The 48,588-nt window shown below is 59.8% G+C and carries 35 protein-coding genes and 1 other RNA gene; 17 read left to right on the forward strand and 19 right to left on the reverse strand.

Annotated features, from left to right (window positions below; all coding sequences use genetic code 11):
* Window positions 1-4,992: autotransporter-associated beta strand repeat-containing protein (locus PSV43_RS09475; RefSeq protein ID WP_300196121.1), on the forward strand; the 4,992-nt coding region annotated here is incomplete at its 5' end.
* Between the two features lie 329 nt (window positions 4,993-5,321).
* Here the strand turns inward: PSV43_RS09475 and PSV43_RS09480 are convergent.
* The 4 genes from PSV43_RS09480 to trxB form a co-directional block, all read right to left on the reverse strand.
* Window positions 5,322-6,296: a magnesium transporter CorA family protein gene (locus PSV43_RS09480; RefSeq protein WP_300196123.1), complete on the reverse strand. Its 975-nt coding sequence runs from the start codon at window positions 6,294-6,296 to the stop codon at window positions 5,322-5,324.
* Window positions 6,297-6,376: 80 nt separating this feature from the next.
* On the reverse strand, window positions 6,377-6,721 hold the full coding sequence (locus PSV43_RS09485) for a rhodanese-like domain-containing protein (protein ID WP_300196125.1): 345 nt from the start codon (window positions 6,719-6,721) through the stop codon (window positions 6,377-6,379).
* An 18-nt stretch (window positions 6,722-6,739) separates the two neighbouring features.
* Window positions 6,740-7,354 carry a L,D-transpeptidase family protein gene (locus tag PSV43_RS09490; protein ID WP_300196127.1) on the reverse strand — a complete coding sequence of 205 codons (615 nt, stop codon included), beginning with the start codon at window positions 7,352-7,354 and terminating at the stop codon, window positions 6,740-6,742.
* 75 nt (window positions 7,355-7,429) lie between these two features.
* Window positions 7,430-8,362, reverse strand: coding sequence for a thioredoxin-disulfide reductase (gene trxB, locus PSV43_RS09495; protein ID WP_300196129.1), 933 nt, complete (start codon window positions 8,360-8,362; stop codon window positions 7,430-7,432).
* A gap of 125 nt (window positions 8,363-8,487) precedes the next feature.
* Between trxB and PSV43_RS09500 the strand changes: the two genes are divergently transcribed.
* Window positions 8,488-9,693 (forward strand): MFS transporter, encoded by a 1,206-nt coding sequence (locus tag PSV43_RS09500; RefSeq protein WP_300196131.1) that lies wholly within the window; start codon window positions 8,488-8,490, stop codon window positions 9,691-9,693.
* A gap of 214 nt (window positions 9,694-9,907) precedes the next feature.
* On the opposite strand, the gene PSV43_RS09505 is transcribed toward PSV43_RS09500, so the two are convergent.
* The gene (locus PSV43_RS09505) at window positions 9,908-12,031 is read right to left on the reverse strand and encodes a M3 family metallopeptidase (RefSeq protein ID WP_300196133.1); all 2,124 of its coding nucleotides are present in this window, start codon (window positions 12,029-12,031) and stop codon (window positions 9,908-9,910) included.
* A 147-nt stretch (window positions 12,032-12,178) separates the two neighbouring features.
* On the opposite strand from PSV43_RS09505, the gene gcvT reads away from it, so the two are divergent.
* The 6 genes from gcvT to PSV43_RS09535 all read left to right on the forward strand — a co-directional run bounded on the left by gcvT (window position 12,179) and on the right by PSV43_RS09535 (window position 19,554).
* Window positions 12,179-13,294, forward strand: coding sequence for a glycine cleavage system aminomethyltransferase GcvT (gene gcvT / locus PSV43_RS09510; protein ID WP_300196135.1), 1,116 nt, complete (start codon window positions 12,179-12,181; stop codon window positions 13,292-13,294).
* 18 nt (window positions 13,295-13,312) lie between these two features.
* A complete protein-coding gene (gene gcvH, locus PSV43_RS09515) occupies window positions 13,313-13,693 on the forward strand; it encodes a glycine cleavage system protein GcvH (protein ID WP_300196137.1) in 381 nt (126 codons plus the stop codon).
* Between the two features lie 84 nt (window positions 13,694-13,777).
* On the forward strand, window positions 13,778-14,602 hold the full coding sequence (locus PSV43_RS09520) for an aspartyl/asparaginyl beta-hydroxylase domain-containing protein (RefSeq protein ID WP_300196139.1): 825 nt from the start codon (window positions 13,778-13,780) through the stop codon (window positions 14,600-14,602).
* 53 nt (window positions 14,603-14,655) lie between these two features.
* Window positions 14,656-17,484, forward strand: a complete 2,829-nt coding sequence (gcvP, locus tag PSV43_RS09525; protein ID WP_300196141.1) for an aminomethyl-transferring glycine dehydrogenase — start codon at window positions 14,656-14,658, stop codon at window positions 17,482-17,484.
* 25 nt (window positions 17,485-17,509) lie between these two features.
* Window positions 17,510-19,039, forward strand: coding sequence for a sulfatase (locus PSV43_RS09530; protein WP_300196143.1), 1,530 nt, complete (start codon window positions 17,510-17,512; stop codon window positions 19,037-19,039).
* Between the two features lie 44 nt (window positions 19,040-19,083).
* On the forward strand, window positions 19,084-19,554 hold the full coding sequence (locus tag PSV43_RS09535) for a DUF3828 domain-containing protein (RefSeq protein ID WP_300196145.1): 471 nt from the start codon (window positions 19,084-19,086) through the stop codon (window positions 19,552-19,554).
* A gap of 14 nt (window positions 19,555-19,568) precedes the next feature.
* On the opposite strand, the gene PSV43_RS09540 is transcribed toward PSV43_RS09535, so the two are convergent.
* Window positions 19,569-20,045 carry a hypothetical protein gene (locus PSV43_RS09540; protein ID WP_300196147.1) on the reverse strand — a complete coding sequence of 159 codons (477 nt, stop codon included), beginning with the start codon at window positions 20,043-20,045 and terminating at the stop codon, window positions 19,569-19,571.
* Between the two features lie 110 nt (window positions 20,046-20,155).
* Here PSV43_RS09540 and rnpB point away from each other — a divergent pair.
* An RNA gene (rnpB, locus tag PSV43_RS09545) (RNase P RNA component class A) lies at window positions 20,156-20,593 on the forward strand.
* Window positions 20,594-20,770: 177 nt separating this feature from the next.
* Here rnpB and PSV43_RS09550 read toward each other — a convergent pair.
* A complete protein-coding gene (locus PSV43_RS09550) occupies window positions 20,771-21,745 on the reverse strand; it encodes a hypothetical protein (protein ID WP_300196149.1) in 975 nt (324 codons plus the stop codon).
* A gap of 546 nt (window positions 21,746-22,291) precedes the next feature.
* On the opposite strand from PSV43_RS09550, the gene PSV43_RS09555 reads away from it, so the two are divergent.
* Window positions 22,292-23,113 carry an AraC family transcriptional regulator gene (locus PSV43_RS09555; protein ID WP_300196151.1) on the forward strand — a complete coding sequence of 274 codons (822 nt, stop codon included), beginning with the start codon at window positions 22,292-22,294 and terminating at the stop codon, window positions 23,111-23,113.
* Between the two features lie 193 nt (window positions 23,114-23,306).
* On the opposite strand, the gene PSV43_RS09560 is transcribed toward PSV43_RS09555, so the two are convergent.
* The 9 genes from PSV43_RS09560 to PSV43_RS09600 form a co-directional block, all read right to left on the reverse strand.
* Window positions 23,307-24,530 carry an aspartate kinase gene (locus PSV43_RS09560; protein WP_300196153.1) on the reverse strand — a complete coding sequence of 408 codons (1,224 nt, stop codon included), beginning with the start codon at window positions 24,528-24,530 and terminating at the stop codon, window positions 23,307-23,309.
* 134 nt (window positions 24,531-24,664) lie between these two features.
* A complete protein-coding gene (locus PSV43_RS09565; protein WP_300196155.1) occupies window positions 24,665-25,234 on the reverse strand; it encodes a pseudouridine synthase in 570 nt (189 codons plus the stop codon).
* Between the two features lie 8 nt (window positions 25,235-25,242).
* Complete coding sequence (locus tag PSV43_RS09570; protein WP_300196157.1) at window positions 25,243-25,785, reverse strand: hypothetical protein; 543 nt, start codon at window positions 25,783-25,785, stop codon at window positions 25,243-25,245.
* A 9-nt stretch (window positions 25,786-25,794) separates the two neighbouring features.
* Window positions 25,795-26,454 carry a lysophospholipid acyltransferase family protein gene (locus PSV43_RS09575; protein ID WP_300196159.1) on the reverse strand — a complete coding sequence of 220 codons (660 nt, stop codon included), beginning with the start codon at window positions 26,452-26,454 and terminating at the stop codon, window positions 25,795-25,797.
* A gap of 34 nt (window positions 26,455-26,488) precedes the next feature.
* Window positions 26,489-28,174: a SpoIIE family protein phosphatase gene (locus tag PSV43_RS09580; RefSeq protein ID WP_300196161.1), complete on the reverse strand. Its 1,686-nt coding sequence runs from the start codon at window positions 28,172-28,174 to the stop codon at window positions 26,489-26,491.
* A 46-nt stretch (window positions 28,175-28,220) separates the two neighbouring features.
* Window positions 28,221-28,571, reverse strand: a complete 351-nt coding sequence (locus PSV43_RS09585) for an STAS domain-containing protein (protein WP_300196163.1) — start codon at window positions 28,569-28,571, stop codon at window positions 28,221-28,223.
* A gap of 15 nt (window positions 28,572-28,586) precedes the next feature.
* Window positions 28,587-30,089: a xylulokinase gene (gene xylB / locus PSV43_RS09590; protein WP_300196165.1), complete on the reverse strand. Its 1,503-nt coding sequence runs from the start codon at window positions 30,087-30,089 to the stop codon at window positions 28,587-28,589.
* A gap of 89 nt (window positions 30,090-30,178) precedes the next feature.
* Window positions 30,179-30,631 (reverse strand): hypothetical protein, encoded by a 453-nt coding sequence (locus PSV43_RS09595; protein WP_300196167.1) that lies wholly within the window; start codon window positions 30,629-30,631, stop codon window positions 30,179-30,181.
* Between the two features lie 27 nt (window positions 30,632-30,658).
* On the reverse strand, window positions 30,659-32,326 hold the full coding sequence (locus PSV43_RS09600; protein WP_300196169.1) for an AarF/UbiB family protein: 1,668 nt from the start codon (window positions 32,324-32,326) through the stop codon (window positions 30,659-30,661).
* Window positions 32,327-32,416: 90 nt separating this feature from the next.
* Here PSV43_RS09600 and PSV43_RS09605 point away from each other — a divergent pair, with 90 nt between their 5' ends.
* Entirely contained in the window at window positions 32,417-32,998 is a 582-nt protein-coding gene (locus PSV43_RS09605; protein ID WP_300196172.1) for an NAD(P)H-dependent oxidoreductase, read from the forward strand.
* A gap of 28 nt (window positions 32,999-33,026) precedes the next feature.
* Here PSV43_RS09605 and PSV43_RS09610 read toward each other — a convergent pair whose 3' ends face one another.
* Together PSV43_RS09610 and PSV43_RS09615 are read right to left on the reverse strand one after the other, a co-directional pair.
* Entirely contained in the window at window positions 33,027-34,925 is a 1,899-nt protein-coding gene (locus PSV43_RS09610; RefSeq protein ID WP_300196173.1) for an FHA domain-containing protein, read from the reverse strand.
* Between the two features lie 99 nt (window positions 34,926-35,024).
* Window positions 35,025-37,424, reverse strand: coding sequence for an FHA domain-containing protein (locus PSV43_RS09615; RefSeq protein WP_300196175.1), 2,400 nt, complete (start codon window positions 37,422-37,424; stop codon window positions 35,025-35,027).
* 102 nt (window positions 37,425-37,526) lie between these two features.
* On the opposite strand from PSV43_RS09615, the gene PSV43_RS09620 reads away from it, so the two are divergent.
* Window positions 37,527-38,141 (forward strand): hypothetical protein, encoded by a 615-nt coding sequence (locus PSV43_RS09620; RefSeq protein WP_300196177.1) that lies wholly within the window; start codon window positions 37,527-37,529, stop codon window positions 38,139-38,141.
* A 64-nt stretch (window positions 38,142-38,205) separates the two neighbouring features.
* On the forward strand, window positions 38,206-39,666 hold the full coding sequence (locus PSV43_RS09625) for a DEAD/DEAH box helicase (protein WP_300196179.1): 1,461 nt from the start codon (window positions 38,206-38,208) through the stop codon (window positions 39,664-39,666).
* A 156-nt stretch (window positions 39,667-39,822) separates the two neighbouring features.
* On the opposite strand, the gene PSV43_RS09630 is transcribed toward PSV43_RS09625, so the two are convergent.
* Window positions 39,823-40,929 (reverse strand): hypothetical protein, encoded by a 1,107-nt coding sequence (locus PSV43_RS09630; RefSeq protein WP_300196181.1) that lies wholly within the window; start codon window positions 40,927-40,929, stop codon window positions 39,823-39,825.
* Between the two features lie 106 nt (window positions 40,930-41,035).
* Between PSV43_RS09630 and PSV43_RS09635 the strand changes: the two genes are divergently transcribed.
* The 4 genes from PSV43_RS09635 to treZ all read left to right on the forward strand — a co-directional run.
* Window positions 41,036-42,310, forward strand: coding sequence for an MFS transporter (locus PSV43_RS09635; protein WP_300196183.1), 1,275 nt, complete (start codon window positions 41,036-41,038; stop codon window positions 42,308-42,310).
* Window positions 42,311-42,408: 98 nt separating this feature from the next.
* Complete coding sequence (xylA, locus tag PSV43_RS09640) at window positions 42,409-43,719, forward strand: xylose isomerase (RefSeq protein ID WP_300196185.1); 1,311 nt, start codon at window positions 42,409-42,411, stop codon at window positions 43,717-43,719.
* Between the two features lie 221 nt (window positions 43,720-43,940).
* Window positions 43,941-47,228, forward strand: coding sequence for a maltose alpha-D-glucosyltransferase (gene treS / locus PSV43_RS09645; RefSeq protein WP_300196187.1), 3,288 nt, complete (start codon window positions 43,941-43,943; stop codon window positions 47,226-47,228).
* Window positions 47,225-48,588 (forward strand): malto-oligosyltrehalose trehalohydrolase (gene treZ / locus PSV43_RS09650; protein ID WP_300196189.1); only part of this gene is annotated, 1,364 nt, incomplete at its 3' end. The genes treS and treZ, both read left to right, overlap by 4 nt.

Genomic DNA, 48,588 nt, shown 5'->3' on the forward strand with positions numbered 1-48,588 from the left:
CGGTTGTTCAGCCTGGGAGCCAATGGAGGCACCCTGGAAGCCTCCGGGACGGGGGATTTGAAGTTCACCAACACGGGCAGCATGGGTTTCAACGGTCAGACAGGGGCGCGCACGCTCACCTTGCTGGGCTCCTATCTTGGGTTCAACACCATTGCGGCCGTCATTGGTGACAATGGGGGCGCGACTTCAGTGTTAAAAAATAGCGGGGGAAAATGGGTTTTTACCGGTAACAACACCTACTCAGGCACGACCACCATCAGCGGAGGGGTGCTGCAGATAGGCCACAACACCGCCAGCGGAAGCGTGGGGACGGGCAATATTGTGGACAACGGGGTGCTTGTGTTGTTCCGGTCAGACGCCTTCACCTTGTCCAATGTCATCAGTGGTACAGGAACAGTCAGCCAAGCCCAGGGAATGGCCACACTCTCGGGACTGAACACCTACACCGGGTTCACCTCGATCAGTGGCGGCACCCTGATCGCGGACACTCTGGCCAATGGCGGGAGCGCCAGCAGCATCGGGGCATCCTCGTCCGCGGCCAACAACCTTCAGGTCAACGGAGGTACGCTCAAGTACACCGGTGCAGGTGCGAGCACTGACAGACTTTTTAGTGCGGGAGTGACGACAACCATCGACGCATCGGGAACCGGAGCTTTGAATTTCACCAATACAGGATCGATGGGGCTGTCTTTTTCAGCAGCGCGTATGCTCATGCTCACCGGGACCAACACCGACAACAACACGCTGGCTGCATTGATCAGTGAGAACTCGGGGGCCACCACGCTGCTCAAGAGCGGCGCTGGAACCTGGGTGCTGTCCGGAGCGAATACCTACACAGGTAAAACCACTATTGCCGGTGGGGTGCTCTCGATTTCAAGTCTTGCCAACGGAGGCTCCGCCAGCAACATCGGAGCAAGCACGAGTGCCGCGACCAACCTGGTGCTCAATGGAGGTGCGTTGCAGTACACCGGTGCGGGAGCCAGCACCGACCGGCTGTTTAGCGTGGGCACGAGCGGCGGCACGCTGGATGCCTCCGGGACTGGGGCGGTGGACTTCACCAACACGGGCAGCATGGGTTTCAACAGCCAGAGCGGCGTACGCGTCCTGACCCTCACAGGCACAAACACGGGGAGCAACACTCTCGCTGCGGTGATCGGCGACAACGGCGGGGCCACTTCGCTGGTGAAATCTGGCAGCGGCACCTGGGTGTTGACCGGAACGAATACCTACTCTGGCACCACGACCATCAATGACGGCGTGCTGCAGGTCGGCAATGGCAGCACCACCGGCAAGCTGGGCAGCGGTGGGGTGATCAACAAAGCCAGTCTGGTGGTCAACCGCTCGGACGCAGTGACGATCTCCAACACCATCAGCGGCAACGGTTCATTCATTCAGGCGGGCGCTGGAACGACCACGCTCAGCGGCAGCAATTCGTACACCGGGGCGACGATCATCACCGCAGGGGTCCTCAAAGTCTCTGTCATGGCCAACGGCGGGAGCAGCAGCAACATGGGCGCAGCGTCAAACGTGGCTGAGAATCTGGTGCTCAACGGAGGCATCCTGCAATACACCGGAACAGGTGCGAGCACGGACCGGCTGTTCAGCCTGGGCCTTGCCAGCGGAGGCATTGATGTGTCCGGCAGCGGCAACTTGAACTTTACCAACACGGGCAGCATGGGGTTCAACGGCGAGAGTGGTGAGCGCACGCTGGTGCTTTCCGGGACGAACACGACCGGGGTGAACGTCATCGCCGCAGCCATCGGAGACTTTGGCGGGGCCACCTCAGTGAGCATCGAAGGCGACGCCACCTGGCTGCTCACCGGAGCCAACACCTACACGGGAGCCACGACCGTGAGTTCCGGGGTGTTGAAAATCGGTGGCAGCAATCTGGAATCAGCCATCATTGTGGGAGCGCATGCCACCTTGGAATTGAATGGACTGAACACGCGCATTGGCTCGCTGGCCGGCTCAGGCACCGTGCAAAACAACTCCACCACTGCGGCCACGCTGACGACCAGCGGCAACAACTCCAGCACCATCTTCAGCGGAGTCATTCAAGACGGTGGATCAGGAGCGTTGTCCTTGGTCAAAGAAGGTTTGGGGACGTTCACGCTGACCGGCACCAACACCTATGCCGGAACCACCACGATCAGTGCGGGCGAGCTTCAGATCGGCTCGGGAGGCACGACGGGGACGCTCGGCACGGGAGCTGTGACCAACAACGCCAGCCTCATCATCAACCGTTCGGATGCCCTCACCGTTGCCAATGCGATCAGCGGCAGTGGTGCCTTCACGCAAGCGGGTTCAGGCACCACGACGCTGACGGGTGACAACAGCTACAGCGGGAGTACGACGATCAACGCAGGGGTGCTGAGTGTGTCTGTTCTCGCGAATGGTGGCAGCAACAGCAATCTGGGGGCGTCCACCAGTGCTGCGACGAACCTGGTGCTCAATGGTGGCACTCTGCAATATACTGGCGGAAACACCCGCACGGACCGGCTGTTTAGTGTTGGCAGCAACGGTGGCACCCTGGATGCTTCGGGCACGGGAGCGGTGAACTTTACCAACACTGGCAGCATGGGTTTTAACGGTCAGAGCGGCATCCGCACGCTGACGCTCACCGGAACGAATGCCGGTGACAACATTCTTGCGGCAGTGATTGGTGACAATGGTGGTGCGACGGTGCTGACCAAATCCGGCACCGGCACCTGGGTGCTCACGGGAGCCAACAGCTACACCGGCACCACGACCATCAGTGAAGGCACGCTGCAGATCGGTGACGGTGGCACCACGGGTTCTTTGTCCACGAGCAGTGCTCTCGTGAACGATGGCACTCTGGCATTCAAGCGCACGGATGCGGTGACGCAGGGAACCGATTTTGCCAGTGTGATCAGCGGCAGCGGTGGGGTGACTCAGGCCGGGAGCGGGACGCTGACCCTCAATGGTGACAATACCTATGCAGGGGCGACGAACGTGCGCGCCGGCACGCTGGAGGTGACCAGCAACAATGCGCTGGGCACGGGTGACGCAGGCACCACTGTGAGCAGCGGCGGGACGCTGCTGCTCAACAACGTGAACTACAGCACTTCCGAAGCGCTGAAGCTCAATGGCAGCGGTGCGGGCGGTGGAGGGGCGCTGCGCAACAACGGCACGAGCACCTACACGGGAGCGATCGCGGCTGAGACGAATGCGAGCATCAATACGGGTGGTGGTGTTTTGAATCTGACGGGCGGTCTGGTGAAGGACGGCACCGTGCTCACCATTACGGGTGGTGGGACGGTGAATGTGAGCGGCACAGGCATCAGTGGAACCAGCGCCAGCTCGGATCTGGTGGTGGATGGAACGACGCTGGTGGTCAGCGCCGACAGCGACTACAACGGCCCCACGACGGTGCAGAACAATGCCACTTTGATCGCCAACGCTGCGGTGACGACGACACGGCTTGATCTCAGCAGCGACAGTCTGCTGGCTGGAACGGGTGCCATCACCACGGCGGTGAACCAGTCCGTCTTCATCAATGGCACGCTCAGCGTCGGTGATCCGGGGGTGGTGGCAACGGCGACGAACTTTGCACTCACTACGTCGGGCTCGGCTGCTGTGGTGATGGGCGCGGGCGGCGTTATCCGGCTGGATCTTTTCAGCGGCGCGGGTCTGGGAAACAATCTCAGCAATTCCACGGCGGCGGATTCCATCAATCTTCATGGTCAGCTGGACGCCACGGCTGGCGGCACTGTGGTCATTGGCAATCCCAATGGCATGGCCGGCTTTCATGGCGGTGACCAATGGCAGCTTGTTCATCTCAATGCCGGCGATGCGAATGCTGGCGGCTTCATCTCGACGCTTGCTTTGAATGACAGCAGCTTGGGGCTGGCGAGCGGTGTTACCAGTTATCTTGATCAATCCGATGGTGTGTTCTCCATCATCGACACGAATGGCGGGCTGGCGCTTGCCGCTGTCCAGGGGCAGGCATTGATTGCAGGCAGCAACACGGTCACGAGTGATCTTAACGGGCATCTTTTTAACCTTCGGTCTGGCGGCGGTGAGGAAGATTCTGACTCTGATTCCATTACTGCCGCACTTGATGAAGGAGTCATTGTTGGTCAGGGGGACGGCGACCCCAAGAAGGAGTCGCCCATTGCCAAACGTGTGGCGCGTTCGCGTCAGTGGGAGGTGTTTGCCACGGTGAACTACGGCAATGTCAAACTTAACGCGATCCGGACTCAGTCTGGTGTGCAGGTGGACTCCTGGGCGTCTGGAGTCGGTGCCGAGCGTCATTTCTCACGGGGGGTGACGCTTGGATTCGCGGCGTCCTTTTTGCAGAGCAGCCAGGGGTACACTGGAAATGCCGGCAGTGTGGATCTCGAAGGTCCGGCGCTCTCTGCCTACATCTCCTATGTGCGTGGCAGGTTCTGGAACAGCCTGCTCTACAGCTTTGGCACCTATCAGATGGACTCCATTCGCAATGCGGGTGTGCCTTTCCCGACGGCCTTTGGCTCGACCCGTACGTACACGCACTCGGTGCAGTACAACACGGGCTGGAGCTTCCGCTTCCAGAACGACACGCTGGTGACTGGCCCCTTTCTCGGGGTGGACTACTTGTATGGCTCGGTGGACGCCTACAGTGAAACTGGGGGTGGTCTGGCGGCCTTGCGTTACAGCGCGCAAAGCTTTCAATCGCTGGTCAGTCGAGTTGGCTGGTCTGCGTCCAAGCAGATGAAGACGCGCTTTGCGACGATCACTCCGCAGGTGCAGCTGAGCTATGAGCGGCAGAACATTAAAAATAACAACGGCAGCAGTGTGTCGCTGATCAATGTGCCCTTTTCGGCCACTGGTGGCAGTCAGACGCCCGGCCAAGACTATTTGGTGGCTGGGATGGGGGTGAGCTTTGCTTTCACGGACCAGTTCAGCCTCATGTTGTCCTACCAGGGGCAGTTTTTCCGCCATGATATGCAGGCGCACTTTGGCAGCGTCCGCTTCAGCTATCGGTACTAGGAGAGGCTGCGCTTGTCTTTCAGAAGGCGCGGTGGTTTGCGGAGGCAGCCAATCTTACGGTGGCACGCATGCAAGCCAGCGGCAGAGGAGTGCGGCGGGACACGTTGCGGACGCCCATTCTTCGCTAAAGCTACGAATGACAAGCTGCTGGAACCCGGCGTGGCTTTGAGGAGTGCTGGGTTTGCTGGCCCGGATTGTCTGCGATACCCAGGGTCGCCTCGCTGAGGCTTGGCTGACCCTGGGCTGAGTCCGCAGCCCCTTCAGGGCTGGTGCGAAGCGGGGAGGGTGTGGCAAAGAGAAAACAGACCTGTTTTCAATAGATCGTGGTATTAGAGCAGGCGCTTGCTCTTGAAGTAAACGATGGGCAGGATCGCGGAGAGGACGATCAGGATCATGACGAGGATGAAGGCCCAGTCGTTGTTGGCGGCGGGTAGGCCGACGTTCATGCCGTAGATGCTGGCGATGAGGGTCGGAGGCATGAAGAGCACGCTGGCGACGGTAAAGATCTTGATGATCTGATTCTGCTGGATGTTGATGAGGCCGAGGGTGGACTCCAGCAGGAAGGTCATCTCCTGCGTCTGCTGGTTGGTGTAGTCGTCCATGCTCTTGATGTCGCGCATGACGCTGCGGAACTGCGCGGCGAGGTCTGCGCGCATCCAACTGGCGGCGTTGTTGAGGAAATACTGGAGCATGCGGCTGATGCTGAGGAGGCTCTCGCGTACATTGGCGACGAGGGCGCTGCGGCGGCCGAGGAGCTTGACGACATCGCTGAGGTCTTTTTCCATTGCCGCGTGCGCTTTGTGCGGATCGAGGCTGAAGATGTCGCGGCAGATTTTTTTCATGTCGCCTTCGACGCTCTGCAACGCATCGGCGATGCGGGCGACGATGAGTTCGAGCAGGAGGAGAAAGACCGCATCACTGGTGAGGGGCATGGTGCACTGACGCTTCGCCTGATCCGCGAGAATGCGGAAGGACAGGGGGTCTGCATAGCGCACGGTGGTGAGGCAGTCCGGTGCGATGACGAAGGAGATGGAGGTGTTGTCGGGATCTGGATTGTCCAGACCGACGGGGAGCCACGCGGTCATGTAGAGCGTGCCCTTCTCGGTGTAGAGTCGGCTGGATTCCTCGATCTCCTGCATTTCTTCACGCGTGGGGAGCTGGTATTCGAGCCATTTTTCCGCTTCGAGTTCCTCGGCACGGCCGGGGTTCAGCAAATCGAGGAAGACGAGATTATCCGGGAAGGGATGGGTCTTTTCGTCATTCCAGTCGATGAGCTGTCCTTGCTGTGTGATGAGTCGAACCATGCGTGCGTACGTGTGCGGGGGTAGCGTGAAGGGTAGTCGCGCAGGCACTGTGTGCCATAGCAATCTCGCCCGGATGTGTGTCAGTAACGTGGCGTGGAGGGATCGACCATGTCTGACCAGGCCTGGATGCCGCCGCGCATGCTCTGGGTGTGGGCAATGCCGCGCTGACGTAAAAACTCCGTGGCGCGGAGGCTGCGCATGCCGTGGTGGCAGTAGATGATGACGTGCTCCTGCGGATCGGTGAAAAGCTGTGGCGCCAACTCACCAAACTGGGATAAGGGCACCAGCTGGGCGTTTGGCAGGTGGCAGATATGCCATTCGCTTTCCTCGCGGCAGTCAACGAGCCGGAACGTGCGCTCGCCGGGACGCACCAGCAGACTGTTGACGTCCGTGGGGTCGATTTCGAGCAGTGTTTCCGGTGTCATGACTTCAGCAGCTAATCATCAAGGGCGAACCGTGACGGGGGTGCCTTTGGTGACGTTGTTGTAGAAAATAGTCGCCATGTGCGGCGGCATGCGAACGCAGCCATGGGAGGCGGCGTAGCCGGGGAGGAAGCCCTCATGCATGCCGATGCCGCCAACGAAGCGCATGAAATGGTGCATCTTGGAGCCTTCAAACTTTGCGCCGGGAGGTGCTTTGTCCTTGGTGACGTCAACGTTGGCCACGACGACATTGCCTGAGCTGTCTACAAAGTCGCCGTAGAGGTTGGATTTGTGCCACTGGTCCTTCTCGGTGACCTTAAAGTTTCCCGTTGTCGTCGCATGGCGTTCGTCGCCAGTGGAAAGCGCGGACACACCGGCGAGTGCGCCGCCTTTGTAGAAGTAGGCCTTCTGATCGCTGATATCAATGGTGATACTGGGAGCTCCGGACATGCCATCTCCATCCCAATAGGAGTCCTGATCGGCGTTGTACATTGCGGAATGCGGGACGGTTCCGGTGGAAAAAGCTTCGAGGTACTGCGTCTGTCCACGGGAACTCGAACTCTGGCAGGAAGCCAGGAGTGCGAAGGCAGAAAGAAGAACAAGACGGAGGGCTGGAGGGATCACCAAATGACTCATGCGTGGGGGTTACGTGTGTGAGGCGTGAAAAGCCGCGACCATATGCCGTGGCGCGGCGTGTCTGTCCAGCTTCAATCAATGCACGTCGTGATCGGCGAGGTAGCGCTCGGCCTCCAGGGCGGCGGCGCAGCCTTGGCCGGCGGCGGTGATGGCCTGGCGATAGACGTGGTCGGCGACGTCACCGGCGGCGAAGAGTCCTTCGGTCTTGGTGCGTGTGCCTTGGGTCTGCAGGATGTAGCCATTTTCGTCGGTATCGACGAGATCGCCGAGGAACTTGCCGTTGGGGACGTGGCCGATGGCGACGAAGACGCACTTGAGTTCCAGCTCGTTTTTCTCGCCGGTGACTAGGTTTTCGAGGGTGACGGCGCGCATTTCGCCCTTTTCGTCGGTGAGGTATTCAGAGACGGTGGAGTTCCAGACGGGCTTGATCTTCGGATTGGCGAGGGCGCGGTCAGCCATGATTTTTGAGGCGCGCAATTCGTCGCGGCGATGGATCAAATAAACGGTGCTGGCGAATTTGGTGAGGAAGCTGGCTTCTTCGCAGGCGCTGTCGCCGCCGCCGATGACGCAGACGGGGACGTTGCGGTAGAAGGCGCCGTCACAGGTGGCGCAGCTGGTCAAACCGCGGCCGATGAGGCTCTTTTCGTTGGGCAGGCCGAGATGCTTCGGGGAAGCGCCAGTGGCGACGATGACGGTGTGGGTCTCATAGACGGTGCCGCCGTCGGTGTGGACTTCGAAGTGGCCTGCAGCGGTCTTTTTGACGCTGCTGACGAGGGAGTACTCGATGCGTGCGCCGAACTTTTCCGACTGGGTCTGCATGTTCATCATCAGCTCCGGGCCCATGATGCCATTGGGGAAGCCGGGGAAGTTTTCGACCTCTGTGGTCGTGGTGAGCTGGCCGCCGGGCATGTTGCCGGAGAGGATCAGGGGCTTGAGGTTGGCGCGGCCGGTGTAGATGGCTGCGGTATAGCCGGCGCAGCCGGTGCCGATGATGATGACGTTTTCCATGGTGTGGTGTGGAGGGGGAGAAAAGGTCGCGGAAGATGAAAAGGCAGGGCGGGGGTGCAACCAACGCTTTTTACAGACTCGTTGTTGGAGTTTCCCGACTCCCGGCTTATTTCAAAATAACAACGATGTCCAACCCCGCCCCGGATGCCAAAGCCAGCCGCAAATCGCTGGCGACGCTGTTTTTCTGCACAGCGCTGCCGATGGGGATGTGGAGTGTGCCGCTTTCGAACGTCTTCAATGCGCATGGTCGCGGGCATCTGGTGCCGTGGGTGTTCGCCACGACTGCGACTGCTGCGTTCATCTCGCCGCTGTTTGTGGGGGCGCTGGCGGATCAAAAGCATTCGCCGGTGCTGCTGCTGCGCTGGCTGACGGCGGCGACGAGCCTGGCTCTGCTGCTCACTTGCGGTGCATTGGCCTGGGGCTGGAGTGATGCTGCGGTTTTGGTTTGTGCGCAGGTGCTGGCTCTTTGTGCCCTGCCGGCCTGGAGCGTGACCAGCAGCATTGTGTTCTCTCAGTTGCATGACGCCAAGGTGCAGTTTGGCCCGTTGCGTGCCTGGGCCACGGGGGGGTGGATGGTGGGCTGCTGGATCGTGAGCTTTGTGCTGCGTGCCGATGCCTCGCTGGTGGCGGGAGTGACCGCTGCGGGGCTATGGCTGGTGGTGATGAGCCTTACCTGGCGGCTGCCGATGATCCCGCCCGGCGAGGTGGTGCAGCACCGCACCTGGAAGCAGATCCTCGGGCTGGATGCTCTTGGGCTGCTCATTCACCGCGATCACCGCGTGGTCTTCCTAACGGCGGCGTTGTACTGCATTCCGCTGGCGGCTTTCTATCCGTATACCTCACGCCAGTTGCACGATCTCGGCGTGAAGAACATCTCTGCGGTTATATCGCTCGGGCAGACGACCGAGGTGGTGGTCATGCTGCTGCTGTCGGGATTGCTGACGCGTGTGCGTCTGAAGTGGGTTTTCCTCTCGGGCATCGCCATATGCGTGGTGCGCTACTCCTTCAACACGTTCAACACGCTGCCCAGCGTGTTGTTTGGCACCTTTCTGCACGGCTTTGCCTACACTCTTTATTTCATCACGACCCAGATCTATCTGGAGGAGCGCATTGATCCGAAATGGCGGGTGCGTGCGCAGGCGCTGCTGGCCATGCTGATGAGCGGGGTGGGCAATCTGCTTGGGTACCTGGGTGGCGGCTGGTGGTTTGATGCCTGCACGGAGGGTGAAAGTACTGACTGGTCGCGATTTTGGTGGGGCGAGACGGCGCTGACGGCGGCGGTGTGTGTGTTCTTTGCTGTCGCGTATCGTGGGCGGGTGGCGAAGGCGTAGAATGGGTGGCGTCAGACCGACCGTTCGCATGGAGGTAACGAAATGCCCACAGCACGCGGGCATCCGGTTGTGCGCTGGGTGTGTTTGGCGGACTGCGGTTTTGAGCACGCAAAAGCTCCCTTCGCCAAACCTCCCGGCTCTGGGAGGCGTACGCAAGCCGCCGTGTTTGCCGTACGCTCGCAAACGGGCGGGCTGTCGCCACACCCATTCTACTTTATGCCAGCCCGGCACGGACGAGGAGGGCCATGGCGTCGGGGTCGCGGCCCATGAAGTTTTGGAAGAGCTTGGCGGGGTCTTCGGAGTTGCCTTTGCTGAGGATGGTGTCGCGGAACTCGCGGCCGACGGTGGGATTGAGCACGCCTTCCTGCTGGAAGCGGGTGAAGGCATCGGCATCGAGCACTTCGGCCCATTTGTAGCTGTAGTAGCCGGCGGCGTAGCCGACCGGGCTGCTGAACAGATGGCCGAAACGGCGTGCCATCGTTGGCTGCTCGGTTTTGAGCTGCATGACGTAGCCTTTCAGAATGGAGCGTGCGAGTTTGTCGAGGTCCGCGCCTTCATCGGTGGCGTGGTGCATGTGCAGTTCGAGGTCGAGCTTGCCAAATGCGAGCTGGCGCATGATGTCGCTGGCGCTGCGGTAGTTTTTGGCGGCCAGCAGCTTCTTGAAGAGCCGAGGGGGAATGGTTTCACCGGTTTCATGATGGCGGGCGAAGAGATCGAGGCTCTCGCGCTCCCAGCAGAAGTTTTCCATGAGCTGCGAGGGCAGTTCCACGAAGTCCCAGTAAACACTGACGCCGTTGAGCGAGGGAATTTCGACGTTGCCGCAGAGCTGGTGCAGGAGATGGCCGAATTCATGGAAGACGGTGGTGACTTCGTCATGCGTGAGCAGAGCCGGCTTGCCATCGACCGGCGGTGTCATGTTGCCGCAGATGAGGCCGAGGTGCAGGCGGCGGTCGCGCTCGCCACTGGGGGGGACGCCCATCTTGAGGTAGTTCATCCAGGCACCGCCGCGCTTGGAGTCACGCGGATGCCAGTCGGCGTAGAAGGAGCCGATGTGCACGCCCTTTTCATTGCGCACTTCATAGAACTTCACTTCCGGGTGCCAGACCTCCACGGGGCCTGCTTTGCCGGGCTGGGTGCTGACGTTGGCGGGAGCTTCCTGGCCGGGCTCGACATACACGACTTCGCGGCTGACGATGCGAAGGTCGAAGACTTTCTCTGCCAGCTGGAACATGCCGTTAAGCACCCGGTCGATGGGGAAGAAAGGGCGTAGCTCCTCTTCATCAAAATCGTACTTGGATTTGCGCTGGCGTTCGCTCCAGAAGGCGACTTCCCAGGGCTCGAAGAGATCGACGTCTTGGTGGACGTTGTCGGCGCGGAACTCCTGCAGTTCGATGGTTTCACGCTTGAAGGCTTCATGAACCCGCTCGTAGAGGTCGGTGATGAAACGGAAGGCGCTCTGGCCGTTCTTGGCCATGCGGTGGTTCAGGACATGATCGGCGAAGTTCGCCTTGCCCATGATCTGCGCCTTTTCATGGCGCAGGCGCAGGATGTTCCAGACGAGTTCGGTGTTGTCATGCTCGCCGCTGCGGCCAATGCCAGTGGAGCCTTCCCAGACCTGATGGCGAATGCCTTCATCTTCGAGGTATTCCATGACCGGAATCATCGAAGGGGCCTTCAAGGTGAAGCGATAGACTGGTTTTTCTGGGGTGCCGAGGGTTTTGGCCAGGGCGTCCGCCTTTGCGGCGTCGATGGCGGTCTGTGGCAGACCTCTGAGACGATCCACGTCTTCAATGAGCAGCTCCCACTTGTTCGTGGAGTCGAGCACGTTCTCGGAGTACTTCTGCGTGTGCTTGGAGAGTTCGGCTTCGATCTCCTCGACACGCTTCTTCTTGTCCGGCGACAGGTCGGCACCCGCCTCGATGAAGCCTTCCATGGATTCCTGCAGGGCACGCTTGTGCACGGGGGTGAGCTGCCTGGCCTCGTCGGTCTTGCTGTAAGTGACAAACAGGTCCCAGAGATGCTCATTGAGAGGGATCTTGGCGAAGAAGGAGCTGACTTCCGACAGCATCTTGTTGTGCGCCTCACGCAGGGCGGGGGAGTTGCAGAGGGAATCGAGATGGGTTACCAAGCCCCAGGCTTCGTTCAGCTCCCGAGTGCATTCGTCCAGGCCGAGCACGACGGAGTCAAAGTTCATCAGCTTGCCGCGATCCTGATCGATGACGGCATCCAGATTCGCCTGCGCTTTTTCAAGAGCGGCGCGGATGTCGGCTTCGATGTGTTCGGGGGTCAGGGTGGACCAGCGGATGTGAAAGTCCGGAGTGAGGAAAGGTGCTGCCATGGGTTGGGCTTTTTTTAGCTCGGGCGTTTGGGGGAGGCGGAGTATGGAGCGGATGCGGGGGGCTGCAAATGAGATTGGTATTCAGAAATTGGCTTAAAATACCGCGCGAATTGACAAAGCGTTCGCGCTTCACAACATGGGAGAATCGTGTCCGACACCACTCCTCTCCGCCGCACTCCCCTGCACGCCGTCCATGTGGAAATGGGTGCACGCATGGTGCCCTTTGCGGGATGGGACATGCCGGTGATGTATACGGGCATCGTCGATGAGCACAAGGCGGTGCGGCAGAGCGTTGGCGTGTTTGATATTTCGCACATGGGGCAGTTCATCGTGAGCGGGCCCGGTGCCGAGGCCTTTCTGAACCGGGTGCTGACCAACAACATCACCAAGCTGCAGCCGGGTCAGGGGCAGTACACGCTGCTGCTGACCGGACTAGGCGGAGTGATTGACGACCTGATTGCCTACCGGACCAGTGAGCGTGAATTTTATCTCGTCGTGAATGCTTCGCGCATTGATGCAGACTGGGAGCATCTTGAAACCCAGCTCAACAAGGATGACGATGTGATGATGGCCAACGCGAGTGATTTCACCGCCGGGCTGGCCATCCAAGGACCGAAGGCAAGGGAAGTGGCGGCGGCGGTGTTTGGCAATGAGACCTCTTTTCCCGAGCACAACACCATCCTCGTCACCATGACCGACACCGGGCCGATGTGGCTCTGCGGCACGGGCTACACCGGTGAGGAAGGTTTTGAATTTTTTATGCCCATGGAGACGGCGGAAATGTGGTTCCGCAAGATCGTGGAGGCCGTGAAGGCTGCCGGTGGCATGCCCTGCGGGCTCGGAGCCCGTGACACGTTGCGTCTTGAGATGGGCTACCCGCTCAATGGCAATGATCTTTCTGAACAGCGCACGCCGCTGCAGGCGGGGCTTGGCTTCTTTGTGGATCTCGACAAAGGAAACTTTACCGGGCGAGAGGCGCTGGTGGCGCAAAAAGCTGCCGGACTGCCTGATAAACTGGCCGCTTTTCGCATGACGGGTGCTGCCCCGCCGCCGCGCCCGCATTATCCCGTGGCATTTGCCGGGGATATCATCGGCGAGGTGTGCAGTGGCACGCAGTCTCCCAGCCTTGGTGTGGGCATAGGCATGGCCTACGTGCCGCTGAGCGCCGCCACGATCGGCAGCACGCTGGAAATCGAAATCCGCGGGCGGCTTTTCCCGGCGGAGGTGGTGAAGAAGCCATTTTATCGCAAGCCGTCTGTTTAATTCCCAACCGACATCCCCATGAGCAACGTCCCTGACACACTCCGCTACCGTGAATCCCATGAATGGATTGATCCCACGCAAAGCCCCTCTCCGGTCGGCATCACGGATCATGCGCAGGCGGAACTGACAGATGTGGTCTTTGTGGATCCCCCTAAAGTGGGTGCTCAGGTCACGGCAGGGCAGCAGGTGTGCGTGATCGAATCTGTCAAGGCGGCTAGCGATATCTATGCTCCGGTGGCGGGTGAGATCGTGGCTATCAATGAAGCGCTCGGCAGCGATCCGGGGCTGCTCAACCGGGAGCCTTACACCGGCGGCTGGATTTTCAAGATCAAGCCATCCAGCCCGGCGGAGTTTGACGCTCTGATGGATGCCGGGGCCTATGGCAAGCACATAGCCTGAGCAAGGTGCCATTTTGAGTGCTTTTCCGGTTTTTTTCCGGCTGCATTGAGTAACAAATTCGTTACTCGTTCCGGACTCTCGCCCATGCCTCCCGAAGCATCTCCCTCCATCGCCACTGTTCCCGCCGGCTTTCAGCTCAAGCCGATTGACGGTTATCACCGCCGCCACCGCACCTTTCCAGCCAACGGCTGGGTGGAGCGCCTGACCAACCGCCTGCAGGATCTCGCTGAGTCGGTGATTGCGCATTGTTCCATTCAGGGTGATCCGCCGATCTATGACTCACGGCACTTCCCTTGGGTGAAGGACATCGAGGCGGACTGGCAGAAGGTGCGCGCCGAAGTCGATTCGATCATGAAATACCGCGATGCGATGCCGAGCTTTCAGGACATCGTGAAAGAGGTCGGCATGATTCAAGGTGATGACCAATGGAAGACGTTCTTCCTCAAGGGCGTCGGCATGGACTGCGAGGAAAACGCCCGTCACTGCCCGGAGACGATGAAGGTGCTGGCAAAGATCCCGGGCTGCACCACCGGCTTCTTCTCCATCCTTTCACCGAACAAGCACATACCCCATCATCGCGGTCCCTTTGCGGGTGTGCTGCGCATGCACCTTGGGCTGATGGTGCCGGAACCGCGCCACCAGTGCCGCATCCGCATCGCCGACCAAGTCTATGCCTGGGAGGAGGGCAAGGCGATCATCTTTGACGACACGTACAACCATGAAGTCTGGAATGACACCGATGGCTACCGTGTGGTGCTGTTTGTGGATTTCGAACGCCCTCTGCGTGCGCCGTTTAACTTCATCAATCACTGGATCATCAATCTGGCGGCACTGGCCCCCTTTCTGCGGGAGGCCAAGGGCAAGCAGAAGGCCTCGGAGAAAAAATTCTGGGCGCTGTTTGGCAAGTGACACCGGCCCCCGGCTAGGTAGCGTGGTGGCCTCCTAAACCGCCCCGTTTTTCGATGCCCACAAATTTCTCCCGCCGCCACATTGGTCCCTCTGCCGTCGAGGTGGAGAGCATGCTGCAAACGCTTGGTTTCAAAACGCTCGATGATCTGATTGATCAAGTGGTGCCGGAAGGCATTCGCGTGCGTGAACCGCTCAACCTGGCACCGCCGCTGAGCGAGGAGCAGGCCCTGCGCCGCATGCGGCAGATCATGGGGCTGAACAAGGTGATGCGCTCGTTCATCGGGCTCGGATACCATGACACTTTCACGCCACCGGTCATCCAGCGGAACATCTTGGAAAATCCGGGCTGGTACACGGCGTACACGCCGTATCAGGCGGAGATCGCGCAGGGTCGGCTTGAGGCTTTGATCAATTTTCAGACGATGATCCGCGACCTCACGGCGCTGGACGTTGCGAACGCCTCGCTGCTCGATGAGGGCACCGCGTGTGCTGAGGCATTGGGGCTGGCGGTGGCGCAGGTGGCCGGGGCTTCGCATGTGTTTGTCTCAGACCAGTGCCACCCGCATAACATTGAAGTGGTGCGCACACGCATGGATGCTTTGGGGATTCGCGTGGAAGTGGGAGACGTGATGAAATGGAAGCATGATGGCACGAAGGGACTGGCTGCCGTGCTGGTGCAGTATCCTGACACGCGTGGCATGATTCATGATTTTGAATCGCTGGCTTCAGAGACGCATGATGCGGGTGCATTGCTCGTCGTCAGCGCTGATTTGCTGGCGCTCACGGTGCTGCGGCCGCCGGGTGAATTCGGCGCGGACATTTGCGTGGGCAACAGCCAGCGCTTTGGCGTGCCGCTGGGTTTTGGCGGACCGCATGCGGCGTTCATGGCGGTGAAGGATGCGCTGAAGCGGCGTCTGCCGGGACGTTTGATCGGTGTTTCGAAGGATGCCTCCGGCAAGCCTGCCTATCGGCTCTCTTTGCAAACACGTGAGCAGCACATTCGCCGTGAGAAAGCCACCAGCAACATTTGCACGGCGCAGGTGCTGCTTGCCGTGATGGCGTCGATGTATGCGGTGTATCACGGGCCGCAGGGGCTCAAGACTATTGCGCACCGGGTGCATGGTGCGGCGGTCTGGCTGGCTGGCGAGCTGCTGCGTGCAGGCATGGATGTGCTGAGCGATGACTTCTTTGACACGCTCAGCGTGCGCGTTCCGAACGCCGATGACCTGCTCAAGGGTGCGCTGATCTTTGGTATCAATCTGCGCAAGATCGACGCCACCACCGTGAGTATCGCTTTGGATGAGCGCGTGCGGGAGGACGAGCTGCTCAACCTGCTCACCGCCTTTGGCATTTCCAAGGCGCAGCGGCCGCCGGTGATTGATGACGAAAGCCCGCTGAACTGCTCCGCGCGGCACCACCGCACGTCCGAATTTCTGACGCATCCGGTGTTCAATTCGTACCACTCCGAGACGGAGATGATGCGCTACTTGCACCGTCTGGAGTCGAAGGACATCGCGCTGAACAGGAGCATGATCCCGCTGGGTTCCTGCACGATGAAGCTGAATGCTGCGGCGGAGATGATGCCGCTGAGCTGGCTGGAGGTGAACGGGCTGCACCCCTTCGCGCCGCAGGATCAGACGGAGGGTTATCACACGATGTTCAGTGATCTCGAAGGCTGGCTGGCGGAATGCACCGGCTTTGACGCGGTGTCGTTGCAGCCGAATGCGGGATCTCAGGGTGAGTATGCCGGACTGCTGGCGATCAAGCGCTTCCATGCCGCGCGTGGCGAGGAGCACCGCGATGTCTGCCTGATTCCCACTTCGGCGCATGGTACGAACCCGGCCAGTGCGGTGATGTGCGGCTTTAAAGTGGTGGCAGTGACGTGTGACATCCAAGGCAACATTTCGGTCGATGATTTGAAGACGAAGCTGGAGGCGAACAAAGACAAGGTGGCCGCGCTGATGGTCACCTATCCTTCGACGCATGGTGTGTTTGAAGAGTCCATCGTCGAAATTTGCGGACTGGTGCATGAGCATGGCGGGCAGGTGTACATGGACGGTGCGAATATGAATGCGCAGGTGGGGCTGACCTCGCCGGGGCGCATCGGCGCGGATGTGTGCCATCTGAATTTGCACAAGACCTTCTGCATTCCGCATGGCGGTGGCGGGCCGGGCGTCGGTCCCATTGCGGTGGCTGCGCATCTGCGTCCGCATTTGCCAGGGCATCACACCTGGGGGGCTGATATCCATGAAGGTGCGGTGTGTTCCGCGCCATGGGGCAGCGCGAGCATTTGCACGATCTCATGGATGTATGTTGCGATGATGGGGCCGCGTCTGGTGGATGCGACCAAGATGGCGATCCTCAATGCGAACTACATTGCGAAGAAGCTGGAGGCGAATTTCCCCACGCTGTACAAGGGGACGAAGGGATTCGTCGCGCACGAGTGCATTCTGGATTTCAGCCATTTCCACAAGGTGACGGTGGAGGATGTGGCGAAGCGGCTGATGGATTTTGGCTATCATGCGCCGACGATGAGCTGGCCGGTCACTGGCACGCTGATGATCGAGCCCACGGAGAGCGAGAGCCAGGCTGAGATCGACCGGTTTTGCGAGGCGATGCAGTGCATCCATGCAGAGATGACCGGCGTGGAAAGTGGTGAGAGCCACCCGACGGACAACACGCTCAAGCAGGCGCCGCACACCGCTGTTGCCGTGACTAAGAGCGACTGGCCGCACGCCTACACGCGGGAAGCCGCCGCCTTCCCGCTGCCGTGGGTGCAGGAGGCCAAGTACTGGCCGCCGGTGTCGCGAATCGACAATGTCTATGGTGACCGCCATCTGATCTGCACTTGTGTGAGCGTGGAAGAAGCGGCTGCAAGTTGAGGATTTTTGATGCGTTTCACGGCGCATGAAATTCTACCTGGCTATTTTTGCTGCTCTCGTCTTCGCTGCCGGCATGCGTGCAGCGGAGGCACCGCGTCCGAACATTCTCTTCATTATTTTTGATGACTGGGGCTGGCAGCATGCGGGTGCCTATGGCTGTGACTGGGTGAAGACGCCGAACTTCGACCGCGTGGCGAAGGAGGGGGTGCTATTTAAAAATGCCTTCACTTCCAATCCGAAGTGCAGCCCCTGCCGGGCGACGATCCTCACGGGGCGGAATTCCTGGCAGCTTGAGGAGGCTTCCTGTCATGGAGGCATTTTCCCGCCGAAGTTTGCGGTGTATCCTGACCTTCTCGAAAAGGGCGGCTACAACGTGGGCCTGACAGGCAAGGGCTGGGGGCCGGGCGATTTCAAACTGGAAGGCCGCACGCGCAATCCTGCCGGGCCGAGCTTTGATGAGTTCAAACAAGAGGTTCCGGCGAAGGGCATCACGACCACGGATTATCCGCTCAATTTCGAGGCCTTTCTGAAGCAGCGTGACCAAGCAAAGCCGTTTTGCTTCTGGATGGGATTCAAGGAGCCGCACCGCTCCTACGAACTGGATTCTGGTGTGCGGCTGGGTAAGAAACTGGCGGATGTGAAGGTGCCCGGCTATCTGCCTGACAACGCGACGGTGCGGGGTGATCTGGCTGACTACGCGATCGAGGTAGAGTGGGGAGACAAGCAGATTGGGCAGGCACTTGATATGCTGAAGAAGTCCGGCCTGCTGGAGGATACGCTGATCATTGTGACGTCAGACCACGGCATGCCATTTCCACGGGTGAAGGGGCAGATTTATGAAGACGGCTATCATCTGCCGCTGGCCATGCGCTGGGGGAAGGGGATCAAGGCGGGGCGCGTCGTGGAGGATTTTGTCAACGTGCGCGATCTTGCGCCTACGTATCTGGAACTGGCGGGACTGCCGAAGCATGAGCAGATGAGCGGGAGCAGTCTGGTGAACATTTTGCGTAGTGAGAAGAGCGGCTTTGTGGAGGATCGGAAAATCATGCTGGCTGGCAAGGAACGGCATGATCTGGGACGTCCGAACGACTGGGGCTATCCCGTGCGCGCCATCCGCACGCCGGAGTTTTTCTACAGCCACAACTACCACCCGGAGCGCTGGCCGGCCTGCGATCCTGAAACGGGCTATGGCAATGTCGATGATGGCCCGACGAAATCGTGGATCGTGGAGAACAAGGGGTTCTTCTATGATCTTGCTTTCAACTACCGCCCGGAGGAGGAGCTTTACAATATTGCCCAAGATCCTGAGTGCCTCAAAAATTTGGCGAAGGAACCACAGTTTGCTGCGAAGAAGCAGGAGTTGCGCGGGAAGATGGAGTCTATTTTGAAGGAAGAGAAAGACCCGCGCGCGCTCGGCAATGGGGCGATTTTTGACACCTATCAGTACGTGGGAAATCACAGCAAGAAGGGCTATGCGGAGTGGGAGGCACGCCAGCGGGGAACACCGCTGCCGGATGCACCCAAGAAGAAGGGGAAGAAGGGCGCGGACGATTGAGATGATGAACTCGACTTTGGTGCGTTTGCGTCGATAACAGGCGCATGCGCTTCCTCTCTGTTTTTCTGCTGCTCGGGTGTTTGGGTTTGAATCTGCACGCTGCTGAGAAAGCGGCCACGCCGGAGGCTCTGGTGGCCGAGCTCTACAAAGCGGCGAAGAAAGACGCGTCGCCGTTCTTTCAGGACAAGGATCGTGCGCTGGTGAACCATTACTTCTCCAAGGAACTAGGCGATCTCATTTGGAAAGACACGATCGATTCCAAAGGTGAAGTGGGTGCGCTGGGCGCCGATCCGCTCTACGACGCGCAGGACACTGAGATCAAGGAGTTCGTCATCAACAAGGCGAAGACCGAAGACGGCAAGACCACCGTGCTGGTGACCTTTGTGAATTTTGAAGAGAAGCAGCGCCTCACCTACCATTTCGTTCAGCAGGGCGGAGCGTGGAAGATCAGCGACATCCAGTATTCCTCCGGGTATGCGCTGCTGAAGCTGCTGAAGGACAGCGTGGGGAAATAAGGAGAGCGGCCGGTTTACTTAGCGGCAGCGCCTTCTTTTGGCGCTTCTGGCGGGCGGCGGAACTTGCTGCCATTCTCGGTGTTGCCGCCACCGGAAGCCGGGGGCCCGCCGGACTTGGCAGCGCGCGCCTGCATGGCTGCTGCGCGTTCATCGGGATCGAGGACGCCGTTTTTATTGGTGTCGAATTTTTCCAGGAGCCTCGCCATCATCGGGCCGCCGCCTTTTGTGGGTTCGGTGGTGGTGCCGGGTGCGCCGCCTTTGGGGCTGCCGCTGCGGCGTTCCTGCATGGCCTTCAGGGCGGCTGCTTTCTCATCGGGGTCCAACGTGCCGTTTTTATTGGCGTCGAATTTTTGCAGCAGCATCTCCTTCATTTTCTCACGGCCCTGGCCTTTGGCACCTGCGGCATCGGGGCGCTGTTTTGGTGCGTCTTCGGCGTGGGTCAGCGAGAAACTGACCGTGAGGGCGAGGAGGAAGGAGAGCAGGAGTTTCATGGCGGTGGTGGGTTCAGGCGGTTGAACACCGGCGGCGCGGGGAAAGTTTCACGGCATCTTTCCCCGCAGCCTCGGCTTGCCCTTTTGGCCGGAGGCTTTACTCTCACGGCGGGTCGGTCGGAGTGATCGCTGGTGTTCTTGCTGCAAGGCGGGGATGCCAGAGGAAAGTCCGGACACCATAGGGCAGCATGCCACATGAAAGTGTGGGGGGTGCGGTGCAAGCCGCATTCACAGACAGTATCACAGAAAACAAACCGCCCTCCGTAGCTTGAAAGAGCGAAGGTGGGTAAGGGTGAAACGGCGGGGTAAGAGCCCACCGCCCCAACCGCGAGGAAGGGGGCACGACAAACCTCATGCGGTGCAAGACAGAACAGGAGAAAGGCCCGCCTGGCCGCAAGTCCCGCAAGGGATGGATACCTCCGGGTAATAGTCGCTCCACTGCGCAAGCAGGGGCAGGCTGAGCGATCAGCCTGACAGATAAATGATCACAGCCAGGTGCCGAAGGGCATCGGGGACACAGAATCCGGCTTATGAGGGCCGATCCACAATGAAGGCGTCGGGAGAAATCCCGGCGCCTTCGCCTTTGGGGAGCGCATCACGTGATCCATCGCGCTCCCACTGCTGGATGGCGTTATTTCTCCCGCAGATTCAGGAAACCCGCAGATTATTTCATGAATCCAATCTGCGGGTTTCCTGAATCGGGGGGGAATACTTTGAGGAATGCCTCACAAACCGAGGTCGCCTTCGGCCATGACGGTGTGTTTGGAGGCTTGGCGGAGTGACTCGGGTAGAAGGAAAAGGTGGCAGACGTGCTGGGTGCGGCGCAGGAGGGCGGGAGTGGGGGACCAACTGGAGTCGTCAGGGAAGGTGGCGGTGGTTATGAGGGAGGCACCGCCGGGAAAGAGGCCGGGTTCTTTGACGAGGAGGCCGGTGAGGGCGTGCAGCTCGGTCCGGTCCTCCTGGGTGGTGAAGCTTTCCAGAACATCCCAACTGCGCAGGCCACGCACAAGCCGGTGGGTGACGAGGAGGTAGGAACTGAGTGTTCCTGAGGCATCGACTAGGCCGAGAAAGTGATGCGGGCGCACGGGGGAACGGCAGAACCACCGCAGGTAGTCGGGGGTGATCCATTTCTCGATGCGGTCCGAGCGCTGGTAGGGGCGTGAGATGGCGGTGACTTCGGCGGGATCTGTCACCACGCGCTTGTGCGTGGGCAGGGAGGGCCACCAGGAGTGTCCGCGCAGGTGGGAGGCGGGTCCGGCGGGGAAGTAGTGGCGGGTGACTGTCTGCTCCGCGCGTGCGCCGAGCTTGAGAAGCGCGGTCTGGACGCGGGGGCTGGGGGTTGTGTGAGTGATGATGCGGTGGGAGGCCACCTCGCGCTGCTGCAGAAAGACGAGGGCTGCGGCTTTGGGGAACTGCTTGTCCACGCAGAAGGTGGTGGAGTACAGCGCCTGAAAGGGTTGCTCCTGCCAGGCATAGAGGGCGGGAATGGAACCGCCGTAAGCGACTAAACGCCCATCGGCATGCACCCAGCGACCGCGTTCTTCGTTGTCTGCGGCGGCGGGGTTTTCATCCCACCAGAAGCGCAGGCGCTGCTCCCAGCCGGGGCCCTTCTGAGGTGGGATGTGCCGCCTCAAAAACTCCGCCAGCTCCGCCCGTGCCGTGGGGGTATCGGGGTAGGGGCTGATGTCGAGTTTGAGCATGAGTGTTCGCTGAGAACTCCTAAGTTCCACTATTAGACCCAGTCCTCAAGCGAGTTCCCTGATTATGGATATTGCAATTAATGACATGCTTGAATGGCACTTGATTAAGACTGGGCGTCGAGGAAATCATCCATTCACTGACGAAGCCGAAAAGTGTCACGGAGCGCGGGACTTTAGTCCGCAGCAGGTCGTCCGCGTGGGATGTGTGATGGCTCGCACTGAATGCCGCAAACACGGTGATGTCGGGTGTCGAGAAAGCAGCATGTCAAAGCGGGGCAGGTTTGTGCAGCGGAATAAATTCCGCGCTCCGAGGAGCGCTGCGCACAAGCGGTGAGTTTCACGATCTACGCCTTAATCAAGTGTCATTCATGACATGCTTTGGGTTGCCGAGGCGGGGCGCAGAAAATCATCGGACTCAGCATCTACTGGTAACCATTAGGCTAAAATTGCGGTCATTCACGACGGGAGATACCGTATGGGACGACAATATCGCAAATTTTGCAGCAGGGCATGGTTGCAACTGTGAAAACAAACCACGAACGCGCCATGAACCACACTCCTGCAGCCCGCACTACTCCGCGCCAGCGTTTCATTCTGAACCTCTCGGAGAGTGAACTCTTCCAGCACTACCAGAAGGCCTTCCACACCCTGACCTGCCTACCGCTGAGCCTAGAAGCGACTCAGGATGACTCTCCCATCGACAGCATCATCACTCGCAAGGGGGTGGCCGGTGTGGTGGAGACCCAAGTTCCGGTACGCGTGGGCAAAAACACCATCGCCATCATGTTGACCGGCGGTGTGCGCCTTCAGCCTGCCAATGCCGATACCTTCGCCCCCGTGGCCAAGGCTCTGCTGGATGAAGACCGCACCGCCGCAGAAATCCGTGCTGCGAAGGTGCACTTCGAACACGCGCCGGTCATGGAGCCAGCTCGCTATGATGCCGCGCTGGCCATCCTGCAGTCCTTTGCCCTCCAATTGGGGGACAGCGCGCACCGCTTGTTGTTTGCCACCGCTACGCATGAGCCCGAGGCGGTGCGCAATGCCAAGAGCTTCATCCATACCCATCTGGCGGAGCCCATGTCACTCGAAGCCGTTGCCAGCGCGGTGAACGTGAGTCCTTTCCACTTCTGCAAGCTTTTCAAGCGCTCCACGGGGCTGACGTTCACGGACTTCGTGAACCGCGCCCGCGTGGAAAAGGCGAAGCGAATGCTGATGAAGCCCGCAGCCCGCATCACTGAAGTGGCCTACGACGTGGGTTTCCAGAGCCTATCGCACTTTAACCGCAGCTTTCGCCGCATCGCCGATGAATCCCCCACGGAATTTCGCAGCCGCATGAAACACTGCGTCACGGCCCAGATGGCCGCTTAAACTTTGTCGCCATGCGCACCGCTCTGCGGTGTTTCGACGACACTGCCCCGGAGAGGCTGCCTGAGCGCGTTGGGCTACCCTCTTCGGGGTTTTTTGTGTACGCAGGCCATGCTGGGCGGCCGCTCCATACGAGAGCGCCGCTGAATGTCTCCATCTGCCCTATGCAGAAATCCGTTTTGTAGATGGCTGTCTCTCAAGCATCCAAGCCGAAGGCCGTGTGAACAACGCGGGCGGCGTTTTCGACTTCGGCTTCATCGACGATGACGGCGGTCTTGATCTCGCTGGTGGAGATCATCTGGATGTTGATCTTGGCGTCTGCGAGGGCCTTGAACATCTTGGCGGCGACGCCGCTGTGGCTGCGCATGCCGATGCCGACGACGCTTACCTTGGCGATGCTGCTCTGGGTGCGGAGATGGGCTTTCTCACCGAGGCCGGAGAGTTCGGCTTTGAGTACGGTTTCAGCTTTGGCGAGGTCCGCGCCGCTGAGGGTGAAGGAGATGTCGGTGATGCCGTCGAAGCTGACGTTCTGCACGATCATGTCGATCGTGATGTTGGCGGATGCGATAGCACCAAAGATGGCGGCGCTGATGCCGGGGCGGTCGGCGACGTCGTCGATGGTGACCTTGGCCTGATTGCGCTCGAGGCTGACGCCGCGGACGACGACGGACTCCATGCCGGGGGATTCTTCTTTCACGATGGTACCGGGGTTGTTGTTCATGCTGTTGCGCACTTCAAAGCGCACACCAAATTTGTTGGCAAACTCGACGCTGCGGCTCTGCATCACCTTGGAGCCGGAGGAGGCCATTTCGAGCATCTCTTCGTAGCTGATTTCAGGGATCTTCTGCGCGGTCTTCACCACGCGTGGGTCGCAGGTGTAAACGCCGTCCACGTCGGTGAAGATCTGGCAGAGGTCGGCCTTGATGGCGGCGGCCATGGCGATGGCAGTCAGATCGCTGCCGCCACGGCCGAGGGTGGTGATTTCGCCGCTGACGGTTTCGCCTTGGAAACCTGCGAGCATGACGATGTTGCCTTCGTCGAGCATCTTTTTCACCGCATCCGGGGTGATGTTGATGATGCGGGCCTTGGTATGCACGCCGTCGGTGGAGATGCCTGCCTGCGCGCCGGTGAGAGAGACGGCCTTGCCGCCGAGGGCATTGATGGCCATGGCGGTGAGGGCGATGGTGGTCTGCTCTCCGGTGGAGAGGAGGACGTCCATCTCACGCTCGATGGGTTCGCGCTCGGGGGAGACTTCTTTGGCGAGACGGATGAGGTTGTCCGTGACGCCGGACATGGCGGAGACAACGGCGACGACCTGATTGCCCGCACGCTGGGTTTCCAGAATGCGGCGCGCGCAATTGCGGATTCGCTCGGGGGTGCCGACGGAGGTGCCGCCGTATTTCTGGACAATGAGGGCCATGCTAGGGTTGGGGAAAGGGCGCGGAAAATGGCATGGTGGGGCGGGTGCGCAAGGACGGAGTTGGGGAAGAGGTCAAGGCGGGTCCTGTCAAGGGGTCAAGATGGATGCGCCGTCAAGAGTCGAATCCTTGACCCTTATACCAAGACCTTTCGTTCTTCCTCCGCGCTCAATGGCTTCCATTTCCCCGCCTCTAAACCCAGTTCCGCCAGTTTGAGGCTGCCGACGCTGACGCGAATGAGGCGGAGGGTGGGGAAGCCGACGGCGGCGGTCATGCGGCGGACCTGGCGGTTTTTTCCTTCGGTGAGGGTGAGCTCGAGCCAGGAGGTGGGGATGTTTTTGCGAACGCGGATGGGGGGATCTCGCGGTGGATGGGCGGGCTCGGGGTCGAGACGCTGGGCTTTGCAGGGCAGGGAGTGGAAATCCTTCAAGTCCATGCCGGAGCGGAGTTTGCGCAGGGCTTCGTCGGAGATCTGGCCGTCCACCTGGGCGTGATAGGTGCGCGGGTGGGCGTGGCGGGGATTGAGGAGGCGGTCGTTCCAGCGGGCTTCGTCGCTGAGAAGCAGGAGGCCTTCGGAGTCGCGGTCGAGACGGCCTATGGCATAGACGTTTGGTGGGAAACCGAATTCGGCGAGGGTGCGGTGGGAGGGGTGCTCCTGGGTGAACTGGGAGAGGACGTCGAAGGGTTTATAAAAGGCGAGGAGCATGCGTGCAGTTATTTTTCGGCAAGTGCCGCGAGCTTCTGCACCAATGCAGCACGGCGTGTCTCGTAGCTGCTTACCTCGCCAATTTTGGTGCTGCTTGAGACGGCTTTGGAAATGATGGAGACGAGGGCAATGATGCCGATGAGGGCGAAGCCACCCCCAAAGAGCTGGAAGATGAATGGAGCGCCCATGCGAGAAGAGCTGATGGCAAAAAAGAGGCCGAAGGACGTGAACAAGAGCATCATGATCATGCCAATCAACCCACCCGCGACTTTGGCTCCGGCTGGCAGTTGTTTGGCCTGGGTGGCGGCGACCTCAGGCGCATTCTCGCGGTCAAGGCGCTCGATCTCATTCTGCAGGGTGATGACTTCCAGGCTCTCGGCCATCTTGCCGGTGTTTTGGGCGATTTTGGCGACTTCCTCGGTGAAGATGGAAGTGTCGGTGCGCTTCACCTCCAGGCTGCTGTGGCAGAACTGGCAGGTGACGAAGCGCGTGCTGCCAGAGACTTGCAGCGGGGCGCCGCAGTGGTTGCAACGGACGGAGAGCGTTTCCATGCCGCGAGGCTAGCGGGCGCTTTGCAGATTTTCAAGGGTGGTTCCAAAACGCATCACATCTTCTAATGCGAGGCGCTTCTGCTCAAACTCCTCTTCGGTCAGGCGGCGTGGGATGTGATGGGGTTTGTCGAAGACGAGGGTGACTTTGGAAAAGGGCAGTGGCAGGAGGAATTCATCCCAAGTCTTGAACTGGATGGCGTGGCTGTAGTGCATGTGCACGGGTATGATGGGCACGCCGGTGAGCTGGGCGAGCTTCACAATGCCCGGCTGCACGCGATGGAGCGGGCCTCGCGGGCCATCGGGGGTGATGCCGATCTCGTAGCCTTCACGTGCCTTAGCAGCGAGGGCGATGAGGGCGCTCATGCCTTTCTCGGGCCTGGAGCTAGAGCCACGTTCGGCTTCGATGCCGAAGGTTTCACACACATCGGCGATGATCTGGCCATCGCCGCTGGGGCTGGTCAGAATGGTGCCGGGGACATTGGCGAACCATTCATGGTGCAGCCAGGGGATGAGGAACATGCGGTTGTGCCAGAAGGACCAGATCCAGCCTTTGCGTGTGGCATCAAACACACCTGCGTCATCGCGCACCTCCCAGCGCAAAGTTGTGCCGATGCCGCGCATGATCCATGCGATGATTTTGCCGGCGGATTTGATGCGGATTTTGGCCATGAGGGGCGCATCCTTGTCACGAAATGCCTGCGCATCAACCCGGCGATGCAGCCGGCAGCGACTTGACCAGTTCAATCACCGACCGGCCTTCCTCGCGGCGGAAATCGACATGGTCGAAAATTTGGCTGATGACATGGAGGCCGAGACCGCCGATGCGACAGTCGATCGAGGGGGGCACCACGAGCTTCTGAAAGTCCTCGTTGGTGATCCCGGCGCCGTAATGTTCGATGAGGATGCGAACGGAGTCAGGGGCAGATGCCAGGCGGCAGGTGGCGGTGCGTTCGGTGCTGGTGGAGCAGTAGGCGTATTTGCAGATGTTGCTCATCACTTCGTCACAGCCCAGCACGAGGAGGCCGGTGAATTCATCGTTCAGGCCATGATAGGCGGACCAAGTCTCGATGAACTCACGCACAAGGCGCAGGGTGTCGGGATGGCAGGAGAGGGCGATTTCCTCGGGTGCTGGTGGGGAGTGATCCGTGATCGTGAGCACGGTAGCGTCGTCCTGATAGCTCGAATCGTCGGCGAAGGTGTGCCATTGTTCGACGAGGTGTTTCAAGAAGCCATCGCCGTCGTTGGTGTGCTGCATGGCGGCGGCGAAGGCGGCGTCTTCAAAGTATTCCCCCGTGCTGTTCTGCACTTCGAGAATGCCATCGGTGTAGAGCATCCATTGGCGGCCGGTGCTGAAGGGAAGAGCCATCTCCGCATAGCGTGCGGCGCAGGTGATGCCGAGCGGCGCATTTCCTGGTGCAGCGACTTCCCTCCACGCTTTGCCGTCGAAGACTTGTGCACCCGGAAGGCCGGCGCAGCAGAGCCAAACGCGTCTTGTCTTTGGGCACACGAGCATGGCGTTGATGGCGATGAAGCGTCCTGCCTTCATCACGCCGCAAAGGCGTTTGTTCAATGTCGTCATCCACTCGGCGAGGTTCATCGAGACGCACAGATGCGCGGTGGAGGCGATGAGGGTGGTGCCGCGTGCCATGTCCAGTGCGGCAGGCAGGCCCTTGCCGCAGACATCGCCGACACCGATGAGAATTTTACCATCATCGATTTGGTGCCAGAAATAAAAGTCGCCGCCGACTTCGCTGGCGGGTTCGTAGAAGGTTTCGACGACCACGTCTCCAAGACGTACCTGAGGCGCGGGCAGGAAGGAGTTCTGGATCTCTGTGGCGAGCGAGAGCTGCTGCCGATTTTCGGCTTCTAGAATCGCCTTTTTTTGTGATTCTAGCCGCATCAGGGTCACGGCGATGAGGCTGCCAAAAGTTTCAAACATTTCCACGTCCTGCGCGGTGAAGGATGAGCCGTTGTTTGGATTGATGGCCTGCATTACCCCCAGGCAGTGGTCGCCATCCAGCAGGGGAATGGTGACCATCGCATGGGTGATGAGTTCGGACTGGTCGGAGGCAGGTCTGAAGTGGCGTGGGTCGTTGAGGGCGTCTTCAATGTTGACGGTCGTTTTGGTCGCATAGACATCACCGGCGATGCCTTTGCCTTTGGGGATACGAACCTCCAACGCATTGATATGGTCGAGCGTGGAGCGAATGAGGAGGTCCTCGCTGGGGCCGTCTGGCAGGAGGATGGAGCATACTTCGCAGTCCATGACCTCACGCGAACGCTGCAGGATGTGATCGACCAGTTCGACCAGATTGTGCGTGCTGCTCAGGCGACGGGCCACATCAAGCAGAACGCTTTGGCGGGAGGCGATGGGCTGTGGATTACTCACGGCGTTTGGCGAGTTCGCGGATGAGGCTTGAGGATAGCGGGAAGGACTAACGTTTACTGGTCAGATCGGCGGCGTTCAAGGCATCCTCAACGGTGGGCAGATGGGTGATGAAGTCGCCGAGGCGAACGATTTTGAACGAGGCATCCACACGGCCCTGAATGCCAGCCAGCGCAAATTCTGTGCCTGCGCCACTCGCGTGTTGAAAGTATTCCACCACCACGGCCCAGACGGGGGTGTTGACGAAGGTCACCTTGGTGAAGTCGATGATGAGGCGTTTGACCCCGGCCTTCATTTGCTCGCGCACGACTTTTTGGAATTCGGGTACGGTCGCCAGATCGGCATCGCCCTCGAGTTCGATGACGACGGCGTTGGGGTGGGTGCGAACGGTAGGTTTCATGAAGATGTCGGGCGGTCAGAGCCAGCCGGTTTGATTGAGGCGGCCGGTGAGTTCCATCTGGCGTTCCAGTTGTGCGGCATACAGCGCGGCATTTTCCGCATTGGGTTTGCAGCGGGTGGATTCGTCGAGGGTGACGAGCTTCGCGCAGAGCTGCTCGTAGCTGATGCGTTCCGTTCCGCTCTGATTGGCGTGGGCATAGGCGGCCTGGATGGCTCCGCCGAGGGCGGCACCTTCGCTGGTGCTGAGCGTGACGACTTCGGCATTGAAGCAGTCTGCTGCGATCTGACGCCAGACGCCGCTTTTGCTGCCGCCGCCGGTGAGGCGGATTTCGGTGGGGTTCATGCCGAGATCACGGAAGCGTTTCAAACCGTAGGCGAGGCCAAGTGTGGCACCTTCCACGGCAGCGCGGGCTAGGTTGGCCGGGGCCATGTTGGTCGGGCGGAGGCCATGGATGACACCAGAGCCATTCGGCAGATTCGGGGTGCGTTCGCCATTGAGGTAGGGCAGGAACATCACGCCATCCGCACCGACGGGGGCGGAATTCACGGCGTCTTCGAGCTGTCGGAGATCCCAGCCGAACATCTCGCGGACCTGTTCGGTGACGACGGTGACGTTCATGGTGCAGACGAGTGGGAGCCATTGATCCGTGCTGTCGCAGAAAGCGGCCACTTCGCCCTGGCCATCGACCACGGGGGATCCGGCCACGCCATAGAGTGTGCCGCTGGTGCCAAAGCTGGCGGTGACGACGCCGGGCTTGATGTTGCCGGTGCCGATGGCGCCCATCATGTTATCACCGCCGCCGGCGCTGATGATGACGTCGAGGTTCAGGCCCCATTTCACGGCGAGATCTTTGCGGATGGTGCCGTGCACGGATTTGGAAGAGCCGAGGGGGGGCAGCATGGCGCGAACGCTGGGATCAATGTAATCACAGATTTCATAGGCCCACTGGCGGGTGTTCACATTGAGGATGCCCATGCCGGAGGCATCGCCATATTCCATGCGCTTCACGCCGCTGAGCCAGAAGTTGATGTAGTCGTGTGGCAGCAGGATGGTTTTTGTCTTGGCGAAATTTTCGGGCTCGTTTTGCTTCAGCCAGAGGAGCTTTGGAATGGTGTAGCCGGGCAGCATGGCATTGCCAGCGATGGCGATGACGCCGGGCTGGCCGCCGAAATGATGGGCGATCTCTGCGCACTGCGCCTGAGTGGAGGTGTCGCACCAGAGTTTCGCGTGGCGGACGGGCTTGTCGTCTGCGCCGAGAGCCACGAGGCCGTGCTGCTGGCCGCTGACGCCGATGCCGGCGATTTTGGCCTTGTCCTTGCCGATTTGCTCAAGGCACTGCTGCACGGAGGCATCCACTGCATCGAGCCATGATTGTGGATCTTGTTCGAGGTGACCTGGCGGCAGTCCTGCGATCAATTCATAGGAGCTGTGGCCGGTGGCGACGATTTTGCCTGAGTCGAGGTCGAGGACGATGGCCTTGGTGCTCTGCGTGCCGCTGTCGATGCCGAGGAAATACATGAATGGAGGAGGGAGGTTGGGGACGGCGAAAGGTTTACGTTGGGGAGGGAGGGGAGGTCAAGAAATCAAGATGTCCAGAATCGGCCATTTTAAGCTGAATCAGTCAGCGTCTTGGTTTCTGACAGCGCATAGAGCCTCATGACGGAATCCTTGGTCAGCAGAATGATAGTGAAGATACCGAGCAGAATGCCGAACGGAAAATGCAGGCAGTTCAGGCCGGCAATGACGATGGAAAATGTGCGGTTGGTACGGCGATGAATGAACCGACCGGACATCAAGGTGAGAACAGCGCCCGCCACAATCAGGACGCCGAAGATGAGATAGAACCACTGGAAGAGGTGGAAAAACTCGGCCGGGTTGAAGGGCGGCGGCTCTTTGGCCTTTTCCCATAGCTTTGGATTGTCAAAGACCATGCGCATGATGCCATAGTGCAAAACCAAAAAGCCGAGTGCGAGAAGAGAAAGGCCGGAGACGACGTAATGACAAATCGCGAGGGTGCGCAGATTCTCAGCGTCCTTGTTGGGAATGGGTGGTGGTTGCATGGGAGACGTGATTGACGCTGACAGGGCTCAATCCTTCGACTGGATATTCCCGGATTTGCGGATGGCGCGCATGAGCCGCCAGCCGAAGAAGAGTGAGACTGCATAGCCGAGAGCGCCGAAAATGGACACGTCGTAGAACAAGGGTGCGGCCTGGCGGCTCCAGAGCTCACTGGAGCCGAGAAAGATCGCGGCGGTGAGGATGCCGAGGACGAGGCGGTTGACGATGGGATCGAGGTGGCGGTGGTCGATGTGAACCGTGAATGAGCCGTCGCGGAAACGGGCGAGCAAGTCGGTGAGATCTCGCGGCAGCGCGGTGAGCAGACGATTCCAGACGCGGAAAGAGCGACGGGCGCGTTTGGCGATGCGGCCTGGCGAGAACCGGCGGAGCATCAGACGTGTGCAGTAGGGCTGCATCAGCGCGGCCAGGCTTATATCCGGACTGAAGCGGCGCGAGGTGCCTTCCAGCACGATGAGGGTCTTTAGCAGCATGGCGAGCGCCGGGGGCAGCACGATGTGATGACTGCGGATGATCTCGACGAGGCTGCTCAAGGCTGCGCCGACGTGGATGTCATTGAGCGGGTGGCCGGTATAATCCGCCATGAACTCCTGCAAGTCTGCCCGCAGCTTGTCACGTGAGCAATCCGCTGGCACGGAGCCGAGGCGGAGGACCTGCTCGGCCACGAGTTCGGAGTCGTTTTCCACGACGCCGAAGAGCAGTGCCTCGACTTCATCGCGCAGATCTTCATCGATGCGGCCGACCATACCACAGTCTATGACGCCCACGATGTTGCCGGGCAGCAGGAAGAGGTTTCCGGGATGGGGGTCGGCGTGGTAGAAGCCGTCGCGGAAGACCATTTCGAGATACATGTTGGCTCCCCGTTTGGCGAACTCGCCGAGATCCACACCGGACTGTTGCAGCGCCTCGATGTCGGAACCGATGAGGCCGTTCATGCGCTGCATGGTGACGACTTGATGCGAGCAGAGTTCGCTGAAGAGTTCCGGGATGCAGACGGTCGGGTCGTCGGCGAAGTTGCGGGCAAACTCCTCCTGATTCTGCCTTTCGTAGGTCAGGTCGAGCTCGCGCAGCAGGGTGCGGCGGAACTGGCGTACAACAGCCAGCGGCTGGTAGGAACGCAGGGCGGGCGAATGCTGTTCCAGCAGTTCGGCGAGCGCCTGTACGATCTCGACGTCCGTGGCGGCTTGTTCGGCCACGCCAGCACGGCGTACTTTGACGACGACGCTATGACCCGTGTGGAGCCGGGCGGCATGGACTTGGGCGACGGATGCGGCGGCGAGAGGCGTGTCATCGAAGGAGGCAAAGAGCTGCTCAATGGGCTGGCCGAGTTCGGCTTCAATCGTCGCACGGGCGATGGCGGAGGGGTCGGGTGGGACATTGGCCTGCAGCTGGGAGAGCTCCTCGGTCAATTCAGGGCCGAGCATATCGGCACGGGTGCTGAGCATCTGGCCGAGCTTGATGAAGGTGGTGCCTAATTCTGTGAGCGCCATGCGCACACGCGCAGCCTGCGTCACGCCGGCGGTGAGGGACTGGCCATCGGAGCTCTTGAGGCGGTCCTGCAGCCAGGCGTATTTGAAGCCGCCGAACAAATCCGCCAGACCGTACTTGCCGAGTACGGCGGCGATTTCTGCGATGCGCTTGGCATAACGTTCGAGGCGGGCCAGGGCTTCAATCTTCATTTGAGGCAACCTTCACAGGAAAGAGGTGCCTGACAATGCGGAATGCTCACTCTCGGCTGGCAGTTTCGACAGGTTTAGGTATGCATTGGCATGAGCACTCCTAAAATCCTTGCCTTTGCGGGCAGCACCCGTTCCGCGTCCTACAACAAGCAGCTTGTGAGTATTGCCGCTGATGCCGCACGTGCCGCCGGAGCTGAAGTCACGCTGCTGGATCTGCGTGATTACCCGCTGCCCTTGTATGACGGGGATTTGGAAGACGAGCAGGGGCTGCCTGAGAATGCCAAGAAACTGAAGGCGATCTTTCGCGAGCACGATGCGCTGCTGATTGCCTCACCGGAGTACAACAGTTCCATCACCGGTGTGCTGAAGAACACGCTCGACTGGGTTTCTCGTGGCGAAACGGACGATGAGCCGGCGCTGGCTGCCTACCGTGGCAAGACGGCTGCTTTGATCAGTGCTTCCCCGGGAGCTCTTGGCGGACTGCGGGGACTTGTGCATCTGCGTGCCATTTTGGGCAACATAGGCATCATTGTTCTGCCAGACCAAGTGGCGGTGTCGAAGGCCTATGAAGCCTTTGATGAGAAGGGTGGACTCAAGGATGAACGCACTGCCAAGCAGGTGACGCGGGTGGCGCAGGGACTGGTCGATTTCTTGAAGAAGCACCTGGGCTGAACAGGCGCTCGCCTCACGGACGATGACCTCAAGAACGAGGTTCGGCTTTTTTCGTGCCGGGGCCGCGGGTGCGTTCGGACTTGATGGTAACGGGGGCGAGGCGGATGGTCTCAACCTGGACCACCACGGGTGGAGAAAGGTTGGATGCATCCTGTGCGGCTACGATTGCAGCCGCTGAGTGTGCTTTACGCATGGAGGCGATTTTGGCCTCCAGTTCAGCAAGCTCACGGCGGGCGGCCTCGATCTGACCGGGAAGTGCCCCGTTTGTTGTCGCGTCGGTTTGGGAGGCGTCTTCGTGGTGGGGCTGGCGACGAGACGGGGCGATTTGCGATCCGCCTTGGGAACTGTCGGACTGTGCGTCGCGGTAGCGCTGTTCGACAGCGGCGAGGCGTTTTCTGCCATCGAAAAGCTGCTGTTTCGTTGAGGCAAGATCCTCGTTCAGCTGTTCCAATTCAGCGCGTTTGGCGTCGGTTTCGACGTAGATGTTGGTTTCGGCAGCAAGTGAGGCGTTGCGTGCTGCGAATTCTGCATTGCGCGCAGCCAGTTTCTTTTCGCATGAGGCGAGCTCTTCCTGCTGACGCCGGAGCGAAGCTTCGGCGGCCGCGCAACGATGTTCCAATTCAGCACGGTTGGTGTCGGTTTCGACGGCAAGTGAGGCGTTGCGTGCGGTGAGCTCTGCATTGAGCGCTGCCAGTTTCTTTTCGTATGAGGCGAGCTCTTCTTGGTGACGCTGGAGCGAAGTTTCGGCGGTCGCGCAACGCTGTTCCAATTCTGTGCGGTTGGCGTCGGTTTCGACGGCAAGTGCGGAGTTGCTTGCGGCGAGTTCTGCATTGCGCGCGGCCAGTTTCTTTTCGCATGAGGCGAGCTCCTCCTGCTGATGCTGGAGCGAAGCTTCGGCGGTCGCAGCACGCTGCTCCAACTTCATGAGGAGAGATTCGAGATCTCTGATGGAGGCCTCATCACTCTGCTGTTTGGCGCTGAGCGCCGCGCTGGAGGTGCTGAGCGAGAGATGTTTTGCCTCCTCCTCAACAATGCGCTTTTCATGTTCAATGATCTGCTGGCGCAGGGAGTTTAGAAGTGCCTCGTCCTGTTCGCACTCATCACGCACCTGTTTAAGACGGGCGTCGGTCTGCTCTTTTTGAGCGGCCAGATTTTCGATCTGCTGCTGAGCTTCGGCAGCGGTGGCGGTGAGACGCTGGACCTCAGTGGACTTTTCGTAATGCTGGGTATTGAGGCGTTCGAGGGCGGTGGTTTTATCCGCGTGCTGGCTGGTCAGGGAATTGATAGCTTCCAGCCATTCGCGGTGTGCGGTCTCGGCCTGCTGCACAGCAGCCTGCGCGGGGGCGAGCTTTTCCTCCTCGGCGGTCAGTGATTCCACGCGGGACAGATGCAGGGAGCGTTCTTTTTCAGCACGCTTCTCCCACTCCCGCAGCTCTTTTTCAGCGGCAGCGACCTCGGCTTTGAGCCGTGATTTCTCTGCTTCCAATTGGGCCGTGGCTTCCACATGGGCGTTGTCGGGAGGTGCCGATGCAGGGGGTGCCGGAGGAGCAAGAGCTTCAGAAACGGGAACTTTAACCGTCGAATTGGAGACTGGAGGCGCTGCGGGTGTGGCTTTTGCGGGGGGGGGGCTTGTGGCCGGATGTTCAAGATCGAGTGTGCCTACGAGCGGGCCAAAGGCGATGGTGTCGCCATGGAGCAGGGTGCAGCTGAGCTGGCGCTCACCATTGACGAAAGTGCCTGCTGTGGATTTCAGGTCAAAAACCTGAAGGCTGCCGTCGGCGTTTTCGACGATTTCAGCATGGTGCGAAGAAATGCGCTCGTCATCGACCACAATGTCATTGTCCTCGTCACGTCCGAGGGTGATGTGTTCCTTGAGAGGAACCACCACTTCTTGTCCGTCTTCGAGAACGAAAGTGAGTTTGGCCATGGGAGATTTTTGCGTTGAAACCGCCGCAGCAAAGTCGATGAAGTGAGTGGAATCAATCAGGCATTTGAATCTGCGGGAAAATGATGCAGGAACAGGGCCTCAAGCTGAGGTTTTTTTGGCCAAACGGTCGATGGCGGCCTCGAAATTCTTGAGCTCGGTGTGGGCGAGGTCGGCCTGCTGGCGCAGCTCACTGCGCTGGCGCTCCGCTTCAGTGATGTCGATACGCAGTTCGACGAGCTTGTGTTCGAGCTCACCAAGGCGTTCACGCCGCTTTTCTTCCTCGGCGTGGGATGTTTCGATGGTGGACTGCAAAGCGTGATGGCGCTCCTGATCCTGACGAATTTTAGCCTCAAGATGGCGGGTCTGCTCACGCAGCATGGCTTCGGCGGCGGGGCTGGCGCGATGGGGTGCTTCATGACGCATACGTTCGAGGCGTATGTGTTCAAGGCGGGATTCCTCGCGCTGGACGCTTTCACGCAGGTGGCTGAGGCGTGATTTTAGAGTGGTCTCCTGCGCGAGGACCACTGCCGGGACTCCGCCAGAGCGGGTTTTGCGAGGAGGCTCAGGTTCGACCGTCACCGGCGGTGCGCTGGGAGGGAGAGGGGCAGGGGTTGCACCCGCCTGCGCTTGGGTGCGTGCGGTGGTGATGAGTTCATGGAGCCCCGCTTTTTCTCTTTCGATTTCATGCCAGAGGTCGCGCGCCTCGGTGGAATCCCGCGGCAGGGTGGCGAGGCGTGCGTAGAGCAGGTCCATGGCCTCTTTCCATTCACGCAAGGGCTGAAGATGGGACAGGAGATCCGCCAAGTCTGTGCGTGCGGACTCAAGACTGGAGGCGTGCTGCTGCTGCTGAGCGGCGTGTTCTTTTTCCGCCTCAGAGACAAGCTGGAAGACTTCCTCGAAACGAGTGCGGTGACTGCGTTCGGAAGCGTCAAGCTGCGTGAGCTCGGCGCGCAGGTCCGCCTCGCGAGCGTGCAGAACAGCGATGCGGCCCTTCGCGGCGCTTTCCTCAGCTGCGAGTGTCTTCATGACGGGATTCACCTCTGCGATCTGGGCTTCGAGGGCTGCGGAGGTGGTTTGCACCTTCACAAGCTGCTCTTCTGCGGTGGCAAGCTGCGTCTGGACGACGGTGAGTTTTTGCGCGGTGTCAGCAAGTGCCTGACACTGCTGATCGAGCTCAGCGTGGCGTGCCTGGGTTTGGGCAAGCTGCTGCGTTTCAGCGGCGAGTTCTGCGCTGCGGGTGGCGAGGTCCTTCTGGCATGCGGCGAGTTGATTCTGAAGGTGTTGCAAGGACTCTGCGGCGTGCTGCCGTGATACGACGGCCTGCTGGTGGGACTCCTGCAGCGTGGCGATGCTGGATTCGAGATCCTGGACTGCAGCGGTGGAGCGCTGCTGATCCAGACCCAGCGCTGCAATGGCGGCTGTGAGTGTGGCATGCTGGGCCTCGGCTTCCTGGCAATGCGCACGAGCCTGGACGAGTTTTTCCTCCGTGCCGGTGAGTTCGTGGATGTGGGCCTCTATCTGAGCGCGGTGGTGGGAGAGCTGCTCGATTTTCTTTTCTGCGGCTTTCAACTGATCAGCGCGAATCTCGAAAATTTCCCTGCTCTGGTGACTGCGTGTTTCGAGTTCGGCGAGCTGGCGGCGCAGGTCATTTATTGCAGTCTCATCCTGTACGCTCTCAGCGCGGATTTGATGGAGGTGGGCAAGGGCCTGATCCCGGTGCGTGGCCAGTCCTTCCAACTCATGCCTGGCGGCGATTTCGTCCTGGCCGAGACGCTGCAAATCGGCGGCTTTCTCCTCATGCTGGGTGGTGAGGCGCTGCAGGGAGGCGGTGTGTTCCTCGTGTCGGGTGGCTAGAGATTGGATGGACTGGAGCCACGCGCCATGCGCTGTCTCGGCTTCGTGAACTACGGTCTTGATGGGGGTGAGGCGTTCTTCCTCGGCGCGGAGAGAGTCGATGCGGGCCAGGTGCATGGCATGCTCTGCTGCGGACTGTTCCTGCCAGTCGCGGAGCTCTTTCTGCACGGTGTCCAGTTCGGACTGCAGGCGTGCTTTTTCCATTTCAAGCTGTGCGTTGGAGTCGGGTCTGCCGCCTCTGCTGCGTTTGCGGGTGGCGATTTTGCCGGCTTGGACCGGCTGGTGGATGGTGACAGCCTGGGTGACATCTTCTGCCGCCGCCGGGGCGAGAGCGGGGGAGTTGCCGTTGGCTGGATGATCGGTGAAATCAATCACGGCGGTCAGGGGGCCGAAAGTCAGCTCGTCTCCATGGCGGATGGTGCGGCTGCGCACGCGCTCGCCGTTGACGAAGGTGCCGGCGGTGGAGTTGGAATCAAACAACTGGATGGTGCCGTCCGCATTGTGGACCAGTTCGGCATGGCGTTTTGAGATACGGTCGTCATCGACGACGACATCGTTGTCGTCGCCACGCCCGATCGTGATGTGCTCTGCCAGGGGGACCACGACTTCCTGGCCGTCATCGAGTACAAAAGTGAGTTTTGCCATGGTTGTGGAAGAAATCGAGGCTGCGGGAAATTAGAATCAAATCCGATTTTGAGTGCTGAATCAATCTTGCATTTTTTTCGATGTCGCAATCCTGTCCCCGCCATGCATTCTGAAGCTGAAGCTCATCTCTCCAAGCGCTGCTCTGTCATGCGCCGGCTGATCAAGTCGCATGGCCCATGCCTGCTGGTGCCGCTGAAGAGGTCGCCGTACGAAGCGCTGGTCAGCGCGGTGGCGCACCAGCAGTTGCATGCGAATGCGGCGGAGGCGATCCTGCGCCGCTTCAAGGCGTTGTTTCCGAATACGCGCTTCCCCCGGCCAGAACAGGTGATGGAAGCGAGCGATGAGGCCCTGCGTGGCTGCGGCTTTTCCATGGGCAAGATTCTTGCCATTAGTGATATTGCCGCGAAGACGATCAGCGGGCAGATCCCGAAGCGCGCGGCGGCGCTGAAGCTGGATGATGAGGAATTGATCGAACGGCTCGTCGCGGTGCGTGGGGTGGGCCGCTGGACGGTGGAGATGCTGCTGATCTTCACTCTTGGCAGGCCGGACGTGTTTCCCAGTGATGACTTCGGCGTGCGCAGCGGCTGGCGTGTGGCGAAGAAGCTCGATGAGATGCCGAAGCCGAAGGAATTTCGCGCCTTGGCGGAACGCTGGCAGCCGCATCGTACCCTGGCTGAGTGGTATCTGTGGCGCGCGGCGGATGCCGCAAAGGTCTGAGGGCCGGGGATGTAGGGAAGAAACGTGTCGTTGCTAATCACCCTTTCGGCGGTTAATGGCACGGATGCCTTTTAAAGCTCTCGGCCTCGATCCGAACATCCTCACTGCAATTCAAGAAGCCGGTTACACGGAGCCTACCCCTATTCAAGCTGCGGCGATTCCGGTGGTGATTGCGGGTGGAGATGTCATTGGCATTGCACAGACGGGGACCGGCAAGACGGCGGCCTTCACATTGCCGATCCTGACCCGCCTGACATCGAATCCGGTTCCTCAGGGGCAACGCCGCCGGACGCGGGTGCTTGTGCTGGCACCGACGCGTGAGCTTGTGGCGCAGATTGAGGAGAATGTGATGGCCTACGCGAGACATCTGCCGCTGAAGATTGCCAAGATCTATGGCGGTGTGGGCGAGAAGCCGCAGAAGGACGCGCTGCGCGCCGGAAGTGACATCGTGATCGCCTGCCCGGGCCGTTTGCTTGATTTGATGGAGCAACGCTGTGCGGATTTCTCCCAGCTCGAATACCTTGTGCTGGATGAGGCTGACCGCATGCTGGACATGGGCTTCCTGCCGGACATCCGCCGCGTTATCAATCAACTGCCGAAGAAGCGGCAGACGCTGATGTTTTCCGCCACGCTCTCGAAGGAGATCGAAACCCTGACGCATGAATTCCAGCGTGCGCCGAAGATTGTGCAGATCGGCAAGCGGGCGAATCCTGCGGAGTCGGTGACCCAGCTTGTCTATGAAGTACACAAGCATCTCAAGATGCCGCTGCTTTCACACCTCCTGCAGGATGAAAAGATGCAGATGGTGCTGGTCTTCAGCCGAACGAAGCATGGTGCAGACAAGATCGCCAAGAAGCTTGAATCAACCGGCGTGAAGTGCGCGACTCTGCATGCCAACCGCTCGCAAAACCAGCGTCTGCGCGCGCTGGATGATTTCAAGACGGGCACGGTGCGAGTGCTTGTGGCCACGGATATTGCTGCGCGCGGTATCGATGTGGATGGCATCTCTCACGTGGTGAATTTCGACTTCCCGCACATCGTGGAAGATTATGTGCACCGCATTGGCCGCACGGGCCGTGCGCAGGCCATCGGCGATGCGATTAGCTTTGTCTCACCTGATGAGCAGCCTGATGTGCGCAAACTGGAGCGCTTTATCAATCGTGGTCTGGTGCGTAAAAAGGCAGAAGGCTTTGATTACAATGCCGCGCCTCAGCCTATCAGCGATGACCGGCCTGAACGCCGTGAGCAACGCAGCTTCCAGCAACGCCGTCCGCAAGGACAGGGCGGGCCGCCAAGAGGCGGGCAGGGTGGAGGTCGCTCAGGTGGTGGTGGTGGTCAAGGTGGAGGACGTTCCGGTGGTCAAGGAGGCCAGGGCGGCCAAGGTGGTGGTGGCGGACGTCAGGGCGGTGGCGGCGAGCGTCGCTCTTCGTCGGGCGCAGCGCCCCGGCAGCCAGCTCAGATGCCTCAACAAAACACCTCTCCTGACGGCGCACGGGGGCTGTGGAAGCGGCTGACGGGACGGTAGGAGTCCCTTAGATTGCGTGTGTTTGGCTTCATGTGATTTTTCAATCATATGGATGCCACTGCGTCAAACGGCCCGAAGCTGGGGACGTTCGTGAGCTAGGGTGTTTGCCACACGCTCACAGACGGACGGGCTGTCGCCACATCCGTCCTACGCCGGTCACTTTGCGAACCAGCTTTTTGCCAGCGGATTGGTGGCGAAGAATTCGAGCAACTGCTTGGCGACTTTTTCGCGGCCGCTGTTGCTGGGGTGGGTGCCGTCGGGGCCGAAGTCGTCTTTGGTGTATTTGAGGTCGTCGAGTTTGCGACCTTTTTCGCCGTCTGCCCAGAGATAGGGGCCCCAGAGGAGGAGGGGTGACTTACTGAGGGCGAGGGAATCATCTCCGCCCATCTGCTGCTGAATGAGGTGACGCACGGCGAAGGCCCCCTCATACGCATAGGGTTCGGGATTGAGGCCGGTGTTGGCATAGCCGGCGTAGATGCGGCTGCCGAGATAGGCGATGCGGAGATTGGGGAAGCGCTCTTTGAGAAGGTGCAGGACTTTGAGGGTGTCGGCCTCCAGCGTGGCCAGGTGTTCGGTCTTGGAGCCGGAGGGGCCGGCGTTGGCGAGCTTGACCCAGGCAACTTGGACCTGCTGCGGGCTGACTTCCGCACGTTGCAGGCGGTTCATGGCTTCAGGCCACGGGCGGCCTTCAGGCTGGGCCCAGGCGGCCATGGTTTGACCGCCTTGGGCGCAATCCACGATGGTGAGTTTGTCGGACTTGCGCGGGTCTTTGTCGGCGATGCCTTTGAAGAAGGAGAACTCCTGGGTGGCGTTGGACATGCTGACGGAGACGAGTGCGATCTTGCCGCTGTCGGACGGTTTGCCTGCGGCATCGAGCGGTTTGATCTGGGCGAGTGAGTCAGCGGCTGATTTTTTCAACGCCTCGGGTTGTTCGTTGTTGCCTTTGCCGTAGAGGCCGCCGTCCTCGCCTTCATACGATTCACTGGCGGCCATGTCCGTGAGGGGCTTGAGTGTGTCAGGCGCTTTGCGTTGATTGGTTGGGTGGCCGCCGCCACCTGGACGACTGCCACCGCCTTTGCGGGCTTCCTTGGCTTTGTTGAGGTAGGACTGCTCCTCGGGACTTAGCTTTTCGCCGCGTTGCTCGCGTTGGTAGAGCTGCTTGGCTTTGTCCCAGTCGATGGGGGCGCTGGTGGTCTGGCCGAACAATGAAATGCCGCCGAGGAGGAGCACAGCGAAGAAGGGAAGGCGAACGATGGTCTTCATGGTGGGAGGCTTCAACACCGGTGGTGGGGATTGGATGCGGGGCGGGCAAAAAGCTTTTCGTCTTGTCATCTGCCCGCCAAGCCTTCAGCCTGTCCGGCTTCCGCCCATGTCCGATTCCAACAGCACCCGTCGCGTCGTCCTTGCCAGCTTCATCGGCACCACCATCGAGTGGTATGATTTCTTCCTGTATGTCACGGCGTCCGCGCTGGTGTTTGGCAAGCTGTTCTTCACCACCATGGACCCTCTGGCGGCGACGATGGCTTCGTTTGCGACGAATGCCGTGGGGTTCTTTGCGCGGCCGCTGGGCGGCATCGTGTTTGGACATTTTGGTGACAAGCTGGGGCGCAAATCCATGCTGGTGACTACGCTGATGATGATGGGCCTGGCCACGTTTGGCATCGGCCTGCTGCCGACGTATGATCAGGCGGGGATTCTTGCCCCCATCCTGCTCGTCACGCTGCGGTTTATTCAAGGGCTCGGCGTGGGTGGAGAATGGGGCGGTGCGGTGCTCATGGCGGTGGAGCACGGCAAACCGGGGCAGCGGGGATTTCTGGCGAGCTGGGTGCAGGCGGGTGTGCCCATCGGCCTGCTGCTCGCCACAGGTGTGTTCCGCACGCTGTCCTCGGTGATTCCGGAAGAATCCTTCATGGCCTGGGGCTGGCGCATTCCGTTCTTGGTCGGCATTTTGCTGCTCGGAGTCGGTATGTTCATTCGCCTGCGCATCTTGGAAAGTCCGGTTTTTACCGAGGCCCAAAAGTCCAGCAGCACGACTGAGATGCCCATCCTTGAGGTGATTCGTAAGTATCCGCGCAATGTCCTGATCGCGATGGGGGCGCGGTTTGCCGAGAATGCATTCTTTTACGTCATCACGGCCTTTGTGCTCACCTATGCCACGCAGCAGGCTGGTTTTAGCAAGGATCAGGTGCTGCAGGCGGTGCTCATCGGCTCCAGCGTGCAGTTTTTTGTCATCCCGTTCTTTGGCTGGCTTTCGGATCGTGTCGGCCGACGGCCGGTTTACCTCGGGGGAACGCTCTTCGTCGGGCTGTTCGCGTTTCCGTTTTTTTGGCTCGTGGATTTGAGAAGCACCGATGCGCTTTGGATCGCTGTCACCGTAGGACTCATCATTCACAGCGCCATGTATGGCCCTCAGGCGGCGTTTTTTTCGGAGCTGTTTGGTACGCGGGTGAGATACAGCGGGGCATCGCTCGGCTATCAGCTTGCTTCGCCTCTGGCGGGGGGGCTGGCACCGCTCATTGCCACGGCGTTGCTGGATCAAAGTGGCGGCAAGCCATGGCCTGTGGCGGTGTATCTTATTATCATGGCCGTCATCACACTGGTCGCCGTTTGGATGGCCGAGGAGACGAATGAGAAGTCGCTGTGAGACAAGGTGCGCGTCCTATTTGGCCTAAAAAGTGTCCGTCGAGAGTCTGACGAACCAGTTGCAGAGCGCCCCGTTTCGTCTCCCTTGGCTCTCCTACCATGAACGACGCTTTCCCTGACATCCCTAAAATTCAGTATGAAGGGCCTAAGAGCCGCAATGCGCTCTCCTTCAAGCACTACAATCCTGACGAAATCGTCGGCGGTAAAACGATGCGCTCGCAGATGCGGTTCGCGGTCGCCTACTGGCACGCGATGCGCAACACGCTGTCCGATCCCTTCGGTGGCGGCACGGCCCAGCGCCCATGGGATGACGGCAGCAACTCCGTGGCCAATGCGCAGCGCCGCGTGTGGGCCTGCTTTGAGTTCATGGACAAGCTCGGCGTGGATTACTACTGCTGGCATGATCGTGATGTGGCTCCTGAGCTCGACACGCTGGCCGAGAGCAACGCCGCTTTTGACGCCGTGGCCGATGAGCTCGAAAAAGCACAGAAGCAGACCGGCAAGAAGCTCCTCTGGGGCACCGCCTGCCTCTTCTCCCATGCGCGTTATTGCCAGGGTGCCTCCACGAGTCCGAATGCGGGTGTGTTTGCCTACGCTGCCGCGCAGGTGAAGAAGGCCATGGACGTCACGCATCGCCTCGGCGGTGAAGGCTACACCTTCTGGGGTGGCCGCGAAGGCTACGCGACGCTTTGGAACACCGACATGAAGCGGGAGGTCAATCACCTGGCCCGGCTGCTGCACATGGCGGTGGATTACAAGAAGAAGATCGGTTTCACCGGCCAGTTCTACATCGAACCGAAGCCGCGTGAGCCTTCCACGCATCAGTATGATTCGGATGCTGCTGCCTGCTTGAACTTCCTGCGCGAGCATAACCTGCTTGAACACTTCAAGCTCAACCTTGAAACCAATCACGCCACGCTTGCGGGTCATTCCATGCGTCATGAGATGCAGGTGGCGGTGGCTGCGAATGCGTTGGGTTCCGTGGATGCCAACACTGGCGACACGCTCATCGGCTGGGACACCGACCAGTTCCCGACCAACATCTACCTCACCACCGAGATCATGCTCGAAGTGATCAAGATGGGCGGCCTCACCACCGGTGGCCTCAACTTCGACGCCAAATGCCGTCGTGAATCCTTTGAACCCGTCGATCTCTTCCACGCCCACATCGGCGGGATGGACGCCTTTGCCCGCGGCCTCAAGATCGCCCATGCGATGATCGAAGACGGTCGAATCGATGCCTTCATCAAGCAGCGTTACAGCACCTACGACAGCGGCATTGGTGCAAAGATCGAGAAGGGTGAAGTCGGCTTCGCTGAACTCGAAGCCCACGTCCTCGCCAATGGCGAACCGTTGCTCGGCAGCGGCCGTCAGGAGATGATGGAAAACTTGGTGAACGACTACCTGTAAAAACGGAGATCAGTCCTTCAAACTCTATCGTGAGGCGGCCGGAAACGGTCGCCTCATTTTTTTGATAATTTATGGTCAGAGAATTCAGGGGGAATACAAGGCTCACTGATTTTACTCAGAGATAAGAATAATGCGTGCACATCAATATGCATATATGGGGTGATGTACCCAGACAGGTCATGCAGACTTGCAAGCACCTCCGAACTGAGGCACCGGTTCGCATGACTGATCCGCTTTGGTTTAAAGACGCTGTCATCTATCAACTGCATATTCGTGCTTTCTGCGACGGCGATGGAGATGGGATAGGAGATTTTAGGGGCCTGATCTCCAAACTTGATTATCTGGAGCAACTGGGCGTCACAGCACTCTGGCTTCTGCCCTTTTATCCATCACCCCTGCGCGACGACGGGTACGACACCGCCGATTACATGTCGGTGAACCCGACCTACGGCACGCTCGCGGATTTCCAGGAATTCCTCGACGAGGCGCACCGCCGCAACATGCGCGTGATCACCGAACTGGTGCTCAATCATACCAGCGATCAGCATGCCTGGTTTCAGAGCGCGCGCCGTGCCAAACCCGGCTCCCCTGAGCGTGATTTTTACGTTTGGAGTGATACGCCGGAGCCCTACCGTGAAGCACGCATCATCTTCAAGGACTTCGAGCAGTCTAACTGGGCCTGGGATCCGCTCGCCAATGCCTATTACTGGCACCGCTTCTACGCGCATCAGCCGGACTTGAACTGGGACAACCCCGAGGTGGAAAAGGTGATGTTCAAGACCATCGATTTCTGGCTCAGCATGGGGGTGGACGGCCTGCGTCTGGATGCTGTGCCTTACTTGATCGAACGGGACGGCACGAATTGCGAAAACCTGCCCGAAACGCATGCGATCCTTCGCCGGTTGCGCGCGCACATCGACAGCAACTTTCCCAATCGCATGCTGCTTGCAGAGGCAAACATGTGGCCGGAAGACGCTGTGGCCTACTTTGGCAAAAACGGAGACGAATGCTCCATGGCCTTCCACTTCCCGGTCATGCCGCGCCTCTTCATGGCGCTGCAGATGGAGGATCGTTTTCCCATCATCGACATCCTTGAGCAGACGCCCGCCATTCCCGCGAATTCCCAGTGGGCCATGTTCTTGCGCAACCACGATGAGCTGACCCTCGAAATGGTTACGGACGAGGAGCGCGACTATATGTACCACGTCTATGCGGCGGACCAGCGTGCGCGCATCAACCTCGGCATCCGCCGTCGCCTGGCGCCTCTGCTACGCAACAGCCGCCGCAAGATCGAGCTGCTCAATGTGCTCCTGCTCTCCCTGACGGGCACGCCGATCATTTACTATGGCGACGAAATCGGCATGGGTGACAACATCTACCTCGGTGATCGCAATGGAGTGCGCACGCCGATGCAGTGGAGCATGGACCGCAACGCGGGCTTCTCCCGTGCGAACGCTCAGCAGCTTTATTTCCCGGTCATCATCGATTCGGAATATCATTACGAAGCCGTCAATGTGGAGACGCAGGAGCGCAATCCTTCCTCATTGTTGTGGTGGACACGCCGCATCGTGGCCATGCGCCAGCGTTTCAAGGCCTTTGGCCGTGGCAGCATGGAGTTCCTGCACTCGGACAATCCGCGCGTGCTCGCTTTTGTGAAGGAGTTCGAGGATGAAAAAATCCTTGTGGTCGCCAATCTGTCCCGATTTGCGCAGGCGGTGGAGCTTGATCTCGCCCGCTGGCAGGGACTTCGCCCCAAGGAGGTCTTCAGTCACAATCAGTTTCCCGTCATTGCCGCCACCCCCTATTTCCTCACCATGGGGCCGCACGATTATCTCTGGCTGACCTTGGAGGCAAACGCTGATCCGCTGCGCATCGGTGCGGATTTCACGCCACCGTTGGTTGAACAGCCGCCCACATGGGCCAATGCGCTGGAGGCACTGCGCAGCCACTTGTTCACTGACCGCATGCTGCCAGATTGCTTGCAGCACTGCCGCTGGTTCGGCGGCAAAGCGCATGCCTTGCGCAGCGTGGAGGTGAAGGAAGCCTTGTCTCTTGGCCACACCACTCTCGGAGGTGACGCTGGCCGTCTGGCCTTCCTCCAGGTCAATTATTTTAAGCTCACTCCGGAAGTGTACCTCATGCCGCTGCAACTAGCTGTTGCCGGCAACGCCTCCGAGTCTGTCGTGGCACGCTTTGCCTCCCCCGAAGGTGAGGGCGTGTTGTTTGACGCCCTCGACGACGAAAATTTCCGTTCTGCATTGTTCGAGATCATTCTCGGCGAAAAGCATCTGCGCGGTGCTACAGGCGAGCTGGTAGGCACCTGTAGTGATGGTCTCAAGGCGCAGGCTGCGGAGATAGCCCTGCCGCTGCCGTCACGTGCGCTGCGCGCGGAACAAAGCAACTCTGCGGTCATTTATGACAACCGCTTTTTCCTCAAGCTCTACCGCAAGCCGGAAGTCGGCCGGAATCCTGATGCCGAACTTTTGCGCTTCCTCAGCGAGCGCCAGAAGTTCCCGAATGTTCCAGCCTACTGCGGAGCTATTGAGCACCGGGTTCAAGGCGCGGAGCCACGGGTGCTGGCATTGCTTGTGGCGAATGTGCCAAATGAAGGCGATGCTTGGAGCTACACGCTGAATGCACTGGGTCGCTACTATGAGCGCGTGCTGACGCATGAACATCTGCTGGCGCAGCCCAAGGAGGATGCCTGCGAATTCATCCCCCCTGCGCTCATCGACGAGATCGTCGGCGGCGTCTATCCTGAGCGCGTTCGTCAGCTTGGCGAGCGCACGGCTCAGATGCATCTCGCACTGGCGGCGGACTGTGATGACCCGGATTTTTCACCGGAGGAGTTTACTGGTCACTACCAGCGCTCACTCTATCAGTCCATGCGCTCCGGCACCCGGCGAATGAGTCAGTTGTTAAAGCTCAAACTCGCGGATCTTCCGGACCAGTATCGTGAAGTGGCTGCTGGGTTGCTTAGCCGAGAAGAGGAAATTCTCAGCCGTCAGGCGGGCATGCTGGATCACAAGATCACGGCCACCCGCATCCGGCATCACGGCGACTACCATCTCGGCCAGGTGCTGAATACAGGCCGTGATTTTATCATCATCGACTTTGAGGGCGAGCCCGCCCGTCCGCTCAGCGAACGCCGCATCAAGCGCTCACCCCTGCGTGATGTCGCGGGCATGCTTCGCTCATTCCATTATGCCGCCCATACGGCGCTCACGCCGTTGAATGGCCTGCGTGCCGAGGAAACCGAGCAGCTTGAAAAGTGGGCGGAAATCTGGGTCGAGCAAATCAGTGCCAACTTCCTCGACGCCTATCTCACCACCGCCAAGGGTGCCTCCTTTTTGCCGAAGGATGAGAACACACTGAAGGTTTTGCTCGATGTCTTCCTTCTGGAAAAGGCAGTGTATGAAGTCTGCTACGAACTCAACAACCGCCCTGACTGGCTCTCCATTCCGGTGCGCGGCATTACTCGCATTCTTGACGGAGGACAGCACTCATGAAAAGTGGGGCGCGCAAATTGCGCCCGCAAGGCGCTGAAATCATCCCGGACGGAGTACGCTACCGCATCTGGGCGCCGGAGCGGCGGCATGTGGAGGCGCGGATCATACCCTCTGAGGGTGGCACAGCACGGACCCTGATCTTAGCGATGGATGCTGACGGCTATCACGCTGGAGTGGATACCCAAGGAGTAGCAGGAGATCGCTATCAATACATGGTGGATGGTGCCGGACCGTTCCCAGATCCTGCCTCACGCTCCCAGCCGGATGGCGTGCACGGGGTGTCTTCGGTGGTCGATCCTCATGCCTATGCGTGGCAGGATTCAGGATGGAAGTGTCCGCCGCTGCGTGACCTTGTGCTTTACGAAATTCACATTGGCACTTTCACACCTGAAGGAACTTTTTTGGCTGTCATCGGGAAGCTCCCGTATCTGAGTGATTTGGGAATCAATGCGCTGCAGATCATGCCGGTGGCTGATTTTCCGGGTGCCCGGAACTGGGGCTACGATGGTGTGAGCCTGTTTGCTCCGGCGCGCTGCTATGGAACCCCGGACGACCTGCGGGCACTGGTGGATGCCGCGCATGAGCAGGGAATCGCGGTGGTCCAAGATGTGGTGTACAATCATCTGGGGGCCGATGGGAACTACCTTGGCGTTTACAGCCGCTTTTACTTCAATGATGAAGTGCATACGCCTTGGGGAGCGTCGCTCAATTATGACGGTCACCAGCACCCGGCGGTGCGCGAGTATTTTCTTTCCAACGTGGCCTACTGGCTGGATGAATTTCATTTCGACGGTCTGCGCCTGGATGCCACGCATGCGATTCTGGATGCCTCATCCCGCCATCTGCTCGCGGAGATCGCGGATGCGGCGCATGAACGCGGCGCTTTTGTCATTGCCGAGGACGAGCGCAATCTGGCGGCGGTGATCGCCACCGACGGCCACGGCATGGACGCGGTGTATGCGGATGATTTTTGCCACTCCATCCAGGTGGCATTGGGTGATAACTCCTACCGGGAAGACTTCACAGGGAGTGCTACGGAACTAGCCGATGAGCTGTGGCATGGCTGGCACTATCGAGGACAGGTGAGCCAGCATCTCGGTGTGGCACGTGGCGGCGCAGGCGACCACCTGTCACCGGAAAAATTTGCCTTATGCATCAGCAATCACGATCAAGTCGGCAACCGCGCCTTTGGTGAGCGCCTGCATCAGCTCACCACGCCTGCGGCGTATCGCGCGGCCAGCGCCCTGCTGCTGCTAGCTCCGGCAACGCCAATGCTTTTCATGGGCCAGGAATGGGGGGCGGAAACTCCGTTTCAGTACTTCACCAATCACAACGATGAACTCGGCCGCCTCGTCACCGA

The sequence above is a fragment of the Prosthecobacter sp. genome, from assembly GCF_029946185.1.
Lineage (GTDB): Bacteria > Verrucomicrobiota > Verrucomicrobiia > Verrucomicrobiales > Verrucomicrobiaceae > Prosthecobacter.

Coding starts and splice junctions, on each gene's coding strand:
- PSV43_RS09480 (WP_300196123.1), bottom strand. CDS start 6,296: ATGGTTCGACTCATCACACAGCAAGGACAGCTCATCGACTGGAATGAC.
- PSV43_RS09485 (WP_300196125.1), bottom strand. CDS start 6,721: ATGACACCGGAAACACTGCTCGAAATCGACCCCACGGACGTCAACAGT.
- PSV43_RS09490 (WP_300196127.1), bottom strand. CDS start 7,354: ATGAGTCATTTGGTGATCCCTCCAGCCCTCCGTCTTGTTCTTCTTTCT.
- trxB (WP_300196129.1), bottom strand. CDS start 8,362: ATGGAAAACGTCATCATCATCGGCACCGGCTGCGCCGGCTATACCGCA.
- PSV43_RS09500 (WP_300196131.1), top strand. CDS start 8,488: ATGTCCAACCCCGCCCCGGATGCCAAAGCCAGCCGCAAATCGCTGGCG.
- PSV43_RS09505 (WP_300196133.1), bottom strand. CDS start 12,031: ATGGCAGCACCTTTCCTCACTCCGGACTTTCACATCCGCTGGTCCACC.
- gcvH (WP_300196137.1), top strand. CDS start 13,313: ATGAGCAACGTCCCTGACACACTCCGCTACCGTGAATCCCATGAATGG.
- PSV43_RS09520 (WP_300196139.1), top strand. CDS start 13,778: ATGCCTCCCGAAGCATCTCCCTCCATCGCCACTGTTCCCGCCGGCTTT.
- gcvP (WP_300196141.1), top strand. CDS start 14,656: ATGCCCACAAATTTCTCCCGCCGCCACATTGGTCCCTCTGCCGTCGAG.
- PSV43_RS09530 (WP_300196143.1), top strand. CDS start 17,510: ATGAAATTCTACCTGGCTATTTTTGCTGCTCTCGTCTTCGCTGCCGGC.
- PSV43_RS09535 (WP_300196145.1), top strand. CDS start 19,084: ATGCGCTTCCTCTCTGTTTTTCTGCTGCTCGGGTGTTTGGGTTTGAAT.
- PSV43_RS09540 (WP_300196147.1), bottom strand. CDS start 20,045: ATGAAACTCCTGCTCTCCTTCCTCCTCGCCCTCACGGTCAGTTTCTCG.
- PSV43_RS09550 (WP_300196149.1), bottom strand. CDS start 21,745: ATGCTCAAACTCGACATCAGCCCCTACCCCGATACCCCCACGGCACGG.
- PSV43_RS09555 (WP_300196151.1), top strand. CDS start 22,292: ATGAACCACACTCCTGCAGCCCGCACTACTCCGCGCCAGCGTTTCATT.
- PSV43_RS09560 (WP_300196153.1), bottom strand. CDS start 24,530: ATGGCCCTCATTGTCCAGAAATACGGCGGCACCTCCGTCGGCACCCCC.
- PSV43_RS09565 (WP_300196155.1), bottom strand. CDS start 25,234: ATGCTCCTCGCCTTTTATAAACCCTTCGACGTCCTCTCCCAGTTCACC.
- PSV43_RS09570 (WP_300196157.1), bottom strand. CDS start 25,785: ATGGAAACGCTCTCCGTCCGTTGCAACCACTGCGGCGCCCCGCTGCAA.
- PSV43_RS09575 (WP_300196159.1), bottom strand. CDS start 26,454: ATGGCCAAAATCCGCATCAAATCCGCCGGCAAAATCATCGCATGGATC.
- PSV43_RS09585 (WP_300196163.1), bottom strand. CDS start 28,571: ATGAAACCTACCGTTCGCACCCACCCCAACGCCGTCGTCATCGAACTC.
- xylB (WP_300196165.1), bottom strand. CDS start 30,089: ATGTATTTCCTCGGCATCGACAGCGGCACGCAGAGCACCAAGGCCATC.
- PSV43_RS09595 (WP_300196167.1), bottom strand. CDS start 30,631: ATGCAACCACCACCCATTCCCAACAAGGACGCTGAGAATCTGCGCACC.
- PSV43_RS09600 (WP_300196169.1), bottom strand. CDS start 32,326: ATGAAGATTGAAGCCCTGGCCCGCCTCGAACGTTATGCCAAGCGCATC.
- PSV43_RS09605 (WP_300196172.1), top strand. CDS start 32,417: ATGAGCACTCCTAAAATCCTTGCCTTTGCGGGCAGCACCCGTTCCGCG.
- PSV43_RS09610 (WP_300196173.1), bottom strand. CDS start 34,925: ATGGCCAAACTCACTTTCGTTCTCGAAGACGGACAAGAAGTGGTGGTT.
- PSV43_RS09615 (WP_300196175.1), bottom strand. CDS start 37,424: ATGGCAAAACTCACTTTTGTACTCGATGACGGCCAGGAAGTCGTGGTC.
- PSV43_RS09620 (WP_300196177.1), top strand. CDS start 37,527: ATGCATTCTGAAGCTGAAGCTCATCTCTCCAAGCGCTGCTCTGTCATG.
- PSV43_RS09625 (WP_300196179.1), top strand. CDS start 38,206: ATGCCTTTTAAAGCTCTCGGCCTCGATCCGAACATCCTCACTGCAATT.
- PSV43_RS09630 (WP_300196181.1), bottom strand. CDS start 40,929: ATGAAGACCATCGTTCGCCTTCCCTTCTTCGCTGTGCTCCTCCTCGGC.
- PSV43_RS09635 (WP_300196183.1), top strand. CDS start 41,036: ATGTCCGATTCCAACAGCACCCGTCGCGTCGTCCTTGCCAGCTTCATC.
- xylA (WP_300196185.1), top strand. CDS start 42,409: ATGAACGACGCTTTCCCTGACATCCCTAAAATTCAGTATGAAGGGCCT.
- treS (WP_300196187.1), top strand. CDS start 43,941: ATGACTGATCCGCTTTGGTTTAAAGACGCTGTCATCTATCAACTGCAT.